Raw genomic sequence first — 56,762 nt, 5'->3', positions numbered from 1 at the left:
ACACGATCCTCATACGGCACTGTCTGTTTGATGGCGCGGGTAAAGCGGACGGTGTCGGGAGCTTCTTCCTCCAACGTCTCGGCGTCGCGGCGCAGAGCGGCGGAATCAGTGGGCGACAGCCCGTGGCGGAGTGCCAGAATCCGGTCGATGCGGGCGATTTCGATGGCGGCATAATCACCGTCTGTGCGCGCAATGCGCACCAGAAGTGCCGCCAGCGCAAGTCGGGCGTCGGCATCGGGCAGGTGGTCGGGGGCGGGCGCGGTAAGGCGGCGAAGGATATCTGCAAACATGGATAGGATATAGCGCCCACTGCCACTGGTGAAAAGGGCAGGGTGCGTGGCGGGCATGGCATAATTACCATATTACAGCAGTTGTACCGAAAGTGATCTGCGCGAGGACAGGAAACACACTATATAGGGTTCATCTGCACTCGTCCCACAATGGAATCACCCATGTCGATCCTGCCCCGCGCCCTGATTTCCGCCTTTGCCTTTCTGATCCCGTCGTTTGCCACGGCGGGCGATCTGACTGTGCCGGTTGGCGAACCCTTACCGGTTTATCAGGCGGCGCCGGTCGCCAGTCCCGGTTTGGTGTTCACGATCCGCGGCGGGGCATCGGTGACTCCGGATTACTTTGGTTCGGGTGATTACAGCGTTGGGCCGGATTTTGCGGTGGGGCTGAACTTCCTTCGGTTGCCGGGCGGGCGTTCCTTTGGGTCCTATGATCCGAACAACCCACAATACGGTTTGGGGCTTCGCGGATCGTTCCGGTATATCGACGAGCGGAGCGCGGCTGACTATCCCGAACTGAACGGGCTGAACGACGTGGACACCAGCGTCGAACTCGGGCTTGGGCTTGCCTATTCCTCGCGCAATTTCGATGCCTTTGCCGATCTGCGTTATGGAGTTGTCGGGCACGAGAGTTTTGTCGGCGAAGTCGGGGCCGACGTCAAATTTCAGGCCAATGACCGCCTGACCCTGTCTGCCGGACCGCGACTGTTCATCGGTTCGGACAAATATTCATCGACTTATTTCGGCGTCACCGCCGCCGAGGCCGGTGCCGTGGGCAGCAACTTTGCCGGACAGGCGTTCAACGCCGGCGGTGGATTGCTGAGCGCCGGGGTCGAAGTCGGGGCCAAGTACAAGATCAACGACGATTGGGGACTTGAGGGCGCCGTGACCTGGGACAGGTTCACCGGCGATGCCGCCGACAGCCCCATCGTGCAGCAGGGCGAGCGTGACCAATACGGTGTGCGCATCGGTATCACCCGGCGGATCACGCTGGATTTCTGAGACTTTGACGAAGCCGTTCAAACAGGCCGTCCAGCAGGGCGGCCTGTTCGTTTGTGCCCCATGGCGGATTGACGATGAACACTCCGCTGCCGGTCAGCCCGTGACCTGAGCGCGCCGCGGCAAAGCCCACCTCGTGACGCAGGCCATCCGGCAGGGCGGCTGACAGGGCACGGGTCATGACCCGGTGCCGCCCGTCGGCCAGGATCGGATACCACAGCATCAGGATGCCGACGTTCCAGATCCGGTGCAGCTCGGGCAGCAGTCGCGCCATCGCAGCATAATCGGCCTTCACCTCATAACTCGGGTCAATCAGCAGCAGCCCGCGCCGGGGTGTCGGCGGCAAGATCGAATGGGCCAGCGCCGGTCCATCCGTGCGATACACTTTTGCGCGCCCGGCCACCTGCGACAGCGCGGCATTCTCGCCCGGGTGCAGCTCGGCCAGATGCATCGTGTCACCCGGACGCAGAAGTGCCTTGGCGATCAGGGGGGAACCCGGGTAAGCGCTGGACCCATGGTCCGCCCGAGTGGCGGCCAGTGCGCGTAAATAAGGATGCCCGGCATCAAAGAACGCTTCGGCGCGGGCGATTCCCGCAGCCGCTTCGCCGGTCTTGACCGCCTCGGGCGACGCCAGATCATACAGCCCGCGCCCGGCATGGGTTTCAACATAGCTTAGCGGTTTGTCCTTGGCCGTCAGATAGTCGAGCATGAAGGCAAGCAGCGCGTGTTTATGCACATCCGCCGCATTTCCCGCGTGATATCCATGTTGATATGACAGCACCGGTTCAGCCCTCGTACCCTTCGACGATGATCAGCCGTCCTTCGGAAATCGGCGCACGAATCGCGAGCGCGTCCGTATATTCGTCGCTTTCATAGCAGGCGACCGCGTCGGCATAGCTGTCGAATTCGATGACCACGCATCGCGGAAAACACTCTCCCTCCACCACCTGCTGCTGGCCGCCGCGCACAATGAAGCGGGCGCCATATCTTGCAAATACCGCTGCGTTGGCCGCTTTGTATTGTTCATAGGTTTCAAGATCGTGAACGATATTGTTGGCGATCCAGTATCCTTTAGGCATTGTGCAGCTCCGGTGGGTTGGGTTTGGCCCACCCTACGCGGAACAAAAACAGGGGCAAGGCATGGATCTTGGTTTGGACGGACATCGAGTGATTGTAACGGCCGGGGCGGCGGGAATCGGGCTGGCCATCGCCAGGGGATTCGCCGTCGAGGGGGCGCGGGTCGTTGTCTGCGATCTGGACACAGCGGCACTGGACACCTTGCCCGATGGGATCACGGGCCGGGTTTGCGATGTGTCCGACCGGGACGGCGTGGCCGGTTTCATGGATTGGGCGCTGGACCAACTGGGCGGGCTGGATTGCCTTGTGAACAACGCCGGAGTCGCCGGACCGACCGGCGCGCTTCAGGACATCGCCCCCGAGGATTGGGATACCTGCCTTTCGGTCGGCCTGACCGGGCAGTTCAATGTCACGCGGCTGGCCGTGGATGCCCTGAAATCAAGCGATAACGCCAGTATCATAAATCTGTCGTCCCTTGCCGGGCGTGTGGGATTCGCGCTGCGCACGCCCTATGCGGCGGCGAAATGGGGGGTGATCGGGTTCACCAAATCGCTTGCGCTGGAACTGGGTCCATCCGGTGTCCGGGTCAATGCGATCCTGCCGGGGCTTGTGGCGGGTGATCGTCAGCGCCGCGTGTTGGAGGCAAAGGCTCAGGCGCAGGGCCAATCGTTCACGGATGTCGAGGCGCGGGCGTTTTCATTCACCTCGATCAAGGAATATGTGACCGCCGACCAGATCGCCGACCAGATCCTCCTGCTGGCATCGCATCGCGGGCGCACAGTGTCGGGTCAGGCAATATCCGTCTGCGGCGACACCGGGATGCTGGCTTAGTCGACGCAAGGCACCGGCCCGAGTTTTGGGCCGGTCGCCCCCTGGTTTCAGACCAGCCGCGACACCTCTTTCGCCGCCCGCACGAAATCCTTGAACAAAGGGTGCGGATCGAAGGGTTTGCTTTTCAGCTCAGGGTGGAACTGCACGCCGATGAACCAAGGGTGGTCCGTCACTTCGACGATTTCAGGCAGCCGACCGTCGGGCGACATGCCAGAGAACGACAATCCCTTCGCCTCAAGCACATCGCGATATTTCAGGTCGACCTCATAGCGGTGGCGATGGCGCTCTTCGATCTCGGTCGCGCCATAGATTTCGGCGACTTTCGACCCGTCTTTCAGATGCGCGGTATAGGCACCCAGCCGCATCGTGCCGCCCTTGTCGTCGCCAACCTTGCGCGCGACGGTGTGGTTGCCCTGCACCCATTCCTTCAGGTGATAGACAACGGGTTCAAAACGCTTGCCGCCGGCTTCGTGATCGAATTCCTCGCTGCCTGCGGTTTTCAGGCCGGCCAGATTGCGCGCCGCCTCGATCACCGCCATCTGCATGCCAAGACAGATACCAAGATAGGGGATCTTTCTGGTGCGGGCGTATTCGGCTGCCTTGATCTTGCCCTCGGTGCCGCGTTCGCCAAAGCCGCCGGGCACCAGAATCGCATGCAGCCCCTCCAGCATCGCCGCCGCGTCTTCGCGTTCGAACAATTCGGCATCAACCCATTCGATGTTGACCCTGACGCGATTGGCCATGCCGCCGTGGGTCAATGCTTCGGCGATGGATTTATATGCATCCTCAAGCTGGGTGTATTTGCCGACGATGGCGATGCGGACCGAACCTTCGGGGTTGAAAACGCGGTCGTACACGTCTTCCCAGCGCGAAAGGTTGGGGCGCGGCGCGGGCGAAATCGCAAATGCGTCAAGCACCGCCTGATCCAGACCTTCCCGATGATAGGCCAGCGGCGCCTCGTAGATCGATTTCAGGTCATAGGCAGCGATCACGCTGTCAAGATGCACGTTGCAGAACAGCGCCAACTTTTCACGCTCTTTTTGCGGAATCAGCCGCTCGGAGCGGCAGACCAGAATGTCGGGGGCGATGCCGATGCTGCGCAGCTCTTTGACTGAGTGCTGGGTCGGCTTGGTCTTCAACTCACCCGAGGCGGCAATCCATGGCAGCAGGGTCAGATGCATAAAGATACATTCGCCGCGCGGACGGTCCTGTGCGAACTGACGGATCGCTTCGAAGAACGGCAGCCCCTCGATGTCGCCGACGGTGCCGCCGATCTCGCAGAGCATGAAATCCACCTCATCGGCGCCGATCTTGAGGAAATCCTTGATCTCATTCGTCACATGGGGAATCACCTGAATCGTTTTGCCCAGGTAATCTCCGCGACGCTCCTTCTCCAGAACAGTGGAGTAGATCCGGCCCGACGACACCGAATCTGTCGCACGCGCCGCGACACCGGTGAACCGTTCGTAATGGCCGAGATCCAGATCGGTTTCCGCGCCGTCATCGGTGACGAACACTTCGCCATGTTCAAAGGGCGACATCGTTCCGGGATCGACGTTCAGATAGGGATCGAGTTTTCGCAGGCGGACCGAAAAACCACGCGCCTGTAACAGCGCCCCAAGTGCGGCCGATGCAAGACCTTTGCCCAGCGAGGACACAACGCCACCAGTAATAAAGACATAACGAGCCATGGTGTCTGAAACCCCCGTGAAATGCGCAAGACGTGTTGGATTGCGGTGCGATGAACAGCACCATCACGGGATTGAAGCCATACAGGATTCGCGGCCATCCCGCAACCGGACCGCACTATCTTGCGCCGTGAAGGCTCACGCCGCAAATGGAGATGGGTTGGATCAGTCGGCGCGCGGCGGCGTATCGGGCGTGGCAGAAGCCCCCGGCGGCAGCAGATCAGATCCGGACGGAAGGCCCGGTGTTTCGGCGACAGGCTGTTCGATGCCCAACCGGTCAATAACTGACCCGCCCGCGGTTTTCTGCGCCGCGATCACGGTCAGGCCGATCGATGTGCCGATAAAGCAGAACGCGAAAACCCAGGTCAGCTTGGTGAGGGCCGTTGCGACACCGCGCGACGACACTGCGCCGCCACCACCCCCGCCACCCATGCCAAGGCCGCCCCCTTCGGAGCGTTGCAGTAGGACCACACCAATCAGGCACAGAGCCAGGATCAGGTGAACGACGAGAACAATATTTTCCATGCAGACGGACCTTCGGACAGCGACTGCCGGTATCTAGAAGGCCACGGCCTTTACCGCAACCCCAAAGCTGACCTTGCAGTCGTCGACAGCCGTCTATTCGTCAATATCGTCGACATCGGCCTGTCCCGACAGGCGGCGGCGCGCCAAAGACCAGCTGAGTCCAACACCAAGTACCAGCGAAAGCGCGAAAAGCCCCAACCAGGTGTTCAACTCGTGATTGTCCAGCCGCAGCATCCCGTAATCGTACAGAACCCAGATCACTGCGCCGACCAGAGCGGCAATCAGCACCACCCCGATGCCACCGATCGAACGCAGAGTGGCGCGCAGATAAACAATGTATCCGATCAGCAAGAGCAATCCCAGAAGCACCGCCATCGGCATCTGGGTTTCCCAATTCACCCGCGCCCAGCGGACATAGTTCCAATCGGTCGGATTGTACGTCGCAGCCAACAGGACAAAGGCGAACAGCCAACGTATGATGAAACCCATGTGCGGACCTTTTCGATGGAGAACGGCTTTTGGATGCCAGAGCCAAGGCCGCGCTGTAAAGAGGTTTGGGCGAAGGGTGATGACGTTTCCGTTTGTCCTGCCGGTTCTGGCGACATATACGGTGCCGGGTTCTGCGCCCGCGTGAGTTCTTGAAAGGATGCCAAATGGCCAACGTCGTCGTCGTCGGCGCCCAATGGGGTGACGAGGGAAAAGGCAAGATTGTAGACTGGCTGAGCGAACGCGCCGATGTCATCGCCCGTTTTCAGGGCGGGCATAACGCCGGTCATACGCTGGTCATCGACGGCAAAGTGTTCAAGCTTTCGCTGCTGCCATCGGGAATCGTACGCGGTGGCAAACTGTCGGTCATCGGCAATGGTGTGGTGCTGGACCCTTGGCACCTGCTTGAGGAAATCGCCAAGTTGCGCGGGCAGGGTGTTGAAATCACACCCGAAAACCTGATGATTGCGGAAAACACGCCGCTGATCCTGCCGATCCACGGCGAACTTGACCGTGCGCGCGAGGCACAGGCGAGCGTCGCAAAGATCGGCACCACGGGCCGAGGCATCGGTCCGGCCTATGAGGACAAGGTGGGCCGCCGCTCGATTCGGGTTGCCGATCTTGCCGACGCCGCCACACTTGAACTGCGCGTCGATCGGGCCCTGGTGCATCACGACGCTCTGCGCCGCGGGCTCGGCATGGAGCCGATTGATCGTGACGCATTGCTTGCCTCTCTGCGTGCTGTGGCGCCTGCGGTGCTGGAATATGCAGCGCCGGTCTGGAAGGTGCTCAACGAGGCGCGACGCGCCGGCAAGCGCATCCTGTTCGAGGGCGCACAGGGCGCATTGCTCGACATCGATTTCGGCACATATCCCTTTGTCACGTCGTCCAATGTGATCGCGGGGCAGGCGGCGACGGGCACCGGGATCGGCCCCGGAGCGATCGATTTCGTACTGGGAATCGTCAAGGCCTATACCACCCGGGTCGGCGAAGGCCCGTTTCCGGCGGAACTGAAGGACGATGTCGGTCAGCGGCTGGGGGAACGTGGGCATGAATTTGGCACCGTCACCGGGCGCAAGCGGCGCTGTGGCTGGTTTGATGCAGTGCTGGTGCGCCAAACCTGCGCGACATCGGGTGTCAACGGTATCGCGCTGACCAAACTCGACGTTCTGGACGGGTTCGAGACGCTGAAAATCTGTGTTGGCTATGATATTGATGGCGAAAAACTGGATCATCTGCCCACCGCCGCCGACCGGCAGGCGCGTTGCGTTCCGATCTATGAAGAGCTGCCGGGCTGGTCGGAATCGACCGAAGGCGCGCGCTCCTGGGCCGAACTGCCTGCTAATGCGATCAAATACGTCCGTCGGGTCGAAGAGCTGATCGGCTGCCCGGTCGCGCTGCTTTCGACCTCGCCCGAGCGTGAGGATACGATTCTGGTGACCGATCCCTTCGCTGACTAAACCCGGCGCGTGCTTGCCAATCAGTGGCGGGGCCGGCCAGAAAAATCCCGCCAGCTGGGGGGAACTTGGAGAGGACAATCATGGCACTGAGTTACAAGGCGCGTCGGCGCTGGTCACTGGTGGTGCTGCTGGTCGGTTTGCCGCTCTATATTCTGGTGGCAAGCTGGTTGGTCACTCTGCTGGATCGCCCTTCGATCCTGATTGAATTGGCGATCTATGTGGTGCTTGGCATTGCTTGGGCCCTGCCGTTCAAGGCGGTGTTCCGGGGCATTGGAAAGCCCGACCCGGATGCGACGCCAAAGGATTAAAACTGCGGCACGAAACGAAAAAAGGGGCGGTCCTGCGACCGCCCCTTTTTCTGTATCATACGGTTGGTTTACCCGGCTGACACCCGGCTTTGGGAAGGTTGCGCCTGATCGCTGAGCGCGAACTGGCCCTGTCCCACCTTGCGGATTCGACCCGTGCGGAGCAGTTGACCAAAGCTTTGCAGGCCTTTTTCCCGGCTCAGTTCCAGATCGGGGCGCAGTGTGGCCACCCGGCGCAGCAGTTCGGGGCGCGAGATTTCGGTCTGCCCCTCGGTCAGTGCGGCATAGGCGGCGGCCGCTTCGAGGATATCGGGCAGATCACTTGCCCCGCGCTGTTCCGAAAAATCGGCAAAGCTGATCGCGGCGTTGCCCTTGCGATCACTGGCGGGCAACGATTCTGCGCTGGCCACTTGCGGGCGGGAAACCCGGCGCGGACGCACGGACCCGACGGGCGCTTTGGGCTCGGTCGGCCTGTCGATCCGTTGTTCGGACACCAGAACCAATGGCGCCGGGCGTGCGGCCAGCGGATCGGCCGGACGCTCACGTGACGCGCCTTCGCCGGTCTGACCACCCGCAACCGGGCGGCGTGGGCGAACCACCTGAGCAAGATCGTCGCGATACTGGATCAGGGTCTCGTCCTTGACCTTTTCCGCCTGTCCTTTCAGGAGTTTGTCGGCCTTGGTCGCTGCGACCGCTGCCTTGAGGTGAGCAATGGCCGAGCGGCGGCGGCTGCCTTCGGTATCGTTCAGTTTGGCGTTGGTTTCGGTCAAAAGGCGGTTAAGGGCCTGCTCATCACCCTGCGTCTCGTCCTGCTCGACCGTTGCTTCCTCTGCTACGGCGGGCGTTTCGTCAAAGTTGGCGTCGGCCAGAGGATGCGGCGCGCGGGTCGGATTGGCCGTTTCGGTTTCCGCGCGTTCGACCGCCGCCAGTTCGGCAAGCAGGTCGTTTTCATCCTCTTCGTCAAGGCTAGTTTCGCCGATCAGGTTGCGGATGCCATCGGTCAGCGTGTCGTCGGCTGCGCCGATGTTGTCGAAATCATCGTCGCTATCGGGATCGGCCGCAAAGACGTTTTCGGTTAACAGATCGTCACGCACAGTTGGATCGTCGTGGGTTTCCATCGTGCCGGTGTCCGCGATGGCATCGCTGGGTTCGTCGGCATCCAGCTCGATTTCTGCAAACATGTCTTCGGTATCGGAAAGATCGTCGTCGTCCTCGACCTCTTCGATCTCGCCAGAGGCCAACGCGGCCTCGAACTCGGTCCGCTTCAGCTTGATGATTCTGGCATGGGGTGCCGAGGGAATCGAAGGTGTAGCAGTCAGAGCCTCGTCAGGTTCGCTGTCTCCGACCAGACCGGCAATCGTATCATCCAGCGCATCGCGAAGATTATCGTCGAACTGGCTTTCAAGGTCTTCCGGCTCGGCAATCTTTGCAACAATATCTGACTCTGCGTCGGTGTGTGCCGGCAATTCATACTCTTGTGCCGCGGTTTCGATGGTCTCCACGTCCGGAATTGTCATGCTGTCCGGCGTGGCAGCAACCAATTCACTGGCATTGTCCGCGGTTTCGGCCAAGACCGAGGCCAGGATCTGACCCGTGTCATCCTTTGGTTCGTCGGCGAAATCTTCTGCCGCTGTTTCGTCGACCAAAGGCGCCGTTTCCAAAGCGGGATCCGCCGTCCACGTATCGCTGACGTCTGTTATGGCGACTTCGGTCATCGAGACTTCGGTTACGCTGATTTCTGCGATTGTAACCTTTGGAGTGGATACATCTTCGGGCGCGTCCGGCTCTGCGATGTCGAAAGCTTCCGCCAGTGTCTCGGTCGGATCTGCGGATTCATCCAAACCCGCATCGTCGATCATGTCAGAGAGGCTGACCGGGGATTCCGCGTCGTCTGCCGGAACTGTCGCGGCTTCCACGGCGAAATCGTCGGCTTCCTCGGCATCGTCGATCACCGGGGCGTCGGCCACGAAAAAGTCGGAGCGGACGGGCGCGACATAGGGTTCGACCGGTTCATCTTCGGCAAAGGCGGTGTCGGCTTCGCGGCTGGCGCGGGCACGGGCCACGACGGCACGGATGCGCGAAAGCTTGGCCGCGACACTGTCGCCGTCGATCTCGACCTCGAAAGGCGTGTTGTCGCCAGCATCGGATCTGGCCGGTGACGGGCGGCGGTCGTCGCCGGGCGGAGAAGCGCGACGCGGTGCCTGAGGGGGCACTGCCGGACGGGTCAACGGAAAGCCCGCAGCGGGACCGGCGGTGGCATCTGCGGTCTGACGCAGGACGACACCGTTCTTTTCCACCCGTGCCTCGACCCGGCGTTTGACTTCACGCTCGGCAATCTGATGTAGCATCTGTGCATCGGGCTGCGGCGGTTCGGCCCCAAAGTACCGGTCGTCAGCGGCCAGATCGCGGAAATACTCCGCGATGGATTTCATCGTATCGAAAGGTTGGTCGAACCCTTCGAGTGTGCACGAGAACGTGCCGTATGAAACAGTCAGAATCTTGCTCGACCCAACCATCGGTATCTCGCTTTCTCCCCCGATCCAGCAAGGGTATGTTTACCATGCATTGGTGCGCAGATCAGAACAGAACTGCGGATTAAGCGGTATCTTTTCGCGGCCAGAATGTGGTCGCAGTGCTGATATAAGGTTAACACTGCCATGTTTCCGATTAAATCCTCGCGGGTCACACTGGTGGGCGGGGGGCCTGTCTCACCTGCGGATCTTCAGGAGATATTAACGTTTTCGCCTTATTTAGTGGCTGCTGATGGAGGTGCCGACACAGTTCTGGCCGCCGGGCGAACACCGGATGTGGTGATCGGAGACCTTGATTCGATATCTTTGGACGCGCGACAGAGGATCGATTCCCGCCACATTGTTTACGATCCGTCGCAGGACACGACGGATTTCGAAAAGTGCCTTGGCCGCATCGATTCGCCGCTGATTCTGGGGCTGGGGTTTCTGGGTGCGCGGATCGATCACGAACTGGCCGCGCTTGCGGTGCTGGCCCGTTCCACGCCCGGGCGGATCGTATTGATCGGAGCAGAGGATATCTGTTTTCACGCGCCCCCGGCTCTGGCGTTGGATCTGCCGGTCGGTATGCGGTTCTCGCTGTTTCCCATGGCGCCGGTCAGGGGCCGGTCATCCGGGTTGGAGTGGCCGATCGACGCGCTGGAATTTGTACCGGCGGGGCAGTGCGGTACATCAAACCGGGTGACGGGACCGGTGCGCGTGGCGATGGACGGACCCGGCATGTTGGTCATTCTGCCGCGCCGGGCGCTGAACCCGGTGCTGGACGTGCTGCCCGGCTGAGGCTGCGTTCGCGCAGCACGATGTAAAGCCCCGCCGCCAGTGTAATCGCGATTCCCAGCGCGGCCAGTCCATTGGGAAGCGCCGAAAAGACCACCCAGCCGATCAAAGTCGCGACGGGAATTTCCAGATATTGCACCGGCGCCAGCGTGGCTCCGGGGGCAAAGCGCAGCGACCATGACATCAGCAAGTGGCCACAGGTGCCAAGCAGCCCCAACAGCCCGAGCAGCAGCCACTCATGTCTGACCGGCATTTCCAGATCAAGATGCGGCAGTCCGGACCCATCCAGCAACAGCATGACCGGGATCAGGACCGTGCAGGCCATGAACCCGCTGACGAACTGCAAGGCAATAGGGTCGACATCCTTGGCGATACCGCGTGTCACCAGCATGAACAGCGAAAACGCCACCGCCACCAGCAGCGGCAACAGCGCCCATGGACCCACCGCCATAAAGGTCGGCTGCACCACAAGAAGTGTGCCGACAAAACCGACGGAACAGGCGATCATCCGGCGCGGGCCGACCTCTTCTCCCAGCACGAAATGGCCGAGCAGAAGCATGATGAACGGCATCACAAAGGCGATGGCGATTGCCTCGGCGATGGGCAGCACGGTCAGTGACAGGAACATCGCGCCGATGCCGACAATATGCAGGGCGGTGCGCAGGACAATCAGCCACAGAACCCGTCTGGGCATCCGTAGGGTTGATGGCGCCAGCAGCATGAAGGGCACAAGAAAGACCGCCTGCAAAATGAACCTGATGGTCACCAACTGACCCACCGGCAGCCGTTCGCCCAGCAGTTTTGCCGTGGCATCGCCCATCGGCGCGAGAATGCAAAAACCCAGCATCAGGACGATGCCCAGCAGCGGGCGGTCGGCGGCGCGCACCACGGATCAGATCGGCGGCTGCGGAGCGGGCAGAGGCTCACGCTCCAGCCGCCGCTCGCGCACGAATACATAGATGCCGGAGCCGATGATCAGGGCGATCCCGGCCAGCGTCTGAACATCGGGGAAATCGCCAAATATCGCAAAGCCCAGCGCGGTTGCCGCAACGATCTCAAGATACTGAAGCGGCGCCAGTGTACCAGCAGGGGTATAGCGCAAGGCAAAGCTGATCATCAGGTGCGAAACGGCTGCCATCCCACCAACTCCCGCCAGCCAGATCCAGACCTTTCCCTGGGGCAGAACCACCTGCAAAGGATGAAACGGCGCGTCGTCAAAAAAGCCCGGCAGGGGAAGGGTGTGACCAATCGCCAGCAGCGGCAGAATGATCACGGTCGCCGCCATGGCTGTCCAGAATTGCAGCGCGACCGCTGGAATGCGGCGGGCGATATGGCGGGTCAATACCAGATAACAGGCGAAACAGAAGGCGGTGAGCACGGGAAGCATCGCCACCGCGCCGAACGCGCTGAAACTGGGGCGGATGACCAACAAAGCCCCCGCGAATCCCACTGCACAGGCCGCGATCCGCCGCCAGCCGATGGTTTCGCCTAGAAACACCGCCCCAAGCACGGAGAGGATGAAAGGTTCGACAAAGAAGATCGCGATTGCATCGGCAATGGGCATGACCCGAAGGGCGGCAAAAAATGCCGAGGTGGCAATCAGGATCAGCAAGGCACGCACGAAATACAGGGTCCGGTCGCCGCGCAGCGGGGGCGCTGTTAGCCCCAGCCAAAGCACCAGAGGCCACAGAATGATCGCCTGCAACACGAACCGCGCGGCCGCGATCTGGCCCACGGGAATCGTCGGCGCCGCCAGCTTTGCAAAGGCATCCATCACCGGCGCTGTGGCGGTGAACCCGATCATCAAAAGAATGCCGAGCATCGGCCGGTCCTGCGTCATAGGCGGAAGCTAGGCCCGCAGACCGGCAGGTGCAATGGTCGGCAGTGACCCGGGGTCAACGCGGTTTGCGACCCAAGCGCACATCAAGCCGGTCCAACCCGTGAAATGGATAGATATCGGCATATCGGGGCACCGCCGCAAGCGCCAGATCGGGACAGCGCGCAAACAGACAGGTCAGGGCGATTTGCAGCTCCAACCGGGCCAACGGGGCACCGACGCAGAAATGCACGCCCGCGCCAAAGGCGGTGTGGGGCGGTGTGCGGCGGGCGGGGGCGAATTGGGCGGGGGCGGATTGGGCGGGGTCGAAACGGGCGGGGGCGAATTGGTTGGGCAAATCGTAAACCGCCGGATCGCGGTTCGCAGCCGCCAACAGACAGGCCACCTTGTCACCCCGGTGAAAATCATGGCCGAACAGCGTGACATCCTCGTACACCCAGCGGGTGAACATATGCAGCGGCGGATCAAAGCGCAGGATTTCCTCGACCGTCGAGGCGATCCTTTCGGCGGTGACCGACCCGGGACCGGCCCGATGTTCGCACAGCGCCTTTACCCCGTTACCAAGAGTATGCACCGTCGCCTCATGCCCCGCATTCAGCAGCAGGATACAGGTCGAGATCATTTCGTCGGTCGACAATCGCGCGCCGTCTTCTTCGGCGGCGATCAGGTGAGTGATCAGATCATCGGCAGGCGTCTCGCGGCGTTCGGCGATATGGCTACGCAGAAAACCGGCAAAGTCGCGGGCTGCATCGGCGGCTGCATGCTCCATCTCGACAGAGCGGCGGGCCTGATACATGCCGACCATGGCGTTCGACCATTGCAAAAGCTGTGGCGCGAGCGAGTCCGGCACACCCAGCAGTTGCGCAATCACGATCACCGGCACCTGTTGTGCATAACCCGACAGCAGGTCTGCATCCTCGGGCAAGGCATCGATCAATTCATGACACAGTGCGGTTATCTCAGGGGCAAGGGCTGCTATCCGGCGGCTGGTGAAGGCGCGCAGCACAAGCCCACGCAGACGGGTATGGCGTGGCGGCTCAAGCTCCAGCATCGAATGCGCCTCGATGGCATAGAATTCTTCGGTATGGGGGGCGGGGATGATCGCGTGATCGGCGGGTGCCTCGCGCCCCAGCCGCCGGTCTTTCAGCAACGCCCCGACCGCGGCGTGACCGGTGGCGCAGGCAAGATCGAAATCCTCCCAGAAAAACAACTCGCCCGCCTGCCGTGTGCGGTCATAAAACCCATAGGGGTTCTGGACGAAGGCCGGATCGGTGGGGTTTTGACGGAAGCGCTGCATGTCCGGGCTGATACGGCGCGGCGCTGAACCCGGCAAGTCCCCGGTGAGCGAATGATCGCCCCTGCACCCGGACCGATGGGATGTCCCGGATCGGGGGCGGGTGGCGCTTATCGCTTTTCGTCATCCTTCGGGCGCGATAGGCAAGAGTATGGATCACAGCTTTGCAAGCCTTGCCGATAGTCTCGACCATGGGTTCGACACCCTGATCGATGTGCGCGCCCCTGTCGAATTCGCCGAGGATCACATACCCGGCGCAATCAACCTGCCGGTGCTGGATGACGCCCAGCGCGCCGAGGTCGGGACAATATACAAACAGGTAAACGCCTTTACCGCGCGCAAGGTGGGTGCGGCGCTGGTGGCGCGCAACACCGCGGACCATGTGGAAGGGCCGTTGGCCGCGCATGATGGCGGATGGCAGCCGCTGGTCTATTGCTGGCGGGGCGGGCAACGTTCGAACGCATTCGCGTCGATTCTGTCCCAAATCGGCTGGCGGGTGGCGGTGGTTGATGGGGGGTATCGCAGTTTTCGCAGGCTGGTGAAGACCGCCTTGTACGATACCGCCTTTCCCTGCCCGGTGGTCCTGTTGGATGGCAACACCGGCACGGCCAAGACCGAATTGCTGGCCCGGGTCGCGGCGCGGGGGCATCAGGTGCTTGATCTGGAAGGGCTTGCGGGGCATCGCGGATCGCTGTTCGGGGCGCAGGGCGATCAGCCGTCGCAGAAAGGCTTTGAGACCCTGCTGGCCAGTGCCGCCAACCATCTGACCCCGGGACTGCCGGTCCTGATCGAAGCGGAATCGAGCAAGATCGGCAGCCGGGTGATTCCGCCCTCTCTCTGGGCGGCGATGTTGAAAGGGCGTCGGATCACGCTTGAGGTGCCGCTGCCCGCGCGGGCGGAATATCTGGTGCGGGCCTATGGCGACATCATAGCCGATGCGCCCCGGCTCGACCGGACGCTGAGTGCGCTGCACCGGCTTCAGGGAGAGGAACGGATTGCGCGATGGCGGGCTTTGGCGGGCTCGGGCGATTTCCGGACACTGGCGGGCGAGTTGATGGAGCAACACTATGACCCGCGCTATCGCCGCCAGCGGGGTACGGTGCGCGATCTGGCAAGGCTGGATGTCGAAACGCTGGATGACGACGGGCTGAACCATGCAGCCGACCGGATTTCTGACTTGTTGCGTGGAATTTAAGCGGGTTCGGGTCAGACCCTTGCCGTGTGATCGACGTCAGACAACTTTGATGGTGGGCGGGCCTTCGGTGATCTCGCCGATCCGCGCCGCCGGATGGCCCGCCGTGCGCAGGGCAGCGATCAAGCTGTCGGCAGCTTCAGGTGCAACAGCGGCCAGAAGTCCCCCCGCCGTCTGCGGATCGAACAGCAGGTCACAGCGCGCAGTGTCGGGAAGCGCGGTATGACCGCCGATCTCGCGGTTGGCAGGGAACAGTGTTGATCGGTGACCCGCCTCGGCCAGCGCAAGCGCCCCGTCCAGCAGCGGCACCGCGCCCAAGTCAAGCCGCGCGCCGCAGCCCGAAGCGCGCACAAGGCCCAGCAAATGGCCGTACAGCCCAAATCCGGTCACGTCCGTCATCGCGTGGGCATCGCAAAGGATTTCCGCCGCCGATCCCTGTGCCCGTTGCATCGACTCCAACGCCGCCGCCACCCATTCACCGCGCGCCGCCAGCGCCATTTCGGCGGCCATGATAACACCGGTTCCCAAAGGTTTCGTCAGGATCAGCACATCGCCCGCCCGCGCCCCGGCCAGAGTGATCGCGCGGCTTGAGGTGCCGGTCACCGTCACCCCAATGGCCAACGCATCACCCACCATGGTGTGCCCCCCGGCCAGCGCCGCACCGGATTCGCCCACAGCCGCCGCTGCGCTTGCCATCAGTTCCGACAGGATACGGCGGTGCAGCCGGTCATTGCCCCGGGGCAGGATTGCCGTGACCAGCGCCGCCTGTGGTTTCGCACCCATGGCATGAACATCGCCCATGGCATGATTGACCGCGATCCGCGCCATGACCCAAGGGTCGTCGGTCAATGCGCGCAGATGATCGGTGCTGATCACCTGATCGACCTCACCAAACCGCAGCACCGCCGCATCGTCCCCCGCGACCAATCGCACGTCGGACCGTGTGGGCGTGGGCAGATCGGCCAGAACCGCCGCCAGACTGCCTTGGCCCAGCTTGGAACCACAACCGCCGCACATCGCTTTTCCACCGTGGATCGCATCGTCAACGCCATCGGCGCGACGTTTGGGCAAGGGGGCAGCGGGCATTGTCTGCAGATCGGCCAGACGGAACATGAACGTGCGGTCGATCCGGTCTTTCCAACGCCACAGAAATTCCCCTTCAAGCCGCAGGCCAAACTTGTCGGCCACCGCCGCCCTGCGGCCCAGCGAGATCAGCTTGAGATAATCGCGCTGCGGACGATACGGTTGCATCTTTCCCGCACCGAGAGCGGCACAGAGGTTGTTCAGCAGGATCGGCGCCTGACGCACTGCGAACACCCCGGCCTTGGGGCGCGGCGCGTGATCCATATGGGCACAGTCGCCGACCGCGAACAGATTGTCCGCCCCCTGAATTTGCAGGGTTTCACCCACCCTGAGAAACCCGTTGTGCAGCGGCAGCCCGGTCTGTTCCAACCAGCGATAGGGCCGCGCGCCCGCCGCGCCGACGGTGAACGCAGATGGGACATGTCTGCCATCCGCCAGTCGCACACCATCGGGTTCCAGACCCGCGACCGCCGTCTGCTCCAGCAGCGTGATCCCCATGTCGGCCAGCCGTTGACGCAAGGCGCGCGCAGCACCTTTTCCCAGCCCGATCATCGCATCTTTGGTCTCGACCACATGCACCGGTCCGACGCGCCCGGCGGCCTGCCTTGTGCCATGGGCCATCGCCATGGAAAGCTCGATGCCGGCAACGCCTCCGCCGATCACCGCAAGCCCGGCATCGGCCAGCGCGGGAGTGTCGGCCACAAGCTCCAGATGATCCTGCCAGCTTTCCGCAAACCGGCCCAGAGGTTTGGCGGGGATGCCATAGTTGGCAAAGCCGGGCAGATCGGGCATCGCCGAGTGGATGCCGATATCGAAAGACGCCACATCATAGGGCACCGGCGGCCTGTCATTCAGGGTGATTTCACCCCGACCAATGTCGATGCCTGTCGCCGAGCCGAGGATCAGCCGCGCCCCCGCGAACCGGGCCAGCCGGACCAGATCAATGTCCAGTTCGCTCCGGTTATAATGCCCCGCGACAAACCCGGGCAACATCCCGGTATAGGGTGCGGTGGGGCCGGGGTTGATCACGCTCAGCCGGACACCTGCAAGCGGTGCCATTCCCCAGGCGCGCAGCACAAGGGCATGGGCATGACCGCCGCCGATCAGCACCAGATCACGGGTCAGGGGCAGGGGGGGAGATTGCATATCGGGAAGCCTGACATTCAGTTTCGCTCTGTCCTAGGACGTGACCGGGCGAAACGCGAGTCTGCGCCGCCCACAACTGAGTGATTGCGCAGTATCCGTGGAGGCTTTGTGTGTCTTGCGTGGTGGGGGATGCGTAACGTGCGGGCGGAGAGTGAGTTGGGTGCAGGTCCGGTGCCTGTGTCGTTGTGACTGGGCGTACCGGACCGGGATACTCTGGTGACAATAGGGTGCGAAAGGGCGGATTGTGTACCGAACCGGGCACCGGAGCGGACCTTCGTGTTCCAGAGTGTATCAGGTGGTTTTGGATTGCCTCGTGATCGGATATGGGCTGGTGGCGGTCGGCTGACGACACGCCATGCCCGGCTCCGGTTCTTACGCTGCACAGAATGTGATCCTGTCCCTATGCTTTTCCCAATAAAAATCCGTCCCATTATATTGCGCGAGCCTGACGGTGCTCTGACCTCTCACCGCGTTGCGGGTGAAACCGCGCCGGTCGATTCCCGGCAAACCCCGTCGAACAGTCGGCGACCCATCCCCGAGGTGTTCCGATGATCGTCGATGCCGCCACGCCGGGCGATCTGTCGGCGCTCCATGCACTGCACAAGGCCAGTTGGGCCAACGCTTATGCGCCATTCGTGCCTGCCGCGGCGCTCGGCAAACCGCTTGATGATCACATGGCGCGCACCTGGGCCAGTTTGCCGCCCGGCATCCTGTGCGCCCGCGCCGATGGCCAACTGATCGGGTTTCTGCGGCTCAAGCCCAAATTGGGCTGGCCCTATATCGACAACCTCCATGTCTTGCCGGGTCTGACTCGCGGCGGGGTGGGGCGGGCGTTGATGGGGGCTGCTTGCGACACCCTGACGGACGGCGGCCAATCCCGGGTCTGGCTGACCGTTCTGGCCGACAATATGACGGCACGGCGATTCTATGCCCGGATGGGTGGGATCGAAACCGCACGCATCCGCGAGACGTTATTGGGTGAACCGGTGACAACTTTTCCCATTGTCTGGACGCATCTTCGCAAACTGCGCCTTTCGAAAGAAAAATTGTAGTTTCAGGGGCAAGATGCGCTTGACCCCACCAGTGGCATATCTTATTGCCCACCACATGCGCGGTTGTAGCTCAGTTGGTTAGAGTACCGGCCTGTCACGCCGGGGGTCGCGGGTTCGAGTCCCGTCAACCGCGCCACTTAATTACTGTCTTCGGAATGATCCTTTTGTGATCAGATGGCCGCCCCCTCGGGGGCGGCCGCCGGTGTTTTGTCCGGGTATATTTCGCAGGCAGGCTGGCATCCCCATCAGATCGCGACCGGTTGGGCCTGCAAAGACCAAGGCGCGATTTCATCGCCCGATTCCAACAATTCGACAGGACTGCGGGGGATTTGTCCCCGGGCTGACCAAAGACGGGTTCGGATGGTTCAGTCGATGCAAGACGGCGCGCGCCCGGACTGAAACCGACACCGAAAACAATGCGGACTAATCAAAAATGGCCCCGGGAGCAGCGCTGCCCGGGGCCACGTATTCAGCTGTCGGCGTTCAACCGTCGAAGTTGACCCGCTCCATCATCTTCAGGGCCTCGCCGCGGTGCGCCGCAATGGCCGTCAGATCGGTATCGTCAGGCACAATCTTGCCCCAGCTGCTGACCAGTTCGGAGGGGGGTGTTTCGGGGTCGGCGGGGTATTCGTTGTTCACATTCGCATAGATCGCCTGTGCCTCGGGGGATGCGAGGTATTCCATGAACGCCAGCGCCTCGTCGCGATTCGGGGCAGAGGCTGTCATCGACACGCCCGAAATATTGACATGGCTGCCGGAACCGTCGGCGAAGGTCGGAAATTCGATGCGCACCGAATTGGCCCATTCCGCCTGTTCCGGATCTTTCAGCATCGCGCCCATGTAATAGGTGTTGCCAAGCGAGATGTCGCATTCCCCGGCCCAGATCGATTTAACCTGCGAGCGGTCATTGCCTTCGGGCCGTTTCGCCAGATTCGCCTTGACGCCGGTGACCCATTCTTCGGCTGCCTCGGCACCGTCATGTTCGATCACGGCGGACAACAGTCCGATGTTATAGACATGAGTTCCCGACCGGGTGCAGATGCGCCCCTTCCATTTCGGATCGGCAAGATCCTCATAGGTTGTCACTTCGCCGGGCGCGACGCGGTCCTTGCTGGCATAGACGATGCGCGCGCGATAGGTGACGCCGAACCAGTGATTTTCGGTGTCGCGCAGGGCGGCAGGAATGTGATCGTTCAGCGTTTCGGATTCGACGGCCTGTGTCACGCCGGCCTCTTTCGCCTCGGACAGACGCGATATGTCGACGGTCAGAATGATATCGGCGGGCGAACGGGCGCCTTCGGCCTTCAGCCGTTCGACCAGGCCTTTTTCGATAAACGCGACATTGGTATCGATGCCGGTTTCTGCGGTGAACCCGTCCAGCAACGGCTGGATCAGTTCAGGCTGGCGATAGGAATAGATATTGACCTCTGCCGCAAAGGCAGGTGCCGCCAGCGCGACAAGCGATGTGGCTAGGGTCAGGGTGCGAACAGTCATTGTAACCTCCGGTTGACGTTGGTCACGTTTAATCTGACTCTTTTAGTTGGGTCAATACCTGAGTGGATCACTCGGGTATCTGTCTCTCGTGGTGTTTCGCGGCATCCCACAGGGCGTCCATTTCCGCCAGATCCGACTGTGCGGGCGTTTTGCCCAGTTCGCGCAGGGCGGATTCGATAAATTCAAACCGGCGGACGAATTTGGCGTTGGTCCCGCGCAGGGCGGTTTCGGGGTCGATGTCCAGATGCCGGGCCAGATTTGCCATGACGAACAGCAGATCACCCATTTCGTCGGCTTTCGATGCGGCATCGGGGGCGGTGACCAGCTCGCGCGCCTCTTCGATCAGTTTGTCCAGGACGAAAGACGTGTCGGGCCAGTCAAATCCAACACGCGCCGCACGGTTTTGCAGCTTTTCGGCACGCATCAACGCAGGCAGGCCAAGGGCGACCCCGTCCAATACGCCGGTTTCCTGCCGGGTCGCACGTTCGCGCGCTTTCAGCGCCTCCCAGTCGCGGGTCTGTTGCAGGGCCGACTTGTCACGGGATTCGGCCTCAAAGACATGGGGATGGCGCGCAATCATCTTGTCGGCGATGCCGTTCACCACGTCATCAAAAGTGAAATGCCCCGCCTCGGCGGCCATCTGCGCATGATAAACCGCCTGGAACAACAGATCGCCCAGCTCGGCCTTCAACTCGGTCATGTCGCCCCGGTCGATAGCGTCGGCGACCTCATAGGCCTCTTCTATTGTATAGGGTGCGATCGAGGTGAAATCCTGTTCGATGTCCCAGGGGCAGCCAGTCTCACGGTCGCGCAGGCGGCGCATGATCTCGGTCAGGCGCGACATGTCGCGAGGATGGGAATGGATCGGATCGCGCTTGGTCATTTACCTTGCCCCGGTTCTCTGAGATCGTGCCTGTGTCACATCGCCCAACTGCGGAGTCCACATGCCGGTCGTCAACCGTATCGCCGAATTTGCCGACGACATGAAGGAATGGCGCCGCTGGCTGCACCGAAACCCGGAACTGGGGTTCGATCTGCACAAGACGGCGGCTTTCGTTGCTGAACGGCTGCGCGAATTCGGGGTGGACGAGGTGCATGAAGGCATCGCCACCACCGGGATCGTCGCGATTATCGAAGGACGCGGTGCGGGGCCGACCATCGGGTTGCGCGCCGATATGGATGCATTGCCGATCCGTGAGGAGACCGGCGCGGACTATGCCAGCGAAACTCCCGGCCTGATGCATGCCTGCGGCCATGACGGGCACACCACAATGCTGCTCGGGGCGGCAAAATACCTGGCCGAAACGCGGAATTTCGCCGGTCGTGTCGCGCTGATCTTTCAGCCCGCCGAAGAAGGGGGCGCCGGGGGCGACGTGATGGTGCGCGAAGGCATTCTGGAGCGGTTCGCCATTGCCCGGGTTTTTGCCATGCACAATGCACCCGAAACGCCGGCGGGCACGTTTCAGGCGGCGCCGGGGCCGATGATGGCGGGAACTGCCGATTTTTTTGTTACGGTCACCGGTACGGGGGGCCATGCCGCCTTTCCCCATGACTGCGTCGACCCGATTCCGCCGATGCTGGCGATGATCCAGGCCTTCGACACCATCGTGTCGCGCAATCACAAGCCGATCGAAGATCTGGTGATCTCGGTCACGATGATCGAAACCGGCACGGCGACCAATATCGTGCCATCTGTGGCCCGGTTCGCAGGCACCGTCAGGGTGTTCGATCAGGCGATCATGGACATGGCAGAGGCGCGGATAAGCGCGCTGATCTCGGGTATCGCGGCCGGATTCGGGGTGTCGGGCGATCTGAGATTCGAGCGCGGCTATCCCCCGACGATCAACGATCCCGACAGCGCCGCCTTTGCCGCCGAGGTCGCGGCCGAAGTCGCAGGGGCCGAGCGGGTGGATACCATTGGCGAGCGACAGATGGGGGCAGAGGATTTTTCGTATTTTCTCGAGGAGCGGCCCGGTGCCTATCTGTTCCTCGGGCAGGGGAAAACGGCGCTCTGCCATCATCCGAAATACGACTTCAATGATGAAATCGCGCCGCTGGGTGCATCTTTCTTTGCGCGGCTGGTCGAAAGGGCACAACCGGCATCATAAGTGCTAGAGTCGTGGCGGGGCGCGAATTTTCATTGAAAATTCGGGCGCCCTGCAGAGATGTTCAGGAACCAATGATGGAAAGCACATGGCGCTAGAGGATGCAAAAACTCAGGTCGATATGGCCTTTACCCGGAAAGATCGACGCGGTCTGGCGTTCGAGAATGCGTTTGGCGGTGCTACGTCGTTTCTGCGTCGCGCCTATACCAAGGATCTGACCGGTGTCGATCTGACAGTGACCGGCGTGCCCTTTGATCAGGCAGTGACAAACCGGCCCGGCGCAAGGTTCGGCCCTCGCGCGATCCGCGAGGCATCGGCCCTGCAGGCCTTTGATCCGCCTTTTGGCTGGGGGTTTGACCCGCTGTCGGAGTTCACCGTGACTGATCACGGTGATATGGCGTTCGACTATGCCGATACCGGAAGTTTTCCGGGGCTGGTTCAGGCCCATGTGGCAGGGATTCTGGCTTCGGGCGCAGGGTGCCTCACCCTTGGCGGCGACCATTTCATTACCCTGCCGATCCTGCGCGCCCACGCCGAAGTGCACGGACCCCTGTCGGTGATCCAGTTCGATGCCCATTCCGATCTCTGGGCCGACGACGACATGGCGCGGATCGATCACGGGACCTTCATGTACAAGGCGGTCAAGCTGGGACTGGTCGATCCAACCCGCTCGGTCCAGATCGGCATTCGCACGGAATGCGACGATTATCTTGGGATGAACGTCATCGACGCTCCGACCTGCCACAGGCTCGGCCCGGATGCCGTGGCGGCGGAGGTGCGGCGCATTGTCGGCGATCACCCCACGTATCTGACCTTCGACATTGACGCGCTGGACCCCGCCTTTGCCCCGGGCACCGGAACGCCGGTCTGGGGCGGATTGGCCAGCTGGCAGGCAGCCGCGATCTTGCGGGCACTGGCGGGCGTGAACATGATCGGCGGTGACGTGGTCGAAGTGTCGCCGCCCTATGACACCACCGGGGCCACAGCGATCGCGGCGGCGCATCTGGCGATGGAGCTGATCTGTCTCTGGGCGTGGACCAGGCGGGCGGAACAGTGAGACCCCGGATGGTCTGTGAGAGTGATCTGATCCGCTGCGCCGGGTTGCGCCGTGGGATTGAGTATTTGGACAAAGAAGAAACCGGAGGGTCAGCATGCTGAAATTTCTTGCATTGGCGGTGATCGGGCTGGCGGTGGCCGGGACAGTTTTTGTGCGACTGGCGCCGGTGGACGGTGCGCAATGGAACGTCGACCCACTGACCGCAGCACAGCCCGGCGCGAAGGGTTGGCTGGTGCGCCCCGAGGGCGGCGATGCAGCGTGGCAGGAATTCGATACGCAGGGCGAGATACTGCTTGCAGCCTTCGACCGGATTGTGATGGACGAGCCGCGCACCGCCCGGGTCGAGGGCGACGTGGCGGCAGGGCGGATCACCTATGTCACGCGGTCGCGGCTCTGGGGGTTTCCAGATTTCACCACAGTCGCGGCAGTTCCCTATGGCGAAGGCACGACGCTGGCGGTTCTGGCGCGGGCACGGTTCGGCCAGTCAGATTTGCGTGTGAACCGGGACCGGGTCAATCGTTGGTACGGTGCTTTGCGGCAAAGTCTGGCCAGCACCGAACCGGCCGCTGAGTGACGAGGAAAGACATCCATTGGAGATTTCGCGCCACATGGGCACGTTCAGCGACATCTGGCATTGCGCAGTGAACCTGCGCCCGCCGACGTCCAGGCAGATGCTTTGCCCGAGTTCGACACGCGCGCCTTGGCGGTCGGTACAATAACAGTCGATGGCGCGCCCCGCCGCGCCGTCGGCGCCTGCCAATATTGGGGGCAGTGCGGGCGGCAGTGCGGAACCCACGAACAGGAACAGGGCGGCAATACTACGCATTTCCGAATTCTAACACGGTGGCGGCCCTTGACCAAATCCCTTGTCTGAGCGAAGCCGCTGGGATGGTTCCTCTCGACAGACTGGCGCAAATCGCCGAACGATTCGAATATCTCGAGGCAGCGATGTCTCAGGGCGGCGGCGATCTCGCCGCGCTGGGGCGGGAATATGCCGAACTGCGCCCGGTGGTAATGCAGATCGCGGCCTATCGCACGCTGCTCGATGACCGGGCTCAGGCGGAACAGATGCTGCGCGATCCCGAAATGCGCGATCTGGCCGAAGAAGAGATTGCCATCATCAAGGCGGCACTTCCCGGGCTGGAGGACGATTTGCGGCTTGCGCTTTTGCCAAAAGATGCCGCCGATGCCCGGCCCGCGATTTTGGAGATCCGCCCCGGCACTGGCGGCGAGGAGGCAGCCCTGTTCGCGGGCGATCTTCTGCGGATGTATCAGCGATTTTCCGAGCAACAGGGCTGGCAATTCGAGATCGTCACCGAACAACAGACCGAACTGGGCGGCATCAAAGAAGTGATCGCCAACATCCGTGGTGAGGGCGTATTCGCGCGTATGAAATACGAATCCGGCGTGCACCGGGTTCAGCGAGTACCGGAAACCGAATCGGGCGGACGTATTCACACTTCGGCCGCCACCGTCGCGGTTCTGCCCGAGGCAGCCGAGGTGGATATCGCCATCGACCCCGCCGATATCCGCATCGATACGATGCGCGCCAGCGGGGCAGGCGGGCAGCACGTCAACACCACTGATTCGGCGGTGCGCATTACTCATATCCCCACCGGCCTCGTCGTCACCAGCGCCGAAAAATCACAGCATCGCAACCGCGAGATCGCCATGGGTGTGCTGCGGGCCAGGCTTTATGATGCCGAACGCGCCCGCGTTGATGGAGAACGCTCTGCCACCCGGCGTTCACAGGTCGGCAGCGGTGATCGCAGCGAACGCATCCGCACCTATAACTTTCCCCAAGGGAGAATGACCGATCACCGGATCAACCTGACGCTTTATAAGCTGGATCAGGTGATGCAGGGCGATCTGGGCGATATTATCGACGCGCTTGTGTCCGACGACCGGGCGCGGATGCTGGCCGAACACGGCCAATGACCGGGGCCGACCTGCTGCGCCGGGGCATCGCGGCGCTCGCTGGAATCGACGGCGCGGCCCGGGATGCGCGGCTTCTGCTCGCGGCGGCGATGGGTATTGCGCCGGGGCGGGTGACATTGGTGCTGGGCGACCCTGTTTCGGCGGAAGTGTGCGTCCGGTTCGACGCGATGATCGGCCAGCGCGCCGGACGTATGCCCGTGTCGCAGATCCTCGGTTTCAAGGCGTTCTGGCAAGGGGAATTCGCCGTCACCCATGCGACGCTGTCACCGCGTCCGGAAACGGAAACCCTTGTGGAACAGGCTCTTGCGCAGAGTTTCTCACGCGTTCTCGACCTTGGAACCGGAACTGGCTGTATCGCGATTTCACTGCTGGTGGCCCGCCCGGATGCAAACGGAATCGCCACAGATATCTCGCCTGACGCGTTGCAGGTGGCAAAAGGAAATGCAGCGCGCCACGGCGTCGCCGACCGGCTCTCTCTGGTTCGGTCTGACTGGTTTTCGGATGTCACCGGACGTTTCGATCTGATCGTCAGCAATCCGCCCTATATTGCGGCCAGCGAAATGCCGGCGCTGCCCCCCGAGGTGCGCGACCACGAACCCGCGCTGGCCCTGAGCGATATGGCCGATGGTCTGACCGCCTATGGCCGGATTGCCGCAGGATGCCGGGACCACCTGTTGCCCGGTGGTCGCATATTGCTGGAGATCGGTCCGACGCAGGCAGAGCCGGTCGGTGCGCTTCTTTCTGCGGCGGGTCTGAGCGATATCACCATCTTTCATGATCTGGACGGTCGTGATCGGGTGGTTGCGGCGCGCCATCCCGGTTGAAACCTGTCGGGATCACGCGATTTTCGCTTGTAAATCCGCGTCCGGCATGATTTGTGAAGATTGTACAGGCCGGGCAGACTTACCGCCGCCCCCTGAACCGACCGCCCGCATTTCGCAAACGACCCGATTACCGCCCGCGGCTGGGTGATAGATTTTCACAGGGTCAAACCGCTTGGCCGGACGCTCAGAATGGCGGTCCTATGGCCTGCTCCCAACGCTGGAACACGACACTCATGAGATCTTCGAAGTCCCGTTCGCGGTCAAAAAGCAACCGCACTAACAGCAACAGCAACAACCGGTCTGGCGTGAACATCGTCAACCGCGTGTTCGACAGTTCCGGCCCCGAGGGTAAGGTGCGCGGCACGCCGCAACAAATCATCGATAAGTACAATCAGTTGTTCCGTGATGCGCAACTCTCCAACGACCGGGTTGCAGCCGAGAACTTTCAACAGCACGCCGAACATTACCTGCGTCTGCTTGGCGAGGCCCAGCGCGAGATCGACGCGCGACGCGATCAGGAAATCGCCCAGCAGCAGCAGCGTGATCAGCAGCAACAGCAGCGCGATCAACAGCAGCGCGACCGGCAGCAAAACGATCAGCAACAGCGCGACCGGCAGCAAAATGACCGGCAGCAAAACGATCCGAACGACCAGCAGAACGATCAGCAAGACAACCGCCGGAACGAATCCCAGCAACCGGGGGGCGAACAACCCTATCCGCGCGATACGTCCCGGGCCGAGCCGCAGAAATCCGCCGAGGTTTCAGGCGAGTCCGAACCGGCTCCGGTGCAGGCGGAAACTCCGACGCCCCGTGCGCCCCGCACACGCAGCCGTGCCCCAAAGCCGGCGCCACAGCACAATGTTGATGTGATCGAAACCACCGATGGGGACGACCGGGACTCTGAGTCCGGGCTGGTCGATACACCCGAGAGCGCGCCGGAACCTGCGGTCAAGAAACCCCGCCGTCCGCGCACCCGTGCAAAGGCGAAAACCGCCGAAGACGACACCCCCGAAGCGGCCGAATAAACCCGGTCTGCCGGTTTCCCGGCACCGTCGTTAATTCTCCAAAGCGCGGGCCAAAGCGCAGAACCCTTCAAGCGACACCTGTTCCGCCCGTTCCGTGGGCGGAATTCCGACCGAGCGCAGGCGATCCTCGATATCCGGTGCCGCGCCCTTCAACGCAGCGCGCAACATCTTGCGCCGCTGGTTGAAGGCCATTGCGACGACTCGCTGCAACACCTTCGGATCAGCCGGGAACCGCGGTTCGTCCAGCCGGGTGAAATGCACGACTGCGGAATGCACCTTGGGCGCGGGGGTAAAGGCTTCCGGTGGCAGCGTCATGACGATGCGCGGTGTGGTTCGCCACTGGGAAAGAATCGCCAGCCGGCCATAGGCCTTGCCCCCCGGTTGCGCCACGATCCGCTCGGCCACCTCGCGCTGGAACATCAAGGTCAGGCTCTGCCAGAACGGTGGCCAGACACCCGGGTCCAGCCAACGAACCAACAGTTCCGTTCCGACATTATAGGGCAGGTTGGCGATGATCCGCACCGGCGGCGTCAGCATCGACGCCGCGTCGATATCCAGCGCATCCCCCTGCACCACCTGTAACCGTCCGTCGCTGAGAGCCGCGATTTCAGCCAGTGCTGGCAGGCAGCGGGCATCTTTCTCAACCGCGAGCACCCGGCGCGCGCCCTGGCTCAGCAATCCCCGAGTCAACCCACCGGGGCCGGGCCCGATTTCCAGAACATCGCAGTCCCGCAAATCGCCCGCCTGCCGCGCGATCTTTTCCGTCAGGTTGAGATCGAGCAGAAAGTTCTGCCCCAGCGATTTTTTCGCGGCCAGCCCATGGTTTGCGATCACCCGTGCGAGGGATGGCAGATCGTCCAACCCGCTCATCGGCTTCTTCTTTGCCAAAATACTCCCCCCGGAGGGGCCAGGATCACCACGCGCGTTGCCGGTTCATTGCTGTTTCCAAACCTTGCCCTGAACCTGCCCCCGGGCCAGTGCCATATCCCGCGCCATTTTCAGGGCCGCGATCAGAGATGACGGATCGGCCAGGCCCCGCCCGGCGATGTCATAGGCGGTTCCATGATCGGGCGACGTACGGATGAAGGGCAGGCCCAGCGTCACATTTACACCACTGGCGAAGTCCAGCGTCTTGATCGGGATCAGCGCCTGATCGTGATACATGCAGACGGCGGCATCATATTGCGCGCGGGCGGCGGGGTGAAACATCGTGTCGGCGGACAGGGGCCCGGATATCGCCATTCCCTCGTCGCGCAGGGCGGCGATGACCGGGCTGATTACCGATATCTCCTCGTGGCCGATGGTGCCGCCTTCGCCCGCGTGCGGGTTCAGTCCGGCCACCAAAAGCCTTGGTACAGTGATGCCAAAGTCGCGGATCAATGCGGCGTGGGTGATGCGCAGGGTGTCGCGCAAGAGTTCGGCACTCAGGGCCGCGGGGACTTCGCTCAGCGGGATGTGAATGGTGACCGGAACCACGCGCAGGGCGTCGCAGGCCAGCATCATCACCACCCGGTCAACCCCGGCCAGTGCTGCCAGATATTCGGTATGTCCGGGATAGGCAAAGTCGACGCCGACCTTCAGCGCCTTCTTGTTGATCGGCCCGGTGCAGATCGCCGACGCGTCACCGCGTCCGACCAGATCCACGGCGCGGGCAATCACGTCGACAACGCCCTGGGCGTTGGCCAGAACAGGCTTGCCCGGAGTAGCGGGGGCGGCAAATTCATGGTGCAGAACGGGCAGGGCACTGGCGCAGGCGGAAAGCGCCTCGGACGGATGACGGATCGGCGCGACGGGCGCGCCACCGGGCAGATGGCGGGGATCACCGATCAGGAAAAACGGCAAACGCGCGCCCAACTTCCGCCATGCGGCCAGTGCGATTTCCGGGCCGATGCCGGATGGATCACCGCAGGTCAGTGCTATCGGGGCGAGTGCCATCATAATTTGCGGCCTTTAATGGATACACGATCGTGGCATTGGCGCGCAGTTCCGCCATCAGCGCCGTGGCCATCGAGGACAACCGTTCGTTCAGCAGGCGCGTGCGCACGGCCTCCCGGTCGACCGGCGCCTCTTCGTTCGCGGCATGACCCCGGTTGCACAGCATCAGGAACACCAGTGTCTGACCGTCGGCGCGGGTCAGGCCGGTGCTGACTTCGTTCTCGTCCAGCTTGGCCAGTTCCAGCGCCACATCGCCGGGCACCTGAGACAGGGGCGCCGTAACCCGTTCCAGTTGTTGGGCGGGCAGGCCCTTTGCGACGCCATAAAGATCTTCGCAGGTGTCGATCTGTGCACGGACCCGCGCCGCTTCGGCCAATGCGGCGGCGCTGCGCCCGCCTGCGATATAGAACGCAGCATAGTCGACCTCGGTCGTTGCCGCAGTTGCGGTGGCGGATTCCTCGATCGCGCGTACCTGGAACAGGGCGATGGCGTTGGGCACCGGAATCGGCTGAGTCACGCCGCCCACGGGCAGCGACAGCACCTGCGCCGCGATGGCGGGGGGCAGGTTGCCGATGGGCATCCAATCGATCCGTCCGCTGGCCCCGCGTGACGGCGACGCTGAATAATTGCGCGCGGCGCTGGCAAAGGCGGGCAGGGTGGAGATGCGACTGATCTCGCTGGCGCGGCGCTCGGCGGCAGCAGCGGCAGCGGGGGTGTTGGCGGGAAGGATGATCTCGCTCAGCAGCACCCGGACGTTGACCGGGGAGGTCGACTGGCGTTTGACTGCCTTGTCGATATCGGATTCGCTCAGGTTGACGCGTCCTGCGAACCGTTCCCGGATCACCTTGCGCCAGGCAAGTCCGGCGGCAACGAAATCACGATAGCTTTCGGTGTCGACCCCGGCTTGATTCAGCGCCTTGGTGAATTCTTCGCCTGACAGGTTGGCGCGGCTGGCGAATTCGCCCATTCCTTCGGCCACCTCGTCCGTGGTGACGCTGATTCCCGCACGTTGTGCTTCTTCCAGTTGCAGGCGCTCGTTGATCAGCGCCTTCATCGCCTCAACCTCGGGGACACCCGGAGACCGGAACAATTGGATCATCCGCACCCGCTGATCCCGTTCATAGTGGGTGATCACCCGTTCGTTGACCTGAACCGCCGGCGCGAAAAGGTTCTGCGCCATGGCTGGCAGAGCCGTAAAAACGCTGCCCGCCAGCGCCATCGAAATCGCGCAGCGAATGAAAAACTGCTTCAGCATCGGGTGCCTGCCCCCCTGTGGTCGTGGTTCTGTCGGCGCATTGTGCGCCGGTTTATTTGGTCGCCCGGCGTCAACGGCTGCACCGCCGACGATAAGATTCATCGTTGCGCCCCGATCCGAACCCGGCCAGCGACACGTTTAGTCCAAAATCCGTGCTTGCCGACAGACTAGTCGATGATGTGAACCGACGCGAGAGCGAAAGATCGACAACCAGACACTCGGACCGGTATTCCAGCCCCAATCCGGCCTTCGAGGCGCGGTCTGCGGCCAGATCAAACCGCCCGTCCAGACGTCCTGTCCAATGGCGCGACATCCGGTAGGCGGCATCAACGGCAAGTTCATGGGTCGCGATCGGGCGGTTTTCCGTCGGTTCGGCAATCATCCACAAATAGGACGATCCGATGGCGGTACGTTCATTCTGCCAGGCCAGCCGGGTCTCGCTGCGGGTGAAATCGAATCCGTCGTCAAACAGGGCGCGGTGGGTCACCGCCAACCGGTCGGCGATCCGCAATTGTCCGGCCGCCAGCCAGTTGGATTTTTTGCCTGCAAGCCCGGTGCCCGGAGCGAACTGCGTCGTGGCGGCATTGCGCAGCACCCGGCCCACAGTCACGCCCAGGGTCCATCCTGCCGGGTCATAACGGGTCCAGCGCAGTCCGATATTGGCGCGGCTGCCCTGTTCGCGGGCGTCTTCACCGGGGAACCTGCCAAGATCGAACAGATTGCCTTCGTCGAATTCCACCAGCACCGAATCCTCGTTCGGGACGGCATTGCCGTTGGTCTCAGACCAGGCCAGTTGCACCACTGGTTCAAGCAGGTGATAGGCACCGCTGCTGTCGGTCCGTTGGAACGGCCAGCGCAGTTCGATCATGGCGCGCGGCGTGATCTGCGCGGTGGTCGTGGCAAAGCTCGGATCCTGGCGCGTGTCATAGGTGGTCGCCTGAATTCCCATTTCCGCGATGGCCAACATGCCGTTGGCAAGGGTCCAGTCGCGGCGAAATGCGCCCGAGACGCCAATCCGGCTGACATCGCGCCCCACGCCCGGCGCATTGCTGGTGCGTGTCAGGCTGGCCGCGTCGAACCCCAGCCGGAATTCGCCGCCGATGAGCGCGATGCGCCGTTCATAGCTGACGTTGGCAAAGGTGCGCGGCAGTTGATCGCGGATCGCCTCTTCGGAGTCACGCAGGGTGCGGAAATCAGTAACACTGGCGCGGAACAGATCGCGGGCACGCGCCCGGCTGAGTTTGATTTCGCTGTCCAACCGGTCCTTGTCGGAAAACCCGTAATCGATCAGATAGGCAGTGTCCGAGACGATCTCGATATCGAAATCCAGCTTGAAGTCGCGCGGCAGATCGAAACGCCCCTCGCCAAACAGATAGTAGCGGGTTTGCCGCGGCACCAGCAGGTTGTCGCGGCTGATCGCCCCCTCGAACGACAGATCGCCCGCCCGAAAGGCATGGCGATACCGCAGATCAAGCGTGCGTGTGGCGGAGGACAGATAGGGTGTCAGGGTGAGGTCGATCTGATCGTTCAGGCGGATGAAATACGGCACCTTCACCCCGGTTTTCAGGCGTGACGTGGTGCGCAGCGACGGCAGCATGAAACCGGTCGCGCGGGTCAGGCTTGGATCGGGCAGGCGGAGACGGGGGGTATAGAATATTGGCACGCCCAGAAAGCGGAACTGGGCATTCTGAAAGTAGATCTGCCGTTCCACCTTGTCGTGAATCACCCGACGTGCGCGAATTTCCCACACCGGCACGGGGTTGCCGGCGCAGACTTCGCAGGACGACACGACGGTGTTGCTGAGTTGGGTATAACGGCCGTCGACGCGCGCAATCTCGTTCGCGGCCAGTTGCAACTGCTGATCCAGCACCAGCCGCGCCGAGGTCAGGATCCCGTTGCGCAGCCCGGAATCGAGCTCTGCCTGCTCGGCGATCAGGATCACCCGTCCGTCGCCTTCAACCAGGGTGATCGGCCCGTCGAACAAAAGGGTTTCGCCCGCGCTTGAATAGGTGACACGCCGCGCCTGTAGCCGGGTGCCCTGATACAACACCTCGACGTTGCCAGTGGCAACCAGCGTGTTTTGCCCGGTCAGCTCTACCCGGTCGGCCACCAATGTGGCCAATTGCTGTGCCTTGCCGCCCCCGGGGAACTGGAACAGAAAAATCAGCGCCAGCAATATCATCAGCCGACGCATCATCCATCCTCCCAGTGTAACAGCAGCCCAAGCGGCAGCAGGATCGCGGCCACCGGCGGACCCCAGGTCGACAGGATCACCGGCAACTGGCCGTTCTCACCGAGGATCTGTGCGAAATTGCGTATGAAGTACAGAGAAAACCCCATTGTCAGCGCCAGCATGACCATCAGTCCGGTGCGCCCGAACCGGGTGTGTCGCATGGTGAATCCGGCCCCCACCAGCACCATCGCCACCAGCAACAGCGGCATCGACAGTTCCATGTTCAGCCAGACCAGATGTTTGCGCGCCGAGAACCCGGCACTTTCCAGCTGGGTGATGAACCCCGGCAGTTCCCATATCGGGATGGCCGAAGGGGTGGCGAAACTGTCAAGGATCTGATTGCGCGTCAGGGTCGATGGCAGCGTATACTGGGGATAGAGCGTTGCCGTCGTTTCGGGGTTCGGGGTGTCCAGTTGCCAGACCTTGACCCCCCTGAGCCGCCATTCGCCATCGCCAAGCCGGGCATTGGCGGCCTCAAGCCGCAGAGACGGTCCACCCTTTGCGGAAAAGGTGATAAAGGTGACGGTAAACAGTTCGGACCCGTCCAGATTGGCCCGCTCGGCCCGGATCACCGTCTGCCCGTCGGTATCGCCCTGTCGCAGCCACAGGGCATCGCGACTGAACGACAATACGCTGGCAGGCACCTGTCCCAACCGGTTTGCCGCCGCCTCGTATTGTTTCGATGTGGCGGCCACGATCGGGTTGAAGACCGTCACGGCAACAATGCCGATGAGCAGAGCCACCGCCAACGGCGCGGAGAGGGCGCGCAGCGCAGACCGGCCCGAGGCCCGGGTCACCACCAATTCAGAGGTCCGTGCCAGCGACAGGAACAAGGTCAGCGTCGACAGAATCGTCACCAGCGGCAGGATGCGGTACAGGCTTTCGGGCACATGCAGCAGCGCAAGACCCACCATCTCGATGAACCGCACGTCGCCACTGTCGAACTTGCGCACCTGTTCAACCAGATCCAGCAGCATCAGGATCGCCATGAACACGCCAAGAACGCCAAGGAACGATATCAGAAACCGCCGCGCGAAATACCGGTGCAGGATCATCGGGCCACCACCCGCGCCCGTCGCCGGAACAGCGCCGGGTGTGCGGCGATCCACAGGAAGGTGCCAGCCATGACCGCCCCCAGCAGGGCGGGCGTATAGGCCAGCGGCCACAGCCCCTTTGGACGCGCAACATCGGTCACCGCGTTGTCGAACAGTTGTATGACGATCAGGCACAACACCGCTCCGACGACCTGTTTCCAGATACCAAAGCGCGAAAATCCACCCATCAGCAGCACTGCAAACCCGACCAGTGGCGTGACCATCCCGATCAGCGCCTCGGTGAACCGGGCGTGGCCGTCATACAGCAGCACCGGAGCGCTCTGACCGATTTCCGCGACCAGTGCTGCGTCAGGTGACAGCAGTTCGGCGGTCGAAACCTGTTTGATTCTGCGCGGTCCGGATCGGGGCAGATCGACAAGCGCGCCGACATCAAAGGCAAATTCGCTGAACCGTGTGATCGCCAACTGTCGCGATTTGAGGTCGAACGATTGCAGCATGCCCTGAAACATCAACAGTTTGGGGCCGGTATCGCTGCGCAGCAACAGCGCGCGTTCGGCGGTATAGCTGGTCCTTTCGCCGGGTTTGCGCGCGTCGGCCAGAAAGATGTCGCGCAATTCACCCTCGGGGGATATTTCGCGGATATAGAACGTCACCCCGTCCGAAGGATGCAGAAATTCACCGTCCTTCAACAGGCGCGCCGTCGCGTTTTCCGAGATTTCGGCCGTGCGGTCGGTCAGCTGGGTCAGGCTGGCAGGGACCAACAGATGGGACAGCACCGACATCATCAGCGCAACGATCACCCCGAACACCAGAACCGGCCACGCCATCCGCGCCGGGCTGTAACCGGTCGCCTGAACCACAACCAGCTCGCTTTCCTGCGCCATGCGGTGCGTGACATAGATAGCCGCGGCAAAGGCTGAAATCGGCAGTACCACCCGGATCACGTTGGGCAGAGACAGCGCAGTGAATTCAAGGAACACCAGCGCCGAATGGCCATTGGCGATCAATTGGTCAAACAGCGATACCGCCTGATTCAACCAGTAGACAAGCACAAGCACCAGCGAGAAAAAGCCGAAGACCCACATCAACTGTGACAGCATGTATCGGTCGAATTTGGCCACCCGCGCCTCTTGGTTCTTACGCCATTTGATACGACCTTAGACGATGCGGCGGCGCGGGAAAACTCCCTTCTGGTCAATGACCGGGCGGGGGGCTAGGTTCTGCGCAAATTTCCCAGTCCGGAGCCTGCCCCAATGACCACCCCCGCCGCCGTTTCTTTCGCCGCCACCGACATTGATGCCATTGCCGGGCTGACGGGCCGCATTGCCCTGTTGATCGGCGATCCCGAAAAGCTCGACCTGGCGGCGCGGCGGATCAACCGCCTGACCAAGGGCGCCTTGACCCGGCTGTTGGAAAGCGATGCCTTTAAAAAGCTGGATGAGGGCGCGGCACTTGACCTGTCGTTCCCGGGTGGCATGGCGGCGGATGTGGTGCAGGTGGTAAAGCTGCCTCGCAATGCCTCTGGCCCCGATGCCTTGGCTGCCGGTGTCGCGATCGGTGCTGGCGCAGGGGAAAAGCCAGTTGTGATCATGGCCGGTTCGGCGCGGGGGGTGCGCGATATCGCGCAGGGTGCCGTCTTGCGCGCCTATGACTATGCCGATCAGCGCAGCGGCGATCGCCCCGCCGGTGCCGGGGCCGTCACCGTGATGGTCTCTAAACCTGAAAATTGCGACGGCATGGCCGATCTGATCGCGGCCCGGGCTGCGGGCGTTTTCTTTACCCGCGATCTGGTCAATGCGCCGGCCAATGTGCTGACCACCACCGAATTTGCCCGGCAGTTGAGTGAACTGTCCGATCTTGGGGTCGAGGTCGAGGTTCTGGAAGAAGCCGATCTTGAAAAGCTCGGAATGCGCACGCTGCTGGCCGTGGGGCAGGGCAGCGACAGCCCCTCCAAGGTTGTGGTGATGCAGTGGAAAGGTGGCCAGCAAGAGGCGCCTTTTGCCCTGATCGGCAAGGGTGTGGTGTTTGACACCGGCGGTATTTCGCTGAAACCCGCCGCCGGAATGGAAGACATGACCATGGACATGGGCGGTGCCGGTGTCGTTGCGGGCGTGATGAAGACGCTGGCGATGCGCAAGGCACAGGCCAACGTCGTGGCCTTGGTCGGGCTGGTCGAAAACATGCCCGATGCCCGGGCCACCCGTCCGGGCGACGTGGTGAAATCCATGAAGGGCGATACGGTCGAGGTGATCAACACCGACGCCGAGGGCCGCATGGTTCTGTGCGATGTCATGTGGTATGCACAGGACCGCTTTGCGCCCACGGGCATGGTTGATCTGGCGACGCTGACCGGCGCGATCATCATCGGCCTTGGCCACGAAAACGCCGGCGTGTTCTCCAACGACGACGCCCTGTGCAACGCCTTTCTGAAGGCGGCCCGCGCTGAGGGCGAAGGCGCGTGGCGGATGCCGCTGGGCAAAGCCTATGCGAAACAGCTGAAATCACGCATCGCCGATGTAAAGAATGTCGGTGGCCGCCCTGCCGGGTCGATCACCGCCGCCGAATTCCTCCACCGGTTCGTCAAGGATGGCACGCCGTGGATCCACCTCGATATCGCGGGCGTCGCCAGCACAACCGCCGACAGCACCCATGCCCCCAAGGGCGCGTCGGGCTGGGGGGTCTTGTCGCTTGACCGGATGATCCGTGATATGTTCGAATCCGACAAGGAGTGAACCGGGCATCCCATGCTGATCGCCGCGACAAAATATTCCGATTGCGAGGCCGCGCTGACGTTTTTGCGCGATGTGCTTGGCCTGTCCGAACACAATGTCTTTCGCGGTGAGGCGGGCGCGATCCAGCATGCACAACTGCGCCTTGGCACTGGCATCTTCATGTTCGGCCCCGACACGCAGCAAGGCGATTTCGGCCAGTTCATGATTTCGCCCGCTGACACTGGGGGCCGGGCGACTGTGTCGCTTTATGCGGTTATGGCAGACGTATCCGGGTGTTTTGCCCGGGTGCGCGACGCGGGCACCGAGATCCTGTTGCCGCTGACGGCGCAGGATCACGGCGGCAGCGCCTTCACCTGCCGCGATCCGGGCGGACATGTCTGGACCGTCGGCGATTATGATCCGCAAAGCTGATCGGGGGCCTGATGGGCGCGGCGTATTTCTATCATCTGACCGAGCGTCCACTTGAAGAGACGCTGCCGACGCTGATTGCCCGGGCGCGCGGTGCCGATTGGCGCGTTTGCGTTCGCGGTGCCAATCTGCGGCGAATGGAATGGTTGGATCAACAGTTGTGGCTGACCGGCGATCCGTTTTTGCCGCACGGCATGGCGGGGGGTGATTTCGATGCCGACCAGCCAGTACTGCTGACCACCGACGATGCGATTGCCAACAATGCCGAATGCTTGATGATCATCGACGGGGCCGCCGTGACCGCAGACGAGGTGACGCGGCTGGAGCGGGTTTGCGTGCTGTTCGACGGCAACGATCCCGGGCAACTGGAAAAGGCGCGCGGCCAGTGGCGCGAACTGACCAAGGCGGGATGTTCGGCGCAATATTGGAGCGAGGCGTCGGGCCGGTGGGAAAAGAAGGCCGAGGCATGAGCGGGCGGCTCTGCTTTGGGTTGTGAACCCGCGACAACCGGCCTTTTCAATCAGGGAATATCATCGCTTCAACGTTCGAGAATCAGCCGGTTCCCGGTAATCACGATCCGTCCGAACCGCCCGAGATAGCTCATCCCAAGCAATGACCCCTGCATTTCGCCACCGTTGACCGAGGCGCCGACCTGACGGTCGATCACATCGCCAAGACCGACAGTGTCCAACGTCACCCTCGCAATCGGAACCATGCCATTGGCCGTCTGCGCCCGGCCAAGATAGGCCAGCGCGCTGGGATCGATGCCTGCGACCCGGGCGTCGCGCTGGGTCAGAACCAGATCGCTTGCGCCGGTGTCGATGATGAAACGAATGGGTTTTCCGTTGATATCCAGCGTCAGATGATAGTGGCCATCGATGCCCATGGGCACCTCGATCCGACCGCCTTCGCCGATGACACCCTGACGAGGCGCAATGTCGTCGCGGATGTCCTGCCACAACCCGGCGGCCGCGATGACACCAACAAAGATAAGCCCCCAGATCGCCGCCATCTGGGCCGTCTTGCCAAGGTTTTCACGCGACGAGACCAGATAGGAACCAAAGATCGCCGCCAGCAACAGGACAAAGTAAAGAACGCGTCCGAAGTCATTGGAATCCATTCTGAAACTCCAGTCAGAGCGGTTGTGTCAGCGCCAAAATTCCATCGACGACAAACTGAACCGAAAGCGCCGCCAGTAACATCCCCAGCAAACGCGTCACCACGTTGCCACCGACATCGCCCAGCAGTTTTTCCAGCAACCCGGCCATGAGAAACAGCGCAAGGGTCAGCCCAAGCACCAGAAACATAACGAGGTGAACGAGAAGAATAGCGGTGAAGCTCCCGCCTGTCTCGCCGGTCAGCAGGATCATCGTCGCAATCGCCCCGGGACCCGCGATCAGCGGAGTTGCCAGAGGAAACACTGACGGATCAGGCGGATGCGCGTCGGCCTGACCCTGTCGGCGTTGGGTCCGCCGTTCGAACAGCATATCAAGGGCGGTGAGAAACAGCAGAATCCCGCCCGCGATCCGGAACGCCGGCATGGAAATGCCCACAAAGCCAAGAACCGCTTCCCCGAACAGCCCGAACAGGGTTAACAGGATCGCGCCGATGATCAGCGCGTGGTATCCGACACCGTTGCGCCGATCACGGGGCATTCCTTTGGTCAGCGCAACAAACAACGGCGTCAGGCCGATCGGGTCAATCACCACAAAAAGCGTAACAAAAGCGGTGATGTAAAAGCTTAGCTCCATCGCTTAACTCACTGTTTCTTCCAGCTTTTCAAGAGATTTCATCCACATTGCCTCGGCCCGGTCAAGCGCCTCCATCACCTCGGCATACTTCTTTTGCCAGACTTCGGCCTCGCCCAGCTTGTCGGGTTCGTACAACCCGGGATCGGCCAGTTTTTTTGCCAGTTTGTCGCGCATGGCGGACAGTTTCGTCACCCGTTCTTCGCAGCGCTTCACGTCAGAGCGCAGGGACGAAACGTCTTGTGGTGTCGCATCGTCCTTGCGTTTGCTCTCGGCTTTTTTGCCGTTACCGCGTTTCCCATCGGATGAATCCGCCGACAACAGCATCTTGCGATAGCTTTCAAGATCGTCGTCATAGGGGGCAACGCGCCCATCCTTGACCAGCCACAGCCGGTCAGCCACCAGCCCCAGCAGGTGCATGTCATGGGAGACCAGAATGACCGCGCCTGAATATGCGGTCAACGCCTCGACCAGCGCCTCGCGGCTTTCCATGTCGAGGTGGTTGGTAGGTTCGTCAAGGATCAGCATGTGCGGCGCATCAAGCGTGGCCAAAAGCAGCGAGAGCCGCGCCTTTTGTCCCCCTGACAGGCGCGCGACTTCGGTATCGGCCTGTGCCGCGGTCAGACCGAAACCGGCCAGACGGGCGCGATGACGCGCAGGGGTTTCGGTGCCGCGCATCCGGCGCAGGTGATCCAGCGGCGTTTCATCGGCACGCAATTCGTCCAACTGGTGCTGGGCAAAATACCCGACCCGCAGTTTCGATGATTTGGTGATCCGTCCGCTCATCGCTTCCAGCTTGCCCGCCAGCAGTTTGGACAAGGTTGATTTGCCTTCGCCGTTGCGCCCGAGCAGGGCGATCCGGTCATCCTGATCGATCCGGAGCGACAGTTTCGACAGGACCGGCGTGTCGTTATAACCGACAGATGCGGATTCGATGTTGACGATGGGCGGCGACAGTTCCTCGGGCTCGGGGAAGGTGAACGCGCGCAACGCCGCCTCTTGCGGCGTGCTGATCGTTTCCAGCTTTTCGATCATCTTGATGCGCGATTGCGCCTGTTTCGCCTTGGAGGCTTTGGCGCGGAACCGGTCGACGAAACTTTGCAGATGGGCGCGGCGGGCTTCGGTCTTGCGGCCCTGTGCCTCGACCACCGCCAGACGGGCGGCGCGGGTGCGCGCGAACTGGTCATAGCCACCCGCGTAAAGCGTCAGTTTGCGATCCTCGAGGTGCAGGATGTGGTTCACGGCGCGGTTCAGCAGCCCACGGTCGTGGGAAATCACGATCACCGTATGGGGATAACGCATCAGATAGCTTTCCAGCCAGAGCGCGCCTTCCAGATCGAGATAGTTCGTCGGCTCATCGAGCAACAGCAGGTCAGGCGCGGCAAACAGCACCGCCGCCAGCGCAACGCGCATCCGCCAGCCACCCGAAAAGGCAGAGCACGGCATCAGTTGTTCTTTGTGGGTAAAACCCAGTCCGCGCAGGATCGACGCGGCGCGCGCCTCGGCGCTCCAGGCTTCGATATCGGCAAGTCGCGCCTGAACTTCACCGATCCGGACACCGTCAGTGGCGGTCTCCGATTCGGCCAGCAATTCGGCGCGTTCGGTATCGGCGGCCAGAACCGTGTCGAGCAGAGACACCTCGGACCCCGGCACTTCCTGAGCGACACCGCCGATGCGGGCTTTGGCGGGCAGACGGACATCGCCGCCCTCAAGCACCAGTTCGCCACGGATCAAATTGAACAACGTGGTCTTGCCGGTGCCGTTTCGCCCGACAATGCCAACCTTGTGGCCGTCGGGAATCGTCGCTGTGGCCTGCTCGAACAACGGGCGGCCTTCGACGGAATAGGATATGTTATCGATGATTAGCATGGGGCCGTGTGCCAGCGTGGCCTCACAAGGTCAATGCGCGACATTCGTACCTTTCATTGGCCCGGACCCCATGGTAGCAGGGCGCCTGATTTTCAGGGGCGGCACGGGGTCGCCCTGCGGCACACAAAGGCACATTACATGGCGACCGAGCGCACACTCTCCATCATCAAGCCCGACGCGACCAAACGCAACCTGACAGGCAAGATCAACGCCAAGTTCGAGGATGCGGGTCTGCGCATCGTCGCGCAAAAGCGGATTCACCTGACAAAAGATCAGGCTGGCAAATTCTATGAAGTGCACGCCGCCCGCCCGTTCTATGACGAATTGTGCGAATTCATGGCCTCTGGCCCGGTTGTCGCACAGGTTCTGGAAGGCGAAGGCGCCATCGGCAAGAACCGCGAAATCATGGGCGCAACCAACCCGGCAGACGCAGCAGCAGGCACGATCCGCGCCGAATTCGCCGAAAGCGTTGGTGAAAACTCGGTGCACGGGTCCGACGCGCCAGAAGCGGCTGCTGAAGAAATCTCGTACTTCTTTTCGGGTCTTGAACTGGTCGGCTGACCTCGGTTCACACTCTGCAATCCGGAATCAGGCCCCCAACGGGGCCTTTTTCATGCGCCAAGCAGCGCGGGTTTCTGTGCCGCCATCGCCAGACCCATCACCGGTGACCCAAGTTCATCGCGCAACCGATCACGCAGAAGTGTCTTTGGGCGGGTGAAACCGGCGCCATCCAGCACCTGCTGCAAATAGGTTTCGCCGTGTCGGTATCGACCCGAGCCATAGATTTGATATCCGCCCCCGCGCTTGGGGTCTGTCGCTTCCTCGACCGTGAACAACAGCCATCCGCCGGGACGCAGGATCTTGCGAAAATTGCCGAACACCCCCTCAAGCGCCCCGAAATAAACCAGAACATCGCCGCAGACGATCATGTCGAACGGTCCTTCGGGAAAGGTATGCAGGGCGGAAATATCGGTGCGGGCAAGAGAATCATACTGCCCTTTGGCGCGGCATTTTTGCAGCATCCCCACCGACAGATCGACACCTTGCAGATCGCGCGCCCATTTGCGCAGAAACGGCGCGCAGAGGCCCGTGCCGCACCCGGCATCCAGAATCCGGCGCGTCGGCGTGCGCGGCAGGTTCAGCTGTTCCAGAAGCGACAGCATGACCGTCGGGCCTTTGTTGCCCAGCTTTTCAAGCTGTTCGTCATAGTTTTCGGCGAACTTGTCGAACAGCGTCACAGCCATGGCATGTTGGTCCAGTCCGGTGTCCTTGCCGCGCAGCCCCGCCAGAACATGATCGATCTGGCCGCGTTCGCTGGCAGATTTGCACTTGGTCCGGGTGCGCTCCATCAGGGTGATTGCCTGTTCCGTGGCCCCGCGATGGCCAAAGGTGACGGCGAAATATCGCGCCATGGCCAAGGGTTTATCATTACTCTCAATGGCAGGGCCCACCAGATCCAGCGCTTCGGGCGCGCGGTCGGTTTCGATCAGGAAGACGGCCAGCGCAATAACCGAAAGCGTAATGGTCGGGTCGATGTCATAGGCGCGGCGGTACAGGCGTTCGGCCTCGGGGCGGTCGTCGGTCGAATCAAGCACCTGTGCCATGAGCACCAGATTTCCGGGCGAATCCCATGCGGCGTCGATGCTTGAGCGGACCGCGGCGACGATCGAGTGCTGGACATGGCTTGCCAGTTCCTCTTGTCCGATTTCGCGCAGCAAAAGCGAAACCGTGATCGCATGGTCCAGCGGTGTGTCGTCTTCGGTCAACACCTCATGGCACAGGGTCAGGCACAGATCCCGGTCTTGATTTCGGAATGCATCCTCGGCCCGGGCCAGCGTCTGCGCAATACGTTCTCGGGTCTCGTTTGGCTTGGGATGATTCGCGGCGGTTGGATCGGACATTGGGGCGCCTTTCGCGACGGATTGCCGCGAGTTTCCACATTTATGCCCCAGTTGACCAGAGTTTTGACCGCTGTCGCGATCAAAGTCACGATCTCGCCCGCACGCCGATCCTGTCGAGTTCCGCTTCGATGGTGGCATTCGGGCCCGCAGCGGGAGCGCTCGATTTGATCCGGTCGAACCTTGCACGCAATGCGGCTTTTTCGGCGCCCTGACAATCGTTCCACGGGCGGCCCTGCAATCCCATCTCGATTACATAATAAGCGATGAAATGCGCCCGGTGTCCGCCGGCCAGCAGCCGGGCATAGGCAGCATCGGTTCCCAGATCGCGCAGTTGTTCGGCCGAAGTGATGCCAACAGCCTCAAACGACTGCTCCATCGCCGGGCCAAGATTGCGGATCGTGGAAATCTGAGTCGCCATATCCCAGACTAGACCGGGAAGCGGCGGCGCAAAAGGTTCAGATCGCGGCCCAGTCAGAAAACCGGAACACCGGCGCAGGGCGCGGCGCGGGTTTCGCCGATCCGCCCGGTTTGGGGCTGGGAACCGGAAACGGGCGTGCGGAAACGGGGGCGGGGTGGGGTGCGGATACGGGCATTTCTTGCTCCTGATCGATGGCGCGGTTTATGCGCCACTGAGACAACACTTGCACATCAAGAAGGCGGCATTGGGGCAGGGTGGTGCGCTGTTGCAACAGCTATCGCGTCCCTGGCAAAAATGGGGTAATCGACGGAATTCAACATCCGTCGGGACACCATGCCGCATCACGACCGCCCCATTGTTTTTCTGCACATGCCCAAGACCGGCGGGCAGACCGTGCACCACGCGATTGCCGAAGTTGTGGGCAACGATGCGACATCGCCGATTCTGGTGATGCAGCAGATGACCGCGGATACGCCATTTCCGCCCGGCTATCGGTTTTATTCCGGGCATCTTGATTGGCTCAAGCTGGGCGAGCTGAAAGACCCTTTTACGTTCAGCGTGCTGCGCGATCCGCGCGAAAGGCTGGGGTCACAGTATTTCTATCTGCGCGCCAAGGCCGAAGCGCTGCCACCCGAACAGCGCGCCATGCAGGACAACCGTTTGATGCGCCCGATCGACGATTTTTTCCTGCCGCCCGAACCCCGTGAACGCAAATGGATCGACGAGGTCTGGGGCAATCTGACAACAACGTATCTCGCCACCCGCAGCCTGAAGCGCCCGGTGGCGTTGCGCGGTCTTTCAACCTCCGAGGTGCTGAAGCGCGCCTTGACCAATGCCGGACGTCTGGACGCGATTTACCGCTCGGGCGATTTTGAACCGCTGGAGCAGGATATGCAGGCTCTGCTTGGGCAACGCCCGAATATAGCATCGAACCGGGCCAATAATGGACCGTTGGAGCAGGGAAAAAGCCGCTGGCAGGCGGTTCTTGATTTGCTGGACACCGACGCCGCCCGGCACGCGATGGACCGGTTGGTCGAACGCGATCTGGAACTGATGGAGCGGCTGAATTTTCGCACCTCGAGTGGAAATTCGGCCGAAGTTCAGCGGCAAACAACGGGCGCGCGGGCAACCGGGCGCGGCAAGAAAGATGAGATCAATGTTTTGGCCAGGGATATGAAAAAGAAGCCCACCGCCGCGGTGGCGACACAGTTGGTGGATGACGATCTGGTGCGGATCACCCGGTTTGATTTTGCGCCCGGCGCTGAGACCGGCTGGCATCGACACGGGATGGACTATGTGATCACCACCCTGACCGAATGCGTCATGATCCTTGAAGAACCCGGCGGTACATCGCGAACTGTCACCATCGCGCCCGGCATCGCCTATCGTCGCGCGGAGGGGGTGGAGCATAACGTGATCAATGGCGGAACGGCACCGATGAGTTTCATCGAGGTCGAGATAAAGCGCCCCGTGGATCGGACCAACCGATAAGCGATCCGTTCATTCACCGGACCATCTGAGCAATTTGCGGTGATCGCGCGGTTGATGTGGCTGGCGACCTTGGCGTCTGATCATCCGCGCTGCGCCGGGATTGAAAGGGCATAGTTATGGGGTTGGCAATGACACCGGATGTCGCGCGGCTGCGCCGACGCCCCACCCGCCGTCCCGCAGCATTCGCTCAAAGCATCAGGCAAATGCATCAGGCAGAACAGCTGGCCCCGCCCAGAACGCAGAATTTTGCGCAATGGTGATGGTTCAGCGCGACGGCCTGCCCGGGCTGTTCCAGAATCTCGCCCAGTTCGAATTCCGGGTCGTATGGCGGCAGGGTGCAGGCCGGCACTGACGGACGTTTCGCGCCGCTTCGCTTTACCACTATTCGCGACGAGGTGCACATCACCGGTCAACCGGTAAGAAGGCTGCCTAAACCCTGCGCGCCGTCTTTGACACAGTTGTGCACCCCGCGTGCCGTGCTAGACTCTGTCAAACGAAGCGGTTAGAGCGCCAGCGGAAACTGGTTAGCGCTAACAGACCGGCAGCGGTCGGGCAAAAGACACGAGGATAACAATGGTTTCACGGGTCATTCCAGTCGAGGCATTCGATCTGGTCATTTTCGGCGGCACCGGCGATCTGGCGCGTCGCAAGATCCTTCCGGGTCTGTTTCGGCGGTTCGTTGGCGGGCAGATGCCCGATACGGCCCGCGTGATCGGCGCTTCACGCAGCGATTACGACGATGCCGGATATCGTGATTTCGTGCGCAGCGCGATTGACGAATTCGCGCCAAGCGGTCGCACCGAAGACCGTGACGATGCGACACTTGATGCGTTTCTGGAGCGATTGCATTTTGTCACGATTGACGCCACCGGCGACGGCGGCTGGAAAGATCTTGCAAAACTCGTGCGCAAAGATGTGATCTCGGCCTATTATTTCTCGGTCGGTCCGTCGCTGTTCGGCGCTTTGGCAGAGCGGCTCCACAAATACGGTCTGGCCGACGACGATTCGCGGATCGTTGTTGAAAAGCCGTTTGGTCGCGATCTGGCCAGCGCAAAGGCTCTGAACGCGACCCTTGCGGAACATTTCTCGGAAAGTCAGGTTTACCGGATCGATCACTATCTGGGCAAGGAGACAGTACAGAACCTGATGGCGGTGCGGTTTGGCAACATGCTGTTCGAGCCGTTGTGGAACGCGCAATACGTCGATCACATCCAGATCACCGTGGCCGAAACGGTCGGTGTGGGTGGGCGCGGCGCGTATTACGACAAATCCGGTGCCATGCGGGATATGGTCCAGAACCACCTGATGCAGCTTCTGTGTCTGATTGCCATGGAACCGCCCAGCCGCTTTGATCCGGATTCGGTGCGTGACGAAAAGCTGAAGGTCATCCGCTCGCTTGATCCGGTTCTGCCGCACCATATCGTGCGCGGTCAGTATGCCGCCGCGGGCGACCAGCCAAGTTATCGCGACGATGCGGAAAACGAGCGCAGTCTGACCGAGAGCTTCATCGCAATGAAGATCAACGTCAGCAACTGGCGCTGGTCGGGCACGCCGTTCTATCTGCGCACGGGCAAGCGGCTGAAAAGCCGGGCGTCCGAAATTGCCGTGGTGTTCAAGGACGCGCCGCATCTGATTTTCGATCAAGAGGCCGGCACGCACCGCAATATCCTGACCATCCGTTTGCAGCCCAACGAAGGCATGACGCTTGGTGTCACGATCAAGGAGCCGGGGCCGGGGGGCATGCGTCTGATGGATGTGCCCTTGGACATGAGCTTTGCCGATGCCTTTGGGCCTGACGCCGAAGACGTGCCCGAGGCCTATGAACGCCTGATCATGGATGTGATCCGGGGCAACCAGACCCTGTTCATGCGCGGCGACGAGGTTGAGGCCGCCTGGGCCTGGACCGACCCGATCATCGAGGGTTGGGAAGAACGCGGCGAGGCGCCAAAACCCTATGAGCCGGGCACTGTGGGGCCTGAAGATGCGCAGATGCTTATGATGCGCGAAGGACGACGCTGGAGGGAGATCAAGGGATGAACCTGATCGAATATTCCGACCGTGAAATGTTGATGATGCGGCTTGCCGACGCCATGGCAAGCGAGCTTTCGACCAATCTGATCGCCAATGACACTGCAACGCTGGCGGTACCGGGTGGGAGCACTCCGGGACCGTTGTTCGACATGCTGTCGGACACGTCGCTGCATTGGAGCAGGGTCAATGTCCTGTTGACCGACGAACGCCGGGTTCCGGCCGATCACCTGCGCTCGAACGAACGATTGCTGCGCAATCATTTGCTGGTGGGCAAGGCTGCCGGGGCGAACTTTGTGCGGCTGGTGCCGGATGGGCCCGACGCGGGTGAACCGGGGGCGGATCTCGCAGAGCTGATCGCGCGGGTCACCCCGGTCCTGCCGATCTCGATCCTGCTGCTGGGCATGGGCGACGATATGCACACTGCATCGCTGTTTCCCGGATCGCCGCAGCTTGAGGAAGCACTGTCGACCGACGCGCCGCTGATGGCAGTGGATGCGCCCGAGGGGTTGGAACCCCGCATCACCCTGACCGCCAGCGCGATGCGCGAGGCGATGTCGACCCATATCCTGATCACCGGAGCAGGCAAGCGCGCAGCACTGGAAAAGGCCGTCAGCCTTGCGCCGTCCGAGGCGCCGATATCACTGGTGCTGGGCAATGCGACGGTACATTGGGCGGCATGAGATGGGGGATCGCTTGATGAATTGGACCGCGCTTTCCGGCGCCGCCGCAGCCGTTGCCGACCGCCCGATCCTGTCGCTGTTTGATGACGGGCGGGCGGGTGAATTTTCAGTCTCGGCTGGTGATCTTCTGTTCGATTACTCCAAGACAAACATCGACGGCGAAATCCGTGATCTGCTGGTGTCGCTCTGCGATCAGGCAGGGCTGGAGGCCAAGCGCGACGCGATGTTTTCGGGTGCGCCGATCAACGACACCGAAGGGCGCGCCGTCTTGCACACCGCGCTGCGCAACCTGTCGGCCACGCCGGTCATGGTGGACGGCGCCGATGTGATGCCGGGAGTTCTGGCGACACTGGACCGGATGGGCGATTTCGCCGAATCCGTGCGCAACGGCACGTTCACGGGGCAGGGCGGCGCGATCACCGATGTGGTCAACATCGGCATCGGCGGCTCGGATCTTGGCCCGGTGATGGCCACTCTGGCGCTTGCGCCTTACCACGACGGGCCGCGCGTGCATTATGTCTCCAACGTCGATGGCGCCCATATCGCCGACACTCTGCGCGGGCTGGATGCGGCGACTACGCTGGTGATTGTCGCCTCAAAGACCTTTACCACCATTGAAACCATGACCAACGCCGCCACTGCAAAAGCGTGGATGAGCGAAACGGTCACCAACACCGGCGCACAGTTCGCTGCCCTGTCCAGCGCGGCGGAAAAGACCGCCGCTTTCGGCATTGCGCCCGACCGGGTGTTCGGGTTCGAGGATTGGGTCGGCGGGCGATATTCGATCTGGGGGCCGATCGGCCTGCCCTTGATGATCGCTGTGGGGCGCGACGCCTTCCGCGCGTTTCTGGCTGGCGGCGAGGCGATGGATATCCATTTCCGCGCCGCGAAACCGTTGGAGAATATGCCGGTGATGCTGGCTCTGATCGGTATCTGGCACAATCAGGGCTGCGGCTATGCGACCCGCGCCGTGCTGCCCTATGAGCAGCGCCTGTTGCGACTTCCGGCGTATCTTCAGCAGCTTGAGATGGAGAGCAACGGCAAATCCGTAGCGATGGACGGCAGCGATGTGCCGGTGAACACCGGGCCTGTGGTCTGGGGCGAGCCGGGCACCAACGGGCAGCACGCATTTTATCAATTGATTCACCAGGGCACCCGCGTCGTGCCTTGTGAATTCATGATCGGCGCGAACGGGCACGAGGTCGACCTTGCGCATCAGCACACCCTGCTGATCGCCAATTGTCTGGCCCAGTCCGAGGCATTGTTGCGCGGTCGCACATTTGAACAGGCCCGCGCGCTGATGGCTGAAAAGGGTTTCACCGGGGACGAGCTTGACCGTCAGGCCCGCCACCGGGTCTTTCCGGGCAATCGTCCGTCGACCACGCTGGCCTATCCGCAACTGACCCCATTCGTTCTGGGCCAGATCATTGCGCTGTATGAACACCGGGTCTTTGTCGAAGGCGTGATGCTTGGGATCAATTCGTTCGACCAGTGGGGCGTCGAACTGGGCAAGGAACTGGCCGTCGCGCTGCAGCCCGTCGTCACGGGTGAAAAAGACGCGGCGGACAAGGACGGGTCAACGCGCGCTCTGGTCGATTATATCCGCCGCCGCGCCGACTGATCCTGCGGGCGCCGCAAGACGGCGCCCCAATCACCGTACCCCAGTCACAGCACCACAGTCACGGTACCCAATTACGGCGCCCAATCACGGCGTCAATGTCGTGATCCCCACCGCCGCCGCCCTGGCCAGGTCTGGGTCGAGCGACATGGGGATATATTCGCCCCGCCGCCACAACTCGCCCAGATCGTCATAGTGACGCGACAGCGGATGCCCCGATTGCCCGGTCGAGATGATGAATACCGAACTGTCCGGATCGGCAAAGTCATAGACGCCCCGGTATCCGGCCCCATGCACATTCTGGAACGGATCGCGGCCGGTGCCGCTGGTGCGGCCACGTCGCAGGGTATTGTCGCCGCCGCTGGTGGATTGACGGATATTCACGAACCACGACAGGATCGGTGTCGTTCCCAGAACCGGGTGATCCTGTGTCGCTTCATGGGCATCGCCCCAGCGCAGGGATTCAAGCGCTGTCCCGTACCGTTCAGCGATCCAGATCAGCGCTTCGTCCAGGGATTGGCGCGAGATGTCAAAGCAGGTTTCGACCGGCGCCGATTGCAACACGTCACACCACACCGCAGCACCTTCGGTATCGCGGTACACCCGCTCGATGAACACCGGGTCGATGTGATTGAATTCGGCGGACAGCGGCCCCAACTCATCGCGGATCAGCCGTTCCTGCAAGGCCCGCATCCATGCAGCATAGATCAGCGGCTCGGGCAGATGTTCGTTCATCTCGCCGTTCCAACCCGCCAGCAGCTCCAGCGCCCGCTGACGCAATCGTTCGGGAGTGCCTTCGGGGGCCGGATCGCCGGTGAACCACAGATCGGCCGCCACCAACGGCAACAGGGTGCGCGCCGTCGGGCTGACCGTGTCCAGTTGCGCTTCGATGAAACTTTCGCGCGTATGCACCTCGCGCGATTGCATCAACCGGCGCCAGCGTTCGATCCGTTGGGTGTCGCCCCATTCCCAACTGACATGCAGGGGAAACGGCCGATCGACGGTCTTGTTGTTGGTATTGCCCAGAATTCCCCCGGCAGGTGACAGAAATTCGGGATTGGCCGCATAGGGCAGCCGGCCTTGCCAGCGGTTTTCGGCCAGCCAGCCGGGTGTCGGCATCCGGCCAAGACTCTGGTGTCCCTCGTCGCGGCGGGGCATCGCTCCAATGGTTTTCATCGCGATATCCGTCGCATCGACCAGCGTGAGGTTCTGCGCCGGGGCGATGAAACCTTCGCCCGCCGCGATACCTTCGGCAATTGTCCCGGCCTGCATCAGCTCCATGGCTGCGGTCAGCGATGTGTCGGCCGGAGACAGCACTGTCCAGGCAAGCGACGCCACATGCCCGGGCGGCGTGACTGTGGCCAGATCATAGTGACTGCCGGGCAGGATCGGACCGTTTTCGGACCAGCGCAGGGTCAGGCTGCGTGGATCTTCGTCCTTGACCCGGAGGATCGAAGTACGGCTGCGCAGCTTTTTATAGCCCTCAGGGGTCAGCACCTCTTCGGGGTTGTCGGGGTTCAGTTTTTCGATGTGAACATCCTGATCGTCGACATAGGCAGATGTGATCGCCCATCCGAGCCGCGCCGAACGTCCGGCCAGGATGACCGGTATCCCCGGAATCGTCGCACCGATCACACCGCCTGACTGAAGCTCAAGGCGCGCCAGATACCAGATTGTCGGTGCGGTGAATCCCAGATGCGGGTCATTGGCCAAAAGCGTCCCGCCCGCGGCCGACCGTTCGGGGGCCGCGGCCCAGGCATTCGATGCACCGGCAAAGGCGCGTGACTTGAACGGCGACAGCGGATCGCGGGGCGTCGGATCGCCGGCGGCAAAGCGTGGCACCGAGGGAAACAGCGCGGCATATTCCGGCAGCGCGGCCACTCCGCTGCCGGGGGCATCGGGCAGAATGTCGCGGACCCGTTCATCAGGCAGCATCAGCGAGGTCCGGGCGCGCAGCACCTCGTTCTCCAGATGCGATGACAGTTGCAGCCCCATCAGTTTGATGATCGCCAGACTGTCAGCGGGCTGCCATGGGGCGAGTTCGGGCGAGAACAGGAAAAATTCCGGTGCGCCGCGCCCCCGCGCCCCGTCGTTCACCTGCTCCAGCCAGGAATTGACCCCGGCAGCATAGGCCCTGAGGGCGATCTTTGTCTCGCCTGACTGCGCCTCGAACGACTGCACAGCAAGATTGTAGATGTCGAGCCGCCGCAGCAGATCGTCGGTCCGCACAGTGCGCGCGCCGAAAATCTCGGACAGACGCCCCTGTGCGGTGCGCCGCAGCATCGTCATTTGCCACAGCCGGTCCTGCGCATGGGCAAATCCCAACCCGAAATAAACGTCGGCGTCCGTGCTTCCAAAAATATGCGGCACGCTGGCGTTGTCATGCACGATTTCCACCGGGCCCGACAGTTCAGGCGCGGTATAGCGGGCGGAATAGTCGGGCAGGGAGCGCGCGGTGAACTGATAAACGACAAAGAGCGCAATCAGTGTCAAGGCGGTCAGCCCGGTGAAGATACGCAAAAGCCAGCGAAAGGCGAGTGACATGAAACCTCGGTTGACCAATGGGAGCGATGGGTTAGTTAGGACTAGGCGATTTAATCGGGGGAGAAAAGGCGTGACGAAACTGGCGTTTCTGGGACTGGGCGTGATGGGGGCTCCGATGGCGGGGCATCTGGCAAAGGCCGGGCATGATGTAACGGTCTATAACCGCACGGGCGAAAAGGCCGGTGTCTGGGTCGAAGCCCACAATGGCACGGCGGCGACAACCCCCCGCGCGGCGGCCAAGGGGGCCGAATTTGTTCTGTCCTGCGTTGGCAACGATGACGATCTTCGTGCCATCTGCCTTGGCGAAGACGGGGCCTTTGCCGGAATGGAGGCGGGCAGTGTTTTTGTCGATCACACCACCGTCTCCGCGGCAGTGACACGCGAACTGGCCGCTGCCGCCGCCGAGGGCGGGATCGCCTTTATTGATGCGCCGATCTCTGGCGGTCAGGCGGGGGCCGAAAACGGCGTGCTGTCGGTGATGTGCGGCGGCGACGCTGATGCCTATGCCCGGGCCGAACCGGTGATTGCGGCCTATGCGCGGATCTGTCGGCGGATCGGTGATACCGGTGCCGGGCAGATGACCAAGATGTGCAACCAGATCGCCATTGCAGGGCTGGTGCAGGGTCTGTCCGAGGCGCTGCATTTTGCCGAAAAGGCCGGGCTGGACGGACGCGCGGTGGTCGAGGTGATTTCTCAGGGCGCTGCCGGATCGTGGCAGATGGCCAACCGCCATGAAACCATGCTTGAGGATCAGTTCGAGCACGGGTTTGCGGTCGACTGGATGCGCAAGGATCTGGGCATCTGCCTTGATGCGGCGGATGAAAACGGCGCCAGCCTGCCGGTCACTGCGCTGGTCGATCAATTCTATAAAGACGTTCAAAAGATGGGCGGCGGGCGCTGGGACACGTCAGCGCTGTTCCGCCGGTTGCAATCAATCGGCTGAACCGGCGGCGCGATCAGGTTTCGGCCCTCTTGGGCCGGAACTTTGGTGAGCGGCGACGCAGATGAAGACGCTCGAAGTTGTCCGGGGCCACCGAACGCCCGCCCAGATATCCCTGCACGGTCTCGCACCCCTGCTGCGCCGCGCCGCTGCGGTCCAAAAGCTGGTATGCCGCCATCGTGTCGAGCGTTGCCGGTTCCCGAGCTTCCATGTCAATGTCGCGCCGTTCCAGCAGCAGCAACACATTGCCAATCGGGGCAAGTTGGGCGGGATCGTAAAGCGCTGAATCTTCGACCCCGTAAAGAATACGCAAAACGCCGCACAATCGGTCACCGCCGGACATGGTCGGGATCAAACATTCGCCGGGTTCTGTGTCGACAAAAACCGGTCTTCCCCCGGCCAGACGTTGCAGGCAATCGGGCGACCAGTCGCAGACTGCTTCGGGGATTTCCGTGTCCGGGTTTTCCGGTGTCCAACTGCGGGTCAGGATCAAGTCTTGGGAGTCGCTGCCCAGGAACAGTTGCACCTGCATAGCATCCAGAGCGTTTCCGATCAGCGCTAGAGCCCTCCGGGAGGCCGGATCGGTGGCAGAGGGCGCGCCGGGTGTCGGGCGGTCGGTTTCAACGGCAAGTCGCGTCAGAGCCGACATCAGACCGATTTAGTCAGCGGGAGCCGCCAAAGCGCCGGGTCTGTGCTGTTGTGGAGTGTCTTTGCTCAACACCGGTCTTTCGATCCTGATCCGCCCGGTCAATCCGACCGGCACCGGACGGGTGCCGTCAGGCCGCGACTTGCACCTTCTCACAAGGCGCAGCGTCAAGAAAGACGGTTCTGCCACGGCCGGCGGTCTTGGCGGCATAAAGACGGTCGTCAGCCAGTTTGAACATCTCGCTGAAATCCGCACCGGTTTCGCGCACCTGCGCCAGCCCGGCCGAGAATGAGACCGGAATTCTGTCCTGCACGCGGGTAAAGGTGCCCAATTGCAGGTCAGCGCGGAAATTGTCGAGCAGGGCAGCAACCGTTGCCATCTGGGCCTTCGGGAACAGCACCACAAACTCTTCACCGCCGACGCGGTACACCGGCAGGCTGTCGTTCAGCCGTGCACGCAACAGGCGGCTGAAATCCTTGAGAGCGCGGTCGCCAGCGGCATGGCCAAAGGTGTCGTTGATTTTCTTGAAATGGTCGATATCCAGCAGCGCCATCACAGTGTCGGACCCAGACTCTGCCATTACAGCGGCAAAGTCGGTTTCCAGCCCGCGACGGTTGTGCACTCCGGTCAGCGGATCAGTCGTCAGCAACTGTTCCAGTTCGGCGCAGCGGTTGCGCAGGACCTCATGCTGGTCTTCGCTGGCGGCCAGTGCGGCCTCAAGCGCCCGGTTGGCCTCACGCGCGGTGGCGGTCGCATCGGCGTTCTGATTGGCACAGACCAACCAGGTCAGCCCGACAAGACCGACGGAGATGACGAAAGGCAGCGGGTCGATGCCAATGGTTGTGGTTTCCATAAGCCGGGCAGCGATGTTGCCCAGAACCGGTACGGCGGTGACACAACCCAGAACGGTGAACAGTCGCGACGGCTGCTGGCATGGCTCGGGCGCTTCGTTCCAAAGCGGGTACTGCTGCGATGTAAGCGATGTCATGACCATGGTTTTTACCGTCTGCCGTTGACCTCGGTGGAGTTCCGCCGAAGGGGCCGATGTGCTGCCCTTGAAACCCATTAACCAACCAATCGTGGCGGGAATGCGGAGAGCCGCTGTCGGGGTTAAGGCATCTTCCGGACCGTTCCGGGGCAGGGCATGGCAGGCTGGATTCCAATGGAAATTGTATTGCAAAACCGGAATCACCAGTGTGACCATAATCCCCAACCGTCGGATAAATTATGACATAGCGAACGGTTTCATAAAAATTGGCCTAGAATACAGGTTAACTTTAAGTAAGGATTACAACGTGGCGCGTTGGTGAGCCGGGATCAACCCGGTCAGGCGTGCCGCCGGCAGCAGCGTCGATCAATCATGACCGTCCTTACCCAGCTTTCTTCCAAGAAGGGGAGAACCAATGACTCGCGGCACCATGCGCCCATCCGGGCACGCAGGTTTATACTCGGTCGCGGTATCCTGCCTGCGCCGAACCGGACTTGTTGCGGGGCTGGCGCTTGCCGCCTGCACGACCGCGCCGGGGCTGGGCAACTTCGGCGCCGATGTAACGCGCAGCACGGCGCAATATGCGATGGGGCAGGTCGACAGGCTGTGGACATCGGCCCCCGGCGCATTGACGTTGGTTCAACGCGCCGATGCGGGTGAAGGTATCCAGTTGATCGGGCTGGAGAATGCAACATCCCTGAGCGGTGACAACCTCCTTTGGCTGCGCGCTTACAAGGGGCGCAACAGTGGCCGTTTCGACCTTGAAGGGTTGATCGGTCGCGTCGGCGGTGTGCCCGCACCGTTCCAAAGTCTGGACAATCGCAATCTGCGAAACGGCACCGACACGCTGGGTCCATATTTCTGGCAGGAGTGGCGTAGCGGTGGGCAGACCAACTGTGTCATTGCGTTCCGGCGGTTGGAAAGTGCGGCGCGCGCATTGCCACGCGGGACCAACACCCTTGAGGTGTTCCTGCGCAATTGCGTTGTCGGCTCGATGGATATGGCATTGGCGCCGATCCGTGACACCAACATCCGTGCCGGCACAACCGGCCACACCTCGGCCGCCACGGTGGGCGGGCGCATCCTGTCGCCGCTGGCCGCACCCCGGAATTGACCGAATGTATTATGTCTTTTCATATCTCTTTCGGGCGCGATTGATGCCGTCCGGCGCCGGGTTTCCGGCCACCTCGATTGTATCCGCCGTTACTGGTTATGGCGCCGCGCGTCACACATTTTTTTGACAGGTTTCCCATGACAGCTTCGCGTTCGAACGGCAGAACAAACAACCGTCCGGTTTTTGCGCTTTGGGTGCTGACCGCCATTCCGATCGCGATACTGGTCAGTGTGCCGACCTCGACCGGAGGGCAGGCGTTTCTTGGGATCGTCGCGGTGGTGATCGTTGCACTGCTGAAACCGATGGCGCGAAAGATGGTGCCGCGTTTCGTCCTGCTGGCCACGGCGGCAGTCATTGTCATGCGGTATTGGTTGTGGCGGCTGCTTGAAACCATTCCCGATCCTTCAATCTCGATCGCGTTTCTGGTGGCGGTCCTGTTGTTCGTGGTCGAAACCTATTCGATTCTGGTGTTCCTGCTGAACGCCTTTATCACCGCCGACCCGACCGAACGTCCGTTTCCAAAACAGGTTCCCGTGGATCAACTGCCCACGGTCGACATTCTTGTTCCGTCCTATAACGAACCGATCGAAATGCTGAGCATCACGCTCGCCGCCGCGCGCAACATGATCTATCCGGCGGACAAGCGCACCGTGGTTTTGTGTGATGACGGCGGCACCGATCAGCGGTGCAACTCCTCCGACCCCGAACTGGCCGAACGGTCGCGGGCGCGGCGGGCTGAATTGCAGGCGCTGTGCGCCGAGCTGGGCGTGAAATATTCCACTCGGGAAAAGAACGAGAAAGCCAAGGCCGGCAACATGTCTGCCGCGCTTGAGGATCTGACCGGCGATCTGGTGGTGGTCTTTGATGCCGATCACGTTCCGTCGCGCGATTTTCTGGCCCGCACCGTGGGCTATTTCAACGACGATCCGAAACTGTTTCTGGTGCAGACGCCGCACTTTTTCATCAACCCCGATCCGATCCAGCGCAATCTTGACCTGAGCCCGCGTTGCCCGCCGGAAAACGAGATGTTCTATTCCTTCATCCACCGGGGTCTTGACCGTTGGGGCGGCGCGTTCTTTTGCGGGTCTGCCGCCGTGTTGCGCCGTGCGGCGCTGGACAGCGTCGGTGGCTTCGCGGGTGAAACCATCACGGAAGACGCCGAAACCGCGCTGGAAATCCATTCGCAGGGCTGGAAAAGCCTGTATCTGGACCGCGCGATGATCGCCGGGCTGCAGCCTGAAACATTCGCGTCCTTCATTGAACAGCGGGGCCGGTGGGCTGCGGGCATGATGCAGATGCTGATGCTGAAGAACCCATTGTTCCGCAAGGGTCTGCGTCTTCCACAACGGCTTTGCTATATAAACTCGATGAGTTTCTGGCTGTTTCCGCTGGTTCGCATGACATATCTTCTGGTGCCGCTGGTTTACCTGTTCTTCGGGATCGAGATTTTCGTGGCCACCTTCCCCGAGGTCATGGCCTATATGCTGTCCTATCTGACCGTGGCGTTTCTGGTGCAGAATGCGCTTTACGCACGCACCCGCTGGCCGCTGATTTCCGAGATCTACGAGGTGGCGCAGGCGCCCTATCTGGCCCGCGCCGTGTTGCGCACGGTGATCCGTCCGCGCAGTGCAAAGTTTAACGTTACTGCAAAAGACGAGACTCTGGAGGAGGATTACATCTCTCCGATCCACTGGCCGCTGACCATCATGTGGCTGGCAATGCTGGCAGGGGTGATCGCGCTTGCGATCCGCTGGGTCGCCTTTCCGGGTGACCATTCGGTGTTGAGCGTTGTGGGAGGCTGGGCTGTCTTCAACTTCCTTCTGGTGTCGATCGCCTATCGCGCGGTTTCCGAGAAACAGCAGCGTCGGGCCAGCCCCCGGGTCATGACTGCGGTACCGGCGACCGTCTGGCTGGGCGAGGGGCCGCAGAACGAACTGCCGGTTACAATCGTCAACGCCTCGACCAGCGGTGTGGGTATCCTTGTTGAAAATGTTCCGGGGGCAGGTGAGGCTGTATCAAACCTGATGGGGCGCAACGTCTATTTCTGCCCCAGCTTTCCGGACTCGCCGCATCTGGAATCTGCGGTTCTGGCCCGGGTGACAACATCGCAGACCTCGCCCGAAGGTCAGGTTCTGGGGCTGGT

The 56,762-nt window shown here is 61.9% G+C and carries 53 protein-coding genes, 1 tRNA gene and 1 pseudogene (2 of these 55 cut by a window edge); 25 read left to right on the top strand and 30 right to left on the bottom strand.

Features of this window, described 5'->3' with window-relative positions; genetic code table 11:
• Positions 1-290 carry the 5' portion of a TerB family tellurite resistance protein gene (locus tag FQ320_RS00515; RefSeq protein WP_148469488.1) on the bottom strand. 154 nt of this gene lie to the left of the window's left edge, so only the first 290 of its 444 coding nucleotides appear in the window; its start codon is at positions 288-290; the stop codon falls past the left edge of the window.
• A 162-nt stretch (positions 291-452) separates the two neighbouring features.
• Between FQ320_RS00515 and FQ320_RS00510 the strand changes: the two genes are divergently transcribed.
• A complete protein-coding gene (locus FQ320_RS00510) occupies positions 453-1,292 on the top strand; it encodes a MipA/OmpV family protein (RefSeq protein ID WP_148468968.1) in 840 nt (279 codons plus the stop codon).
• Here FQ320_RS00510 and rlmJ read toward each other — a convergent pair.
• Positions 1,276-2,070, bottom strand: a complete 795-nt coding sequence (rlmJ, locus tag FQ320_RS00505) for a 23S rRNA (adenine(2030)-N(6))-methyltransferase RlmJ (protein WP_148468966.1) — start codon at positions 2,068-2,070, stop codon at positions 1,276-1,278. The two genes, FQ320_RS00510 and rlmJ, sit on opposite strands and share 17 nt — an antisense overlap.
• A gap of 4 nt (positions 2,071-2,074) precedes the next feature.
• Positions 2,075-2,368: a DUF1330 domain-containing protein gene (locus FQ320_RS00500; RefSeq protein WP_148468964.1), complete on the bottom strand. Its 294-nt coding sequence runs from the start codon at positions 2,366-2,368 to the stop codon at positions 2,075-2,077.
• 61 nt (positions 2,369-2,429) lie between these two features.
• Here FQ320_RS00500 and FQ320_RS00495 point away from each other — a divergent pair, with 61 nt between their 5' ends.
• Complete coding sequence (locus tag FQ320_RS00495) at positions 2,430-3,197, top strand: SDR family oxidoreductase (RefSeq protein ID WP_148468962.1); 768 nt, start codon at positions 2,430-2,432, stop codon at positions 3,195-3,197.
• A gap of 47 nt (positions 3,198-3,244) precedes the next feature.
• Here FQ320_RS00495 and FQ320_RS00490 read toward each other — a convergent pair whose 3' ends face one another.
• The 3 genes from FQ320_RS00490 to FQ320_RS00480 form a co-directional block, all read right to left on the bottom strand.
• Positions 3,245-4,888, bottom strand: a complete 1,644-nt coding sequence (locus FQ320_RS00490; protein WP_148468961.1) for a CTP synthase — start codon at positions 4,886-4,888, stop codon at positions 3,245-3,247.
• Positions 4,889-5,050: 162 nt separating this feature from the next.
• Positions 5,051-5,410 (bottom strand): preprotein translocase subunit SecG, encoded by a 360-nt coding sequence (gene secG / locus FQ320_RS00485; protein WP_148468959.1) that lies wholly within the window; start codon positions 5,408-5,410, stop codon positions 5,051-5,053.
• 93 nt (positions 5,411-5,503) lie between these two features.
• On the bottom strand, positions 5,504-5,899 hold the full coding sequence (locus tag FQ320_RS00480) for a DUF6524 family protein (protein ID WP_148468957.1): 396 nt from the start codon (positions 5,897-5,899) through the stop codon (positions 5,504-5,506).
• Positions 5,900-6,063: 164 nt separating this feature from the next.
• Here FQ320_RS00480 and FQ320_RS00475 point away from each other — a divergent pair, with 164 nt between their 5' ends.
• Both FQ320_RS00475 and FQ320_RS00470 read left to right on the top strand, forming a co-directional pair.
• The gene (locus FQ320_RS00475) at positions 6,064-7,356 is read left to right on the top strand and encodes an adenylosuccinate synthase (protein ID WP_148468955.1); all 1,293 of its coding nucleotides are present in this window, start codon (positions 6,064-6,066) and stop codon (positions 7,354-7,356) included.
• Positions 7,357-7,436: 80 nt separating this feature from the next.
• Complete coding sequence (locus tag FQ320_RS00470) at positions 7,437-7,664, top strand: DUF2842 domain-containing protein (RefSeq protein ID WP_148468954.1); 228 nt, start codon at positions 7,437-7,439, stop codon at positions 7,662-7,664.
• Positions 7,665-7,732: 68 nt separating this feature from the next.
• Here FQ320_RS00470 and FQ320_RS00465 read toward each other — a convergent pair whose 3' ends face one another.
• The gene (locus tag FQ320_RS00465) at positions 7,733-10,177 is read right to left on the bottom strand and encodes a hypothetical protein (RefSeq protein WP_148468952.1); all 2,445 of its coding nucleotides are present in this window, start codon (positions 10,175-10,177) and stop codon (positions 7,733-7,735) included.
• A 141-nt stretch (positions 10,178-10,318) separates the two neighbouring features.
• On the opposite strand from FQ320_RS00465, the gene FQ320_RS00460 reads away from it, so the two are divergent.
• Positions 10,319-10,969, top strand: coding sequence for a thiamine diphosphokinase (locus FQ320_RS00460; RefSeq protein ID WP_148468950.1), 651 nt, complete (start codon positions 10,319-10,321; stop codon positions 10,967-10,969).
• Here FQ320_RS00460 and FQ320_RS00455 read toward each other — a convergent pair.
• The 3 genes from FQ320_RS00455 to FQ320_RS00445 all read right to left on the bottom strand — a co-directional run bounded on the left by FQ320_RS00455 (position 10,917) and on the right by FQ320_RS00445 (position 14,100).
• A complete protein-coding gene (locus tag FQ320_RS00455; RefSeq protein ID WP_255509315.1) occupies positions 10,917-11,852 on the bottom strand; it encodes a DMT family transporter in 936 nt (311 codons plus the stop codon). The two genes, FQ320_RS00460 and FQ320_RS00455, sit on opposite strands and share 53 nt — an antisense overlap.
• Positions 11,853-11,858: 6 nt before the next feature.
• Positions 11,859-12,788 (bottom strand): DMT family transporter, encoded by a 930-nt coding sequence (locus FQ320_RS00450; RefSeq protein ID WP_255509314.1) that lies wholly within the window; start codon positions 12,786-12,788, stop codon positions 11,859-11,861.
• A gap of 73 nt (positions 12,789-12,861) precedes the next feature.
• On the bottom strand, positions 12,862-14,100 hold the full coding sequence (locus FQ320_RS00445; RefSeq protein WP_148468946.1) for a cytochrome P450: 1,239 nt from the start codon (positions 14,098-14,100) through the stop codon (positions 12,862-12,864).
• 148 nt (positions 14,101-14,248) lie between these two features.
• On the opposite strand from FQ320_RS00445, the gene mnmH reads away from it, so the two are divergent.
• Entirely contained in the window at positions 14,249-15,292 is a 1,044-nt protein-coding gene (gene mnmH, locus FQ320_RS00440) for a tRNA 2-selenouridine(34) synthase MnmH (protein ID WP_148468944.1), read from the top strand.
• Positions 15,293-15,328: 36 nt separating this feature from the next.
• Here the strand turns inward: mnmH and selD are convergent, their stop codons facing one another.
• Entirely contained in the window at positions 15,329-17,518 is a 2,190-nt protein-coding gene (gene selD, locus FQ320_RS00435) for a selenide, water dikinase SelD (RefSeq protein ID WP_148468943.1), read from the bottom strand.
• 548 nt (positions 17,519-18,066) lie between these two features.
• Between selD and FQ320_RS00430 the strand changes: the two genes are divergently transcribed.
• Both FQ320_RS00430 and FQ320_RS00425 read left to right on the top strand, forming a co-directional pair.
• Positions 18,067-18,570: a GNAT family N-acetyltransferase gene (locus FQ320_RS00430; RefSeq protein WP_148468941.1), complete on the top strand. Its 504-nt coding sequence runs from the start codon at positions 18,067-18,069 to the stop codon at positions 18,568-18,570.
• A gap of 59 nt (positions 18,571-18,629) precedes the next feature.
• Positions 18,630-18,706 (top strand) — tRNA-Asp (locus tag FQ320_RS00425).
• 347 nt (positions 18,707-19,053) lie between these two features.
• Here FQ320_RS00425 and FQ320_RS00420 read toward each other — a convergent pair.
• Positions 19,054-20,064, bottom strand: a complete 1,011-nt coding sequence (locus FQ320_RS00420; RefSeq protein ID WP_148468939.1) for a Fe(3+) ABC transporter substrate-binding protein — start codon at positions 20,062-20,064, stop codon at positions 19,054-19,056.
• Between the two features lie 67 nt (positions 20,065-20,131).
• On the bottom strand, positions 20,132-20,947 hold the full coding sequence (gene mazG, locus FQ320_RS00415) for a nucleoside triphosphate pyrophosphohydrolase (protein ID WP_148468937.1): 816 nt from the start codon (positions 20,945-20,947) through the stop codon (positions 20,132-20,134).
• A gap of 61 nt (positions 20,948-21,008) precedes the next feature.
• Between mazG and FQ320_RS00410 the strand changes: the two genes are divergently transcribed.
• The 3 genes from FQ320_RS00410 (at position 21,009) to FQ320_RS00400 (ending at position 23,800) form a co-directional block, all read left to right on the top strand.
• Positions 21,009-22,172, top strand: a complete 1,164-nt coding sequence (locus FQ320_RS00410) for a M20 aminoacylase family protein (RefSeq protein ID WP_148468935.1) — start codon at positions 21,009-21,011, stop codon at positions 22,170-22,172.
• An 85-nt stretch (positions 22,173-22,257) separates the two neighbouring features.
• On the top strand, positions 22,258-23,226 hold the full coding sequence (speB, locus tag FQ320_RS00405; protein ID WP_148468933.1) for an agmatinase: 969 nt from the start codon (positions 22,258-22,260) through the stop codon (positions 23,224-23,226).
• A gap of 94 nt (positions 23,227-23,320) precedes the next feature.
• Positions 23,321-23,800 (top strand): DUF1499 domain-containing protein, encoded by a 480-nt coding sequence (locus FQ320_RS00400; protein ID WP_148468931.1) that lies wholly within the window; start codon positions 23,321-23,323, stop codon positions 23,798-23,800.
• On the opposite strand, the gene FQ320_RS26255 is transcribed toward FQ320_RS00400, so the two are convergent.
• Positions 23,711-24,052, bottom strand: coding sequence for a hypothetical protein (locus tag FQ320_RS26255; RefSeq protein ID WP_370513001.1), 342 nt, complete (start codon positions 24,050-24,052; stop codon positions 23,711-23,713). The genes FQ320_RS00400 and FQ320_RS26255 overlap by 90 nt on opposite strands.
• Positions 24,053-24,114: 62 nt before the next feature.
• On the opposite strand from FQ320_RS26255, the gene prfA reads away from it, so the two are divergent.
• The 3 genes from prfA to FQ320_RS00380 all read left to right on the top strand — a co-directional run bounded on the left by prfA (position 24,115) and on the right by FQ320_RS00380 (position 27,013).
• On the top strand, positions 24,115-25,164 hold the full coding sequence (gene prfA / locus FQ320_RS00390; protein ID WP_148468929.1) for a peptide chain release factor 1: 1,050 nt from the start codon (positions 24,115-24,117) through the stop codon (positions 25,162-25,164).
• Positions 25,161-25,988, top strand: a complete 828-nt coding sequence (prmC, locus tag FQ320_RS00385; protein WP_148468928.1) for a peptide chain release factor N(5)-glutamine methyltransferase — start codon at positions 25,161-25,163, stop codon at positions 25,986-25,988. Before prfA ends, prmC begins: the two co-directional genes overlap by 4 nt.
• Positions 25,989-26,188: 200 nt before the next feature.
• A complete protein-coding gene (locus FQ320_RS00380) occupies positions 26,189-27,013 on the top strand; it encodes a DUF4167 domain-containing protein (protein ID WP_370513000.1) in 825 nt (274 codons plus the stop codon).
• A 30-nt stretch (positions 27,014-27,043) separates the two neighbouring features.
• Here FQ320_RS00380 and rsmA read toward each other — a convergent pair whose 3' ends face one another.
• From rsmA to lptF, 6 genes are all read right to left on the bottom strand, one after another.
• On the bottom strand, positions 27,044-27,883 hold the full coding sequence (gene rsmA / locus FQ320_RS00375) for a 16S rRNA (adenine(1518)-N(6)/adenine(1519)-N(6))-dimethyltransferase RsmA (RefSeq protein ID WP_148469482.1): 840 nt from the start codon (positions 27,881-27,883) through the stop codon (positions 27,044-27,046).
• Positions 27,884-27,946: 63 nt separating this feature from the next.
• A complete protein-coding gene (pdxA, locus tag FQ320_RS00370) occupies positions 27,947-28,948 on the bottom strand; it encodes a 4-hydroxythreonine-4-phosphate dehydrogenase PdxA (RefSeq protein WP_148468924.1) in 1,002 nt (333 codons plus the stop codon).
• On the bottom strand, positions 28,914-30,203 hold the full coding sequence (locus tag FQ320_RS00365) for a peptidylprolyl isomerase (protein ID WP_187393727.1): 1,290 nt from the start codon (positions 30,201-30,203) through the stop codon (positions 28,914-28,916). Before FQ320_RS00365 ends, pdxA begins: the two co-directional genes overlap by 35 nt.
• Positions 30,204-30,273: 70 nt before the next feature.
• Positions 30,274-32,400: an LPS-assembly protein LptD gene (locus FQ320_RS00360; protein WP_255509313.1), complete on the bottom strand. Its 2,127-nt coding sequence runs from the start codon at positions 32,398-32,400 to the stop codon at positions 30,274-30,276.
• On the bottom strand, positions 32,397-33,491 hold the full coding sequence (gene lptG, locus FQ320_RS00355; RefSeq protein WP_148469477.1) for an LPS export ABC transporter permease LptG: 1,095 nt from the start codon (positions 33,489-33,491) through the stop codon (positions 32,397-32,399). Before lptG ends, FQ320_RS00360 begins: the two co-directional genes overlap by 4 nt.
• Entirely contained in the window at positions 33,488-34,612 is a 1,125-nt protein-coding gene (lptF, locus tag FQ320_RS00350; protein ID WP_255509312.1) for an LPS export ABC transporter permease LptF, read from the bottom strand. The genes lptG and lptF overlap by 4 nt, the downstream gene beginning before the upstream one ends.
• Before the next feature lie 132 nt (positions 34,613-34,744).
• On the opposite strand from lptF, the gene FQ320_RS00345 reads away from it, so the two are divergent.
• From FQ320_RS00345 to FQ320_RS00335, 3 genes are read left to right on the top strand one after another with little or no spacing between them, the layout of a single operon-like run.
• Positions 34,745-36,223 (top strand): leucyl aminopeptidase, encoded by a 1,479-nt coding sequence (locus tag FQ320_RS00345; protein ID WP_148468920.1) that lies wholly within the window; start codon positions 34,745-34,747, stop codon positions 36,221-36,223.
• Between the two features lie 12 nt (positions 36,224-36,235).
• Entirely contained in the window at positions 36,236-36,634 is a 399-nt protein-coding gene (locus tag FQ320_RS00340) for a VOC family protein (RefSeq protein WP_148468918.1), read from the top strand.
• Positions 36,635-36,645: 11 nt separating this feature from the next.
• Positions 36,646-37,101: a DNA polymerase III subunit chi gene (locus FQ320_RS00335; RefSeq protein WP_148468916.1), complete on the top strand. Its 456-nt coding sequence runs from the start codon at positions 36,646-36,648 to the stop codon at positions 37,099-37,101.
• 68 nt (positions 37,102-37,169) lie between these two features.
• On the opposite strand, the gene FQ320_RS00330 is transcribed toward FQ320_RS00335, so the two are convergent.
• From FQ320_RS00330 to FQ320_RS00320, 3 genes are read right to left on the bottom strand one after another with little or no spacing between them, the layout of a single operon-like run.
• Positions 37,170-37,751 carry a TIGR02281 family clan AA aspartic protease gene (locus FQ320_RS00330; protein WP_148468914.1) on the bottom strand — a complete coding sequence of 194 codons (582 nt, stop codon included), beginning with the start codon at positions 37,749-37,751 and terminating at the stop codon, positions 37,170-37,172.
• A gap of 13 nt (positions 37,752-37,764) precedes the next feature.
• Positions 37,765-38,382, bottom strand: a complete 618-nt coding sequence (locus tag FQ320_RS00325) for a MarC family protein (protein WP_148468912.1) — start codon at positions 38,380-38,382, stop codon at positions 37,765-37,767.
• A gap of 3 nt (positions 38,383-38,385) precedes the next feature.
• Positions 38,386-40,248, bottom strand: a complete 1,863-nt coding sequence (locus FQ320_RS00320) for an ABC-F family ATP-binding cassette domain-containing protein (protein WP_148468910.1) — start codon at positions 40,246-40,248, stop codon at positions 38,386-38,388.
• 138 nt (positions 40,249-40,386) lie between these two features.
• Here FQ320_RS00320 and ndk point away from each other — a divergent pair, with 138 nt between their 5' ends.
• Positions 40,387-40,809, top strand: coding sequence for a nucleoside-diphosphate kinase (gene ndk / locus FQ320_RS00315; protein WP_148468908.1), 423 nt, complete (start codon positions 40,387-40,389; stop codon positions 40,807-40,809).
• A 50-nt stretch (positions 40,810-40,859) separates the two neighbouring features.
• Here the strand turns inward: ndk and FQ320_RS00310 are convergent, their stop codons facing one another.
• The 3 genes from FQ320_RS00310 to FQ320_RS25455 all read right to left on the bottom strand — a co-directional run bounded on the left by FQ320_RS00310 (position 40,860) and on the right by FQ320_RS25455 (position 42,742).
• A complete protein-coding gene (locus FQ320_RS00310) occupies positions 40,860-42,149 on the bottom strand; it encodes a methyltransferase domain-containing protein (protein WP_187393726.1) in 1,290 nt (429 codons plus the stop codon).
• An 85-nt stretch (positions 42,150-42,234) separates the two neighbouring features.
• Positions 42,235-42,567: a TfoX/Sxy family DNA transformation protein gene (locus FQ320_RS00305; protein WP_148468899.1), complete on the bottom strand. Its 333-nt coding sequence runs from the start codon at positions 42,565-42,567 to the stop codon at positions 42,235-42,237.
• A 37-nt stretch (positions 42,568-42,604) separates the two neighbouring features.
• The gene (locus tag FQ320_RS25455; RefSeq protein WP_187393725.1) at positions 42,605-42,742 is read right to left on the bottom strand and encodes a hypothetical protein; all 138 of its coding nucleotides are present in this window, start codon (positions 42,740-42,742) and stop codon (positions 42,605-42,607) included.
• Between the two features lie 158 nt (positions 42,743-42,900).
• On the opposite strand from FQ320_RS25455, the gene FQ320_RS26805 reads away from it, so the two are divergent.
• Positions 42,901-44,058 (top strand): cupin domain-containing protein, encoded by a 1,158-nt coding sequence (locus FQ320_RS26805; RefSeq protein ID WP_148468897.1) that lies wholly within the window; start codon positions 42,901-42,903, stop codon positions 44,056-44,058.
• A 208-nt stretch (positions 44,059-44,266) separates the two neighbouring features.
• Here FQ320_RS26805 and FQ320_RS26250 read toward each other — a convergent pair.
• Positions 44,267-44,464: pseudogene (locus FQ320_RS26250) on the bottom strand (radical SAM protein); the annotation flags it as partial.
• Positions 44,465-44,631: 167 nt separating this feature from the next.
• On the opposite strand from FQ320_RS26250, the gene zwf reads away from it, so the two are divergent.
• From zwf to pgi, 3 genes are read left to right on the top strand one after another with little or no spacing between them, the layout of a single operon-like run.
• A complete protein-coding gene (gene zwf, locus FQ320_RS00290) occupies positions 44,632-46,095 on the top strand; it encodes a glucose-6-phosphate dehydrogenase (protein ID WP_148468895.1) in 1,464 nt (487 codons plus the stop codon).
• Positions 46,092-46,769 (top strand): 6-phosphogluconolactonase, encoded by a 678-nt coding sequence (gene pgl / locus FQ320_RS00285; RefSeq protein ID WP_148468892.1) that lies wholly within the window; start codon positions 46,092-46,094, stop codon positions 46,767-46,769. Before zwf ends, pgl begins: the two co-directional genes overlap by 4 nt.
• A 16-nt stretch (positions 46,770-46,785) precedes the next feature.
• Entirely contained in the window at positions 46,786-48,390 is a 1,605-nt protein-coding gene (gene pgi, locus FQ320_RS00280) for a glucose-6-phosphate isomerase (RefSeq protein ID WP_148468890.1), read from the top strand.
• 84 nt (positions 48,391-48,474) lie between these two features.
• Here pgi and FQ320_RS00275 read toward each other — a convergent pair whose 3' ends face one another.
• Positions 48,475-50,931 carry a penicillin acylase family protein gene (locus FQ320_RS00275; protein ID WP_148468888.1) on the bottom strand — a complete coding sequence of 819 codons (2,457 nt, stop codon included), beginning with the start codon at positions 50,929-50,931 and terminating at the stop codon, positions 48,475-48,477.
• A gap of 70 nt (positions 50,932-51,001) precedes the next feature.
• Here FQ320_RS00275 and FQ320_RS00270 point away from each other — a divergent pair, with 70 nt between their 5' ends.
• The gene (locus FQ320_RS00270; RefSeq protein WP_148468886.1) at positions 51,002-51,874 is read left to right on the top strand and encodes an NAD(P)-dependent oxidoreductase; all 873 of its coding nucleotides are present in this window, start codon (positions 51,002-51,004) and stop codon (positions 51,872-51,874) included.
• A gap of 13 nt (positions 51,875-51,887) precedes the next feature.
• Here FQ320_RS00270 and FQ320_RS00265 read toward each other — a convergent pair whose 3' ends face one another.
• Both FQ320_RS00265 and FQ320_RS00260 read right to left on the bottom strand, forming a co-directional pair.
• Complete coding sequence (locus tag FQ320_RS00265) at positions 51,888-52,520, bottom strand: hypothetical protein (protein WP_148468884.1); 633 nt, start codon at positions 52,518-52,520, stop codon at positions 51,888-51,890.
• 127 nt (positions 52,521-52,647) lie between these two features.
• Positions 52,648-53,511: a GGDEF domain-containing protein gene (locus tag FQ320_RS00260; protein WP_187393723.1), complete on the bottom strand. Its 864-nt coding sequence runs from the start codon at positions 53,509-53,511 to the stop codon at positions 52,648-52,650.
• Positions 53,512-53,920: 409 nt separating this feature from the next.
• Here FQ320_RS00260 and FQ320_RS00255 point away from each other — a divergent pair, with 409 nt between their 5' ends.
• Both FQ320_RS00255 and bcsA read left to right on the top strand, forming a co-directional pair.
• Positions 53,921-54,619 (top strand): hypothetical protein, encoded by a 699-nt coding sequence (locus FQ320_RS00255; protein WP_148468881.1) that lies wholly within the window; start codon positions 53,921-53,923, stop codon positions 54,617-54,619.
• 137 nt (positions 54,620-54,756) lie between these two features.
• Positions 54,757-56,762 carry the 5' portion of a UDP-forming cellulose synthase catalytic subunit gene (gene bcsA, locus FQ320_RS00250; RefSeq protein WP_148468879.1) on the top strand. Its footprint extends 331 nt past the window's final position, so 2,006 of the gene's 2,337 nt are visible here — the first part of the coding sequence; it begins with the start codon at positions 54,757-54,759; its stop codon lies beyond the right edge, outside the window.

Origin of the sequence: Oceaniovalibus sp. ACAM 378 (assembly GCF_008085915.1) — a bacterium.
Classification (GTDB): Bacteria; Pseudomonadota; Alphaproteobacteria; order Rhodobacterales; family Rhodobacteraceae; genus Oceaniglobus.
This window is presented reverse-complemented; position numbering and strand designations above follow the sequence as displayed.

Coding starts and splice junctions, on each gene's coding strand:
- pdxA (WP_148468924.1), bottom strand. CDS start 28,948: ATGGCACTCGCCCCGATAGCACTGACCTGCGGTGATCCATCCGGCATC.
- FQ320_RS00345 (WP_148468920.1), top strand. CDS start 34,745: ATGACCACCCCCGCCGCCGTTTCTTTCGCCGCCACCGACATTGATGCC.
- FQ320_RS00380 (WP_370513000.1), top strand. CDS start 26,189: ATGGCCTGCTCCCAACGCTGGAACACGACACTCATGAGATCTTCGAAG.
- FQ320_RS00465 (WP_148468952.1), bottom strand. CDS start 10,177: ATGGTTGGGTCGAGCAAGATTCTGACTGTTTCATACGGCACGTTCTCG.
- FQ320_RS00310 (WP_187393726.1), bottom strand. CDS start 42,149: ATGTCCGATCCAACCGCCGCGAATCATCCCAAGCCAAACGAGACCCGA.
- zwf (WP_148468895.1), top strand. CDS start 44,632: ATGGTTTCACGGGTCATTCCAGTCGAGGCATTCGATCTGGTCATTTTC.
- FQ320_RS00365 (WP_187393727.1), bottom strand. CDS start 30,203: ATGCTGAAGCAGTTTTTCATTCGCTGCGCGATTTCGATGGCGCTGGCG.
- FQ320_RS00510 (WP_148468968.1), top strand. CDS start 453: ATGTCGATCCTGCCCCGCGCCCTGATTTCCGCCTTTGCCTTTCTGATC.
- FQ320_RS00360 (WP_255509313.1), bottom strand. CDS start 32,400: ATGATGCGTCGGCTGATGATATTGCTGGCGCTGATTTTTCTGTTCCAG.
- mnmH (WP_148468944.1), top strand. CDS start 14,249: ATGGATCACAGCTTTGCAAGCCTTGCCGATAGTCTCGACCATGGGTTC.
- FQ320_RS00450 (WP_255509314.1), bottom strand. CDS start 12,788: ATGCTCGGCATTCTTTTGATGATCGGGTTCACCGCCACAGCGCCGGTG.
- prmC (WP_148468928.1), top strand. CDS start 25,161: ATGACCGGGGCCGACCTGCTGCGCCGGGGCATCGCGGCGCTCGCTGGA.
- FQ320_RS00430 (WP_148468941.1), top strand. CDS start 18,067: ATGATCGTCGATGCCGCCACGCCGGGCGATCTGTCGGCGCTCCATGCA.
- lptG (WP_148469477.1), bottom strand. CDS start 33,491: ATGATCCTGCACCGGTATTTCGCGCGGCGGTTTCTGATATCGTTCCTT.
- FQ320_RS00500 (WP_148468964.1), bottom strand. CDS start 2,368: ATGCCTAAAGGATACTGGATCGCCAACAATATCGTTCACGATCTTGAA.
- FQ320_RS26805 (WP_148468897.1), top strand. CDS start 42,901: ATGCCGCATCACGACCGCCCCATTGTTTTTCTGCACATGCCCAAGACC.
- FQ320_RS00330 (WP_148468914.1), bottom strand. CDS start 37,751: ATGGATTCCAATGACTTCGGACGCGTTCTTTACTTTGTCCTGTTGCTG.
- ndk (WP_148468908.1), top strand. CDS start 40,387: ATGGCGACCGAGCGCACACTCTCCATCATCAAGCCCGACGCGACCAAA.
- pgl (WP_148468892.1), top strand. CDS start 46,092: ATGAACCTGATCGAATATTCCGACCGTGAAATGTTGATGATGCGGCTT.
- selD (WP_148468943.1), bottom strand. CDS start 17,518: ATGCAATCTCCCCCCCTGCCCCTGACCCGTGATCTGGTGCTGATCGGC.
- FQ320_RS00495 (WP_148468962.1), top strand. CDS start 2,430: ATGGATCTTGGTTTGGACGGACATCGAGTGATTGTAACGGCCGGGGCG.
- FQ320_RS00320 (WP_148468910.1), bottom strand. CDS start 40,248: ATGCTAATCATCGATAACATATCCTATTCCGTCGAAGGCCGCCCGTTG.
- FQ320_RS00335 (WP_148468916.1), top strand. CDS start 36,646: ATGGGCGCGGCGTATTTCTATCATCTGACCGAGCGTCCACTTGAAGAG.
- FQ320_RS00305 (WP_148468899.1), bottom strand. CDS start 42,567: ATGGCGACTCAGATTTCCACGATCCGCAATCTTGGCCCGGCGATGGAG.
- pgi (WP_148468890.1), top strand. CDS start 46,786: ATGAATTGGACCGCGCTTTCCGGCGCCGCCGCAGCCGTTGCCGACCGC.
- FQ320_RS00480 (WP_148468957.1), bottom strand. CDS start 5,899: ATGGGTTTCATCATACGTTGGCTGTTCGCCTTTGTCCTGTTGGCTGCG.
- FQ320_RS00325 (WP_148468912.1), bottom strand. CDS start 38,382: ATGGAGCTAAGCTTTTACATCACCGCTTTTGTTACGCTTTTTGTGGTG.
- FQ320_RS26255 (WP_370513001.1), bottom strand. CDS start 24,052: ATGCGTAGTATTGCCGCCCTGTTCCTGTTCGTGGGTTCCGCACTGCCG.
- FQ320_RS00470 (WP_148468954.1), top strand. CDS start 7,437: ATGGCACTGAGTTACAAGGCGCGTCGGCGCTGGTCACTGGTGGTGCTG.
- secG (WP_148468959.1), bottom strand. CDS start 5,410: ATGGAAAATATTGTTCTCGTCGTTCACCTGATCCTGGCTCTGTGCCTG.
- FQ320_RS00275 (WP_148468888.1), bottom strand. CDS start 50,931: ATGTCACTCGCCTTTCGCTGGCTTTTGCGTATCTTCACCGGGCTGACC.
- FQ320_RS25455 (WP_187393725.1), bottom strand. CDS start 42,742: ATGCCCGTATCCGCACCCCACCCCGCCCCCGTTTCCGCACGCCCGTTT.
- FQ320_RS00490 (WP_148468961.1), bottom strand. CDS start 4,888: ATGGCTCGTTATGTCTTTATTACTGGTGGCGTTGTGTCCTCGCTGGGC.
- FQ320_RS00340 (WP_148468918.1), top strand. CDS start 36,236: ATGCTGATCGCCGCGACAAAATATTCCGATTGCGAGGCCGCGCTGACG.
- speB (WP_148468933.1), top strand. CDS start 22,258: ATGGCGCTAGAGGATGCAAAAACTCAGGTCGATATGGCCTTTACCCGG.
- FQ320_RS00255 (WP_148468881.1), top strand. CDS start 53,921: ATGACTCGCGGCACCATGCGCCCATCCGGGCACGCAGGTTTATACTCG.
- FQ320_RS00265 (WP_148468884.1), bottom strand. CDS start 52,520: ATGTCGGCTCTGACGCGACTTGCCGTTGAAACCGACCGCCCGACACCC.
- FQ320_RS00400 (WP_148468931.1), top strand. CDS start 23,321: ATGCTGAAATTTCTTGCATTGGCGGTGATCGGGCTGGCGGTGGCCGGG.
- FQ320_RS00475 (WP_148468955.1), top strand. CDS start 6,064: ATGGCCAACGTCGTCGTCGTCGGCGCCCAATGGGGTGACGAGGGAAAA.
- FQ320_RS00420 (WP_148468939.1), bottom strand. CDS start 20,064: ATGACTGTTCGCACCCTGACCCTAGCCACATCGCTTGTCGCGCTGGCG.
- prfA (WP_148468929.1), top strand. CDS start 24,115: ATGGTTCCTCTCGACAGACTGGCGCAAATCGCCGAACGATTCGAATAT.
- mazG (WP_148468937.1), bottom strand. CDS start 20,947: ATGACCAAGCGCGATCCGATCCATTCCCATCCTCGCGACATGTCGCGC.
- FQ320_RS00460 (WP_148468950.1), top strand. CDS start 10,319: ATGTTTCCGATTAAATCCTCGCGGGTCACACTGGTGGGCGGGGGGCCT.
- FQ320_RS00445 (WP_148468946.1), bottom strand. CDS start 14,100: ATGCAGCGCTTCCGTCAAAACCCCACCGATCCGGCCTTCGTCCAGAAC.
- rsmA (WP_148469482.1), bottom strand. CDS start 27,883: ATGAGCGGGTTGGACGATCTGCCATCCCTCGCACGGGTGATCGCAAAC.
- FQ320_RS00260 (WP_187393723.1), bottom strand. CDS start 53,511: ATGGTCATGACATCGCTTACATCGCAGCAGTACCCGCTTTGGAACGAA.
- FQ320_RS00410 (WP_148468935.1), top strand. CDS start 21,009: ATGCCGGTCGTCAACCGTATCGCCGAATTTGCCGACGACATGAAGGAA.